This is a genomic window from Luteibacter sp. P1_D3 (genome assembly GCF_056406135.1).
The window spans coordinates 101,308-158,978 of record NZ_JBFUAT010000001.1; the positions used below are offsets into that span (position 1 = coordinate 101,308).

Here is a 57,671-nt window from a genome sequence, read left to right on the forward strand (position 1 = left end):
GAAGACGTGGACCTGTTTGAAATCAACGAGGCCTTCGCTGTCGTGCCGATGGCGGTCATGCGCGAGCTCGGCGTGCCGCACGACAAGATCAACGTCAACGGTGGCGCATGCGCTCTGGGCCATCCGATCGGCGCCAGCGGTGCACGTATCGTGGTGACTCTTCTCAATGCGTTGACAGCCCGTGGGGCAAAAAGGGGTGTCGCAGCCCTTTGTATTGGCGGCGGCGAGGCCACGGCGATCGCCATTGAACTGGTGTGAACCTGACGTCGATAAACCGGGTGGACGTATTTTCTATCGTCATCACGCGCTGTCCATGGGCTTTAATGAGCCCTGAAGCACACCCTTTCGATCGGTAGCTAAGTCATAACAACTAGGCTATTAATACGCCCGCCTAACGGCATTCCACGGCTAAGGAGAAACACCATGAATTTGACGCGTACCCTTCTCGCCTCTGCGCTCGTCGCGCTTCTGGCAGCTTGCAGCAACGGCGCGACGGATTCCGCGCAGGACGCCCAGAAGTCGGCTGCAGATGCACAGCAGCAGGCTGACAAGGCACAGCAGGCCGCGGACCAGTCGCAGAACGCCGCGACCACGCAGGCTGCCGACCAGGCTCAGCAGTCCGCCGACCAGGCCAAGGACGCTGCAGGCCAGGCCCAGGCTGCTGCTTCCGCATCGACCGCCGGCGGTACGCCGGAAGCCGCCAAGGACGCCGCTTCCAACGCTGCGGACCAGGCTGACAAGTCGGCTGATCAGGCCAAGGACGCTGCGTCCAACGCCAACAGCGCAAAGGACGACAAGAAGAACTAAGCCTCGCGGCTACGTTCTGTCCTGTGAAACGGCCACCTCCGGGTGGCCGTTTTTTTTTGCACATGGCACTTTGGCGCGCCGCAGCGTTTGCGCACCCGCCCGCCCCGCTATCATGGTCGTTTCGTCTCCGCGCGAACGCCCCCATGCCCATTCTCGAATCGCAGATCGATCCCCGCTCCGCCGACTTCCAGGCCGCCAGCCTGAAGTTGCGGGCCCTCACCGACGACCTGCGCGAAACACTCAGGCGCACCGCCGAAGGCGGCGGCGCCAAGGCACGGGAGAAGCACGTCGCCCGAGGCAAGCTGCTGCCGCGCGAACGCATCCGCGCCCTGCTCGATCCGGGCTCGCCCTTCCTTGAAATCGCGCCGCTCGCGGCTCATGGCATGTATGACGACGCCGCACCCGCCGCTGGCGTTATCGCCGGCATCGGCCGGGTCATGGGCCAGGAAGTCGTCGTGCTGGCCAACGACGCGACGGTGAAGGGCGGCACGTACTTCCCGATGACCGTGAAAAAGCATCTGCGTGCGCAGGAAGTCGCGATGGAAAATCGCCTGCCCTGCGTCTACCTCGTGGATTCCGGCGGCGCGTTCCTGCCGCTGCAGGACGAAGTCTTCCCCGATCGCGAGCACTTCGGCCGGATCTTTTACAACCAGGCGCGCATGAGCGCGCAGGGCATTGCACAGATCGCCGTGGTGATGGGTTCGTGCACCGCCGGCGGCGCCTACGTCCCGGCGATGAGCGACGAGACCATCATCGTGCGCGAACAGGGCACGATCTTCCTCGGCGGCCCGCCGCTGGTGAAGGCTGCCACCGGCGAAGTCGTCGACGCGGAAGCCCTTGGTGGCGCGGATGTGCATACCTCCATCTCGGGCGTGGCCGATCATTTCGCCGAGAACGATACCCATGCGCTGGCGATCGCCCGCGACATCGTCGGTTCGCTCAACCGTATCAAGAAGATGCCGCTCGCCGTACGCCCTCCCCTGGAGCCGCGCTTCTCTGCCGAGGAACTCTACGGCGTGATCCCCGAGGACACACGACGCCCGTTCGACATTCGCGAAGTCATCGCGCGCGTCGTCGACGATTCCGAGTTCCATGAATTCAAGGCGCGCTACGGCAAGACCCTGGTCACCGGCTTCGCACACATCCACGGCTACCCCGTGGGTATCGTGGCCAACAACGGCATCCTGTTCGGCGAATCCGCGCAGAAAGGCGCGCACTTCATCGAGCTCTGCAACCAGCGCAATGTGCCGCTGGTATTCCTGCAGAACATCACCGGCTTCATGGTCGGCCGCAAGTACGAGAACGCGGGCATCGCCAAGGATGGCGCGAAGATGGTCACCGCGGTGGCCTGCTCGCACGTGCCCAAGTTCACCGTCGTCATCGGCGGCAGTTTCGGCGCGGGCAACTACGCGATGTGCGGGCGCGCCTATGGCGCGCGCTTCCTGTGGATGTGGCCGAACGCACGCATCAGCGTGATGGGCGGCGAACAGGCCGCGTCCGTGCTCGCCACCGTGCGACGCGACGGCATCGAGGCCGGAGGCGGCACCTGGAGCGCCGAGGATGAGGAGGCCTTCAAGGCACCCGTGCGCGACCAGTACGAACGCCAGGGTCACCCTTACTACGCCAGTGCGCGCCTGTGGGACGACGGCATCATCGATCCCGCCGATACGCGCCGCGTCCTTGGATTGGCGATCTCTGCGTCGATGAACGCGCCGATCGAGCAAGGCAGGTTCGGCGTCTTCCGTATGTAAGCATTGGGCAGCGTGATAACCTCTCCGGTCCATGTCCGCCTTCGACGACCGCAGCGCTCCCGAGATCCTCACGCCATCCGGCCTGAACCGGCTGGTGCGCGATTTGCTGGAGGACGCCCTGCCGATGGGCGTTTGGATCGAAGGCGAGCTGTCCAACGTATCGCGTCCGGCGTCGGGACATATTTATTTCACGCTGAAGGATGCGAGCGCACAGGTGCGTTGCGCGATGTTCCGCATGGCGGCGTCACGGCTTCGCTTCCGTCCCACCGACGGCATGCATGTGCTCATGCGCGCCAAGGTCGGCCTGTACGAAGCGCGGGGCGAATTCCAGCTCGTCGCCGATCACATGGAGCCCGCCGGTGAAGGTGCCCTGCAGCGCGAGTTCGAACAGCTCAAGGCGCGGCTGGGCGCGGAAGGATTGTTCGATCAGGATCGCAAGCGCGAGTTGCCGGCCTTTCCGCGTCGTATCGGTGTCATCACGTCTCCTACCGGCGCGGCCATCCGCGACGTGCTGAGTGTGCTCGGTCGGCGGTTTGGCCTGGCCGAAGTGGACGTGCTGCCGGTGCCCGTGCAGGGTCGCGAGGCGCCACCGGCGATGGCGTCCATGCTGCGTCGTGCATCGGCCAGTGGTCGCTATGACGTGATCCTCGTTACCCGCGGCGGCGGTTCGCTCGAAGATCTCTGGGCCTTCAACGACGAATCCGTCGCACGGGCGATCCACGCCAGCACCGTGCCGGTCGTCTCCGCGGTGGGCCATGAGGTCGATTTCACCATTGCCGACTTCGTCGCCGATCTGCGCGCGGCGACACCGTCCGCCGCCGCGGAACTGCTGGTGCCCGATGGCGCCGACCTGGCGCACCGGCTCGACCGTCTCCGCCAGCGCATGGCCACCTTGATGGCCCGTCGCCTGCAGGCCGCCGCCCAGCGAGCCGATCACTGGCAGGCGCGTCTCAACGCGCAGCGTCCGCAGGCGCGTCTGGCCCGCGACGCTCAGCGGCTCGAGGGCTTGCGTCGACGGCTGCTGACGTCCGCCAGCCAGGCGAATGCCTTGCGTCGTGCGCGGCTCGACCGGTTACAGGCCCGTCTCGCCGCGCAGCATCCAAAGGGCCGCCTGGTGTCTTCGACTCAGCGCATCACCCAGCTACGCCAGCGCATGGCGACGGCCATGTCACGCCGTCTGGAACGCGATCGCCTTCGCCTTACCGAGCAGGCGCGCACGCTGCACGCCGTGAGCCCGCTGGCCACGCTGGAGCGCGGCTACGCCATCGTCTTCGATCAGCGGGATGCCGTGGTCAGGCATGCCGGCGATGTGGCGGTGGGCGACCGTTTGCGCGTGATGCTTGGCGATGGTGAGCTGAAGGTCCGTCGCGAGGACTGATTCAGGAAGCTGGCTTCAGATCGCCGACTACCGTCGGAATCAACTCCGACACTGTTGGGTGAATCGGGACCGCCCATTGCAAGGTGCCGATCGACGCGTCCGCATTCATCATGTCCAGGATGCCGTGGATCGCTTCATCGCCGCCGGTGCCGAGAATCGCCGCGCCGAGGATCTTCTTTGTTTCGGCATCCGCCACGATTTTCATGAAGCCCCAGGTTTCGGCCTTCTCCACCGCGCGCCCGACGCGAGTCATCGGGCGCTTTGAGATCAGCAGCGGTCGACCGGACTTGCGTGCCTGCGTCTCGGTCATGCCGACACGGCCCAGCGGCGGATCCACGTAAAGCGCGTAGCCGAGAATGCGATCGCTGACCTTACGGTCCTCGCCATCGAGCACGTTGGCCGCAACGATCTCGTAGTCGTTCCACGCCGTATGCGTAAAAGCACCCTTGCCGTTGCAATCGCCCATGGCCCAGACACCTTCGGCCGTCGTTTTCAGGTGATCGTCGACCTTGATGTAGCCCTTGTCGTCGATCTCGATACCGGCGGCGCCCAGACCCAGGTCATCGGTATTGGGACGACGACCGACAGCAAGCAGCACATGCGTGCCGACCACTTCCGGCGCGCCCTCGGTGCAGTCGATGCCGACCTTTACGCCGCCACCATGCTTCGCCAGCGTGATGCAGCAGGCATCCGTCCGCACGGCGATGCCTTCCGCTTCGAGAAACGCGCGGATTTCGGCCGAGACGTCTTCGTCTTCGCGACTGACCAGGCGGGTGTTCTTCTCCACGACGGTCACCTCGGCACCGAAGCGCCGGTACATCTGCGCGAATTCGAGACCGATGTAACTGCCGCCCACGACCACGAGGTGTTCGGGCACGATCTGCAACGGAATGATCGTGCTGTTGGTGAGGTAGTCGACCTGGTCGACACCCGGGAAATCGGGGATGGCGGCCCGACCACCCACGTTAATGAAAACCTGGGGTGCCTCGAGGGTCTCGCCGTCCACTTCGATGCGCCGCGGTCCGGTAAACCGTGCATGCCCGCGAATCAGCGTCAGCCCCGGCATCGACGCCAGCCAGTCCTCGTTGCCCTTGCGCGAATCGAGGATCACCTTCTGCGCCCGCGCGGCCACGACCGGCATGTCGATGGTGATCTGGCCTACGCCGACGCCATAGTCGGCGCCACGCTGGGCGTACCGGGCGACGCTGGCACTGGCCACAAGGGTTTTGGTCGGCTTGCAGCCGGTGTTCACGCAGGTGCCGCCCACCAGATGCCGCTCGATGATGGCGACCGTCTTGCCCAGCCCGGTCAATCGTCCGGCCAGCGCCGGCCCGGCCTGCCCGGCCCCCACAATGATGGCGTCGAAGGTTCGGGTCATAGGGGCGCTCCGCGGGTTGGATGACCGTTGGAGGGTAACCCGCATCACGGCCGATTGCCTTGCAGGAAAGCCTTGGATGGTGACCCCGGCCCGATTCGAACGGGCGACCTTCCCCTTAGGAGGGGGACGCTCTATCCAGCTGAGCTACGGGGCCAAGGGCGTGAGGATACCGGAGGGGGCCATCACACAGAAACCCTTGCGTGTCGCGGCGGATCAGCTATCCATCGCCTCATACCGCAACACCCCGGCCTGCGCGCCTGCCTTCGGCCCGCCGTCTGCCGGATGATTGGCGCCGTTCATCACAGGCACGTCGGCGAAGTCGAACGGACTGATGCCGTCGAGGCAGGCCACGTTCACGCCGAACTGCGCGTTGTTCGACCGACGCTGGTGGAAGGTGTAGATGCCGCACGTCGAGCAAAAATAATGCTTGGCGGTTCCCGTATTGAACTGATATTCGGTAAGTAGGTCCCGACCCTGCTCGATCGTGATTCCGTCGAGCTCGGCGGAGACCGCGACCGCGCCGCGCATGCGGCAATATGAGCAGTTGCAGCGCCGCGCGGTGCGCAGGCCGTCGGACAAGGTCACGATGAAGCGGACGGAGCCGCAATGACAGGCGCCACGGATCTCGGTGATATCGGGGAGCATGGGAGGGCCGGCTTTGGGGAAGGTCAGCCCATGGTAAATCGAGTGGGGACCGCGATGGCCTAACGTACTGCCCTCAGGTTCCGTCCCGGCATCGGCGGTACCCGCGCGGGCCGCTTGGCGTCGCTTCCAAAAGGACGCCAGATGCCGTCAGCACCCTCGATCCCGATGCTGGCATCCCCGCCATCCGCGGAGGCCTGGTTCACGGCGGAACGCAATGCCTCGAAACGGCTGTCGAAGCGGGAAATCACCCGGCCATCGACGCTCAGGGGCCAGGAGTGGCTGTCGTCGGGGTGATAGGGAATCTGATAGATCCGGGACATGGGCGCTGGCAGCCTTGTGAAGAAACACAAATCCAGCATGGACTTGCGCCAGTGACTGCATGGTCTTCGTAACTTCCCCCGGCATAGACATCGCGAAGACATCCGTCCCGCGCCGCACAACGGAGTGTGAAGGGTGCGTTTGCTAGAATCCCCGTTTTACCTGTCTCCCTGGAGAGCTCCATGTCCGCCAAGATCCTCGCAGCGCTCGGCCTGAACACGACCGAATCCGGCACCTACCTTGGCCGTGGCGAATGGGCAAGCGGCAGCGGCGCCGGGGCCCTCAGCCCGGTCAACCCGGCCACGGGCGAGGTCATCGCGACGGTGCAGGCGACCAGCGCCGCCGACTACGAGACGATCGTTCAGCGCGCGCAGGAAGCCTTTGCTGTATGGCGCACCACTCCGGCCCCGCGCCGTGGCGAAGCCGTGCGTCTGTGCGGTGAGGCCCTGCGCAAGCACAAGGACGCCCTCGGTTCCCTGGTCGCCCTGGAGATGGGCAAGATCAAGCCGGAAGGCGACGGCGAAGTGCAGGAGATGATCGACATCGCCGATTTCGCGGTGGGCCAGAGCCGCATGCTTTACGGCTACACCATGCACTCGGAGCGCCCGGGCCATCGCATGTACGAGCAGTGGCACCCGGTCGGCCTGGTCGGCATCGTCAGCGCGTTCAACTTCCCGGTGGCCGTGTGGGCCTGGAACGCCTTCCTGGCGGCCATCTGCGGCGATATCTGCCTGTGGAAGCCTTCGCCGAAGACCCCGCTGTCGGCCATCGCCACGATGAAGATCTGCAACGAAGCCCTGAAGAACGCCGGTTTCCCGGACCTGTTCTTCCTCTTCAACGATGCCGGCACCGAGCTGGCCCAGACCTTCGTGGATGACAAGCGTATTCCGCTGATCAGCTTCACCGGCTCGACCAAGGTCGGCCGCATGGTCGGCGAGCGCGTCTCGCGTCGCATGGGTCGCAGCCTGCTCGAGTTGGGCGGCAACAACGCCATCATCCTGGACAAGTCGGCCGACCTGAAGCTGGCCATTCCGGCGATCGTCTTCGGCGCCGTCGGCACGGCCGGACAGCGCTGCACCAGCACGCGCCGCGTGCTGGTGCACTCGTCCATCCACGATGCCGTGGTCGACACGCTGGTCAAAGCCTATGGCCAGGTAGAACAGAAGATCGGCGACCCCACGTTGTCCACCACGCTGATGGGCCCACTGAACAGCCCGGAAGCCGTGACCGCCTTCCTCGCTGCCATCGAGCAGGCCAAGGCGGCCGGCGGCACGGTGCGCACGGGCGGCAAGGCACTCGACGACCGCAAGGGCAACTTCGTCCTGCCGACGATCGTCACCGGCCTGAAGAACACCGATCCGGTCGTACAGACCGAGACCTTCGCGCCGATCCTCTACGTGATGCCGTTCGACACGCTCGACGAAGCCATCGAACAGCAGAACGCCGTTCCGCAGGGCCTTTCGTCGGCGATCTTCACGCAGGATCTCAAGGCGGCCGAGCAGTATCTGTCGGCGGCCGGTTCGGATTGCGGCATCGCCAATGTGAACATCGGTACCTCCGGTGCGGAAATCGGTGGCGCGTTCGGTGGCGAGAAGGAAACCGGTGGCGGTCGCGAATCCGGCTCGGATGCCTGGAAGGTCTACATGCGTCGCCAGACCAACACCATCAACTACTCGGACGCGTTGCCGCTGGCCCAGGGCATCAAGTTCGACTTCTGACGAACGGGTGAGGCCATGACCGATTTGCGCTCCACGGATCGTTTCTCCGACCGCGTCGAGGACTATGTCCGCTACCGGCCGGATTACCCGCAGGCGCTGGTCGGCTGGCTGCATGGCCTGGGCGTGACGCCGGCCTGGACCGTCGCCGACGTGGGCGCTGGCACCGGCATCTCCAGCAAACTGTTCCTCGACAGCGGCCACCGCGTGACCGCTGTCGAGCCGAACGCCGCGATGCGTGCGGCAGCCGTGCAATGGCTGGGTAGCGAAGGCCGTTTCCATGCCGTCGACGGCACCGCCGAAGCCACCGGCCTGGCCGATGGCAGTGCCGACCTGGTGACGGTCGCGCAAGCCTTCCACTGGTTCGACCACGACGCCGTGAAGCGTGAATTCGCGCGCGTGCTCAGCGAGCGCGGCCTTGCCGTGATCTTCTGGAATACGCGACGCCTGAAGGGTACGCCGTTCCTCGAAGGCTACGAGCGCCTGCTCCATGAATACGGCATCGACTATGTCAGCGTGGCCGAGCGCTACGCGGACGACGACACGATGGCCCGCTGGTACGGTCACGGCTATCGCGGCATGGCTTCGTTCCCGCACGGGCAGAAGCTGGACTACGACGCACTGCTCGGCCGGACGATGTCGTCGTCGTACATGCCCAAGCCGGGCCACCCCAATCACGAACCGTTGCTGTTCGCGCTGCGATCGCTGTTCGATGCGACGCAGGACGAAGGCACGATCGACTTCGATTACGACACCCGCGTGTTCGCGGGCCACCTCACGCCCTGACGACCACGCCATGTACGAGTTGCTCCGCCCCCTCCTGTTCGCCCTGGACGCCGAGACGGCACACGGCCTGACGCTGTATGCCTCCGACGTGGCGCAACGGAGCGGCCTGTCCCGGTTCATCGCCACGCCCCCGGCGCCCTTGCCCGTGCGCGCGTTCGGCATCGATTTCCCGAATCCCGTCGGCCTTGCGGCCGGCCTCGACAAGAACGGCGAACATCTCGATGGTCTCGCCGCGCTCGGTTTCGGCTTCGTCGAGATCGGCACCGTGACGCCGCGGCCGCAGTCAGGTAACGACAAGCCGCGCATGTTCCGCCTGCCGAACCACGAGGCCGTGATCAATCGCCTCGGCTTCAACAACGGTGGCATCGATGCGCTGGTGCGCAACGTGGAGAAAGCGACGTTCCGCGGCGTGCTCGGCATCAACATCGGCAAGAACAAGGACACGCCCAACGAGCGTGCGATCGACGACTATCTGTTCTGTCTCGAGCGTGCCTACCCGTTGGCCACCTATGTCACGGTGAATATTTCCTCGCCGAACACGCAGGGCCTTCGTGACCTGCAGGAAGAAGAGACGCTGCGCCGGTTCATCGGCACGCTGCGCGACGCACAGGAAAGGCTGGCCAGCCAGCACGGCCAGCGCAAACCGATGCTGTTGAAGATCGCACCGGACCTCACCGGGACCGAGCTCGACGCCATCGCCGAGGTGCTGCTGGCCTCGGGTATCGACGGCGTGATCTGCACGAATACGACGATCGACCGCGACCTCGTCGCAGGCGATCCGAATGCGCACGAAACCGGTGGCCTCTCCGGACGGCCCTTGTTCGATAAATCCACTGCCGTGTTACGTGGCATGGCCACACGTCTCGGCGGCAAGCTGCCGATCATCGGTGTCGGCGGCATTCTCGACGGCGACACGGCGGCGGAGAAGATCGAGGCGGGCGCGTCGCTGGTACAGGTATATTCGGGACTGGTCTATCGTGGCCCGAAGCTCATCGCCGAGGCGGTGTCCGAGATCCGTCGTCGCGGGGTCGTCGCATGATCAACAACGCGCCGATCGACATGGGTGGCTTTACGCTGACCAGCGATGCACCTCTGGGCGGTCGCAACACGTTGCGCGTCAATGCGCGGGCGAAGCTGCTGGTCGAAGTGCGCGATCCGACGAAGCTGCCGGAGATCCTCGCCTACCCCGCCATTCGCGGCGGCAAGGTCCTGGTCCTCGGCGAAGGCAGCAACATGCTCATCGGCGGGGACGTCGACGGCACGGTGCTGGCCATGGCAAACAGTGGCGTGGAGACCTTCCAACGCGACGACCGCGTGCTGATTCGCGTGGCTGCCGGCGAGCGTTGGGACGATTTCGTGCGCTGGTCGCTGGGTCAGGGTTACGCCGGCTTAGAGAACCTGATTCTCATCCCGGGCACGGTGGGCGCCTCGCCTATCCAGAACATCGGCGCCTACGGCGTCGAGGTGGCCGAGTTCATCGACACCGTCGAGGCCTGGGACACGCACAAGGGCGAGTTCGTCGTGCTCGACAAGGCGGCTTGCGCGTTCTCGTATCGCGATTCGACGTTCAAGCAACAGCCCGGTCGCTGGATCGTCGTCGCCGTGACTTTCGCGCTCCCGCGCGAGCGCCCGCTCTCGCTCGACTACGCTGGCATCCGCGACGAAGTGGCGAAGATGGGCGTGGAACGTGCCACGCCGTACCACGTCGCCGAGGCCGTGGTCCGCCTGCGCTCGCGCAAGCTGCCCGACCCGGCGGTCATCGGCAATGCCGGCAGCTTCTTCAAGAACCCGATCATCGGTGCGATCAAGGCCGACGCGCTGGCCCTTGCTCATCCGGGGCTTCCCGTATGGCCGCATACCGGCGGCACCGCAAAGATTTCCGCCGGCTGGCTTATCGAGGCGGCAGGCTTCAAGGGCGAGCGTGATGGCGACGCAGGCATTTCGAACCGCCATGCACTGGTGCTGGTGAATCATGGCAAAGCCACGGGCCCCCAACTGTGGGCCTTCGCGCAGAAGGTGATTGCCGGCGTGGAAGCGAAGTTCGGCGTCACCCTGGAACCCGAACCGCTGGTCGTGTGACGCTCCACCCCGGCGGGTGTGTCACGGCCGTGTCAAAACGCGGTCATATGCTCACCCGGCGGCGTACCATGAGCGTCGCAACCTGCGATGAGGACGACGCCCTGGATACGATGACGCCCCCCACCGAGTCGACCGCACCGTCGAAGGCACCCGCCGCGAAGCCGCCCCAGGCGCCGCCTCCGGAGTTGCCGGCGATCGACCTCAGCGACAGCAGCCTCTACATCCACCGTGAGCTGTCGCAGTTGCAGTTCAACATCCGTGTGCTGGACCAGGCACTGGACGAGTCGAAGCCGTTGATCGAGCGGCTCAAGTTCCTGTTGATCTTCTCGTCCAACATGGATGAGTTTTTCGAGATCCGCGTCGCCGGTCTCAAGCAGCAGATCGCATTCGATCACGAAATGATCGGTGCCGACGGCATTCCGCCGCGCCGTGCCCTGGCCGAGATCGCCGAGATCGCCCACCGGCAGATCGAGCGGCAGTACGCCATCCTCAACGAGAAGATCCTGCCCGCCCTGGCCGACGAAGGCATCCGCATCGTTCGGCGCAACCAGTGGTCGCATAAGCAGAAGCTGTGGGTGCGGCGCTATTTCCGTCACGAGGTCGCACCACTGATCACACCGATCGGCCTGGACCCCACGCATCCGTTTCCGCGACTGGTCAACAAGAGCCTCAACTTCATCGTCAAGCTCGAAGGCACCGATGCCTTCGGTCGCGATTCCGGCCTGGCCATCGTTCCCGCGCCGCGCATCCTGCCGCGCCTCATCCGCATGCCGGACGACATCTGCGAAGGCGGCGACAACTACGTACTGCTCTCCTCGATCATCCACGCACACGCGGACGACCTGTTCCCCGGCATGCGCGTGCTCGGTTCATATCAGTTCCGCCTGACCCGCAACGCCGACCTGACGATCGATCCCGAGGATGTCGAGGACCTGGCGCGCACCTTGCGCGGTGAGCTGTTCTCCCGCCGCTACGGCGATGCCGTTCGACTGGAGGTGGCCGACAACTGCCCCAAGCCGCTCGTCGATTACCTGATGAAGCAGTACGCGCTGGAACCGGCGGCGCTTTACGAGGTAAACGGCCCGGTCAACCTGGCGCGGTTGTTCGAGATGACCCTGCAGCCGCAATACGCGCGCCTGCAGTTCCCCACCTTCGTGCCGGCTCTGCCCAAGGTGCTGGCCAATGCCGAAGACATGTTCTCCGTCATCGGCAAGCAGGACGTCCTGCTCTATCACCCGTTCGAATCGTTCTCGCCCGTGGTCGACTTCCTGCGTCAGGCGGCGAAGGATCCCCAGGTGCTGACGATCAAGCAGACGCTTTATCGCAGCGGTGCGAATTCGGAGATTGTCGACGCACTGGTCGAGGCCGCGCGCTCGGGCAAGGAAGTCACCGCCGTGGTCGAGTTGCGCGCACGCTTCGACGAGGAGTCCAACCTCAGCCTGGCGTCCCGCCTGCAGCAGGCCGGCGCGGTCATCACCTACGGCGTGGTCGGCGTGAAGACGCATGCCAAGCTCATGCTCGTGCAGCGCCGCGAGAACGGCAAGCTGGTCAGCTACGCGCACCTGGGCACCGGTAATTATCATTCGGGTAACGCGCGCCTCTATACCGACTACAGCCTGCTCACTTCGGACGAGGCGTTGTGCGACGACGTCCACCGTCTCTTCCGCCTTCTGACCGGCATGGGCAAGGCGCTGAAGATGAAGCGCATGCTCTATGCGCCGTTCACCCTTAAAAAGGGCCTGCTCGACCTCATCGCACGCGAAGCGGCGAACGCCGCCGCGGGCAAGAAGGCCGAGATCATCTGCAAGATCAACGCGATCACGGACGCCAAGGTCATCCGTGCGCTGTACCGCGCCAGCCAGGCGGGGGTGAAGGTGGAGCTGATCGTGCGCGGCATGTGCTGCCTGCGCTCGGGCATCCCGGGCGTTTCGCAGAACATCCGCGTGCGCTCGGTGGTGGGCCGGTTCCTCGAGCACAGCCGCGTGTACTGGTTCCACAACGACGGCGAACCCGACCTGTTCCTGGCCAGCGCCGACCTGATGGAGCGCAATCTCGAGCGGCGCGTCGAGACCTGCTTTCCCATCGAAGGCAAGAAGCTGCGCCTGCGCGTCCGCAAGGAACTGGATGCCTACCTCACCGACAACCACTCGGCGTGGTTGCAGCAGCCCGACGGCACCTACGTGCTGACCCAGCCGGCCGCCGGCCAACCGGTCAGGGACGCCCAGATGCAGCTGTTGGAGCGATTTGGCGGAGTCGTCGCACCCACGCCGGCCTGATCCCGCCGGCACCTTCACCCCACCCGAACGACCAAAGCGACATACTCTGCACAACTGCGGCAGAGTGAAAACCCGCGGGAAAGGGGGAGACGGGGTTTCCATCGAAACGCATCCGGATCCATGCAGCGTGTCCACGCGGGCACGCAGCGCGTTTTGTCTTGGGACTCGGTATGGGTTTTTTGGACAAGGAAAAGCACGGGATCGTTTATCGCCTGGTCAAGGCGATGGTGTGMTGTTGCCTTCTCCTGGCCGCAACCGCGTCGGCCGATACGCTTTCCGGCACCTCCCGCGACGTCCAGCCGGGCATGACCCCAGGGGACGTCTTGCGTGAGGCGGAAAGCCGTCCGTTCGCCAGCTTCGATCCGTCGCGGATGCAGGTCCTCCCCAGCGCCCCTACCGGGACCTGGGTCGTCCTGCGCACCCTGCCCCCCTGGACCACAGGCAACCGCGTCCTCAGCATCCGCACACCCGGCCTGGGAAGCGTGACGCTGTACGACGAACACGGTCCGATCGCCACCACCGCGCTCGAGGACTTCGGCCCGGCACTGCATGGGCATGGGCGGCTGATCTTCGAAATTCCCGCGTCGGTGCCGGCATCGCGCCCCCTGTTGCTCCGCTTCGATCCGACCACGATGCCGCCAGGCGCGGTCACCATGACCGTGGAACCGTGGCGCGATTACCTGCGAGAGGACGGCGGCTGGGTGGTGTTCGCCACGGCCTGCTTCGCCGTCATGATGACGATGGCCCTGATGGCTCTCTGCTTCGCGCTGATCCTGCGCGACATGACCTTTGGCTGGTATGTCGCGTACCTGCTCTGCTACGCGCTGATCCAGGGCCTGAAATCCGGATATGTCTTTCACCCGCTGGAGATCCAGTCCCTCGCCGGACTCGCGGATGTCCTCGGCTCGATGGCCACCACGCTCTCCGTGTCGTTCGCCGCGCTGTTCATGCTGCGCTTCGCCAAGATCGACGACTACGTACCCCTCCTTCGAATACCCGTTCTTGCCCTTGCCATCGGCATGCCCTTGCTGACGGTGCTACGCGCCACCGGCATCGGCGTGCTGGTCGATACCTCGCAACTCCTGCAGCAACCACTCCTGCTGCTGGGCGCCTTGCTGCTCCTGGTAACGGGCACCGTCGCCGCCGTGCGTGGATCGCGCCCTGCCTGGTTCTTTCTGGTCGGCTGGACGCCCCTGCTGGTCCTTACCGCGCTGTGCGGCGCCCAGCAGCAAGGCATGCTGGCCGGCGCGCCGTGGCTTCCCGACGCCGCGATCGGCGTGGGCGCGTTCGAGGCGGTCGTCCTGTCCATCGGCCTGTCGGATCGGGCACTGACCATTCGGCACGACCGCGACCGGGCTCGCCAGCTCGCCGATAGCGACCCCCTCACCGGCGTGCTCAACCGTCGCGCATGGACGGAGGCGGCTTTGCAGGTGCTCGAACAGGGCATGTCACGTCCTATCGCCCTGCTCTTCCTCGATCTCGACCATTTCAAGTCGCTCAACGATTGCTACGGCCACGCCACGGGCGACCGCGCCCTGGTCGCCGTAGCGGCGGCATTACGCGATGAGCTGCGGCCGACCGACCTGCTCGGCCGCTTCGGTGGGGAGGAATTCATCGCCCTGCTGCAAGGTGTCGACAAGGAAAACGCCGTGCAGGTCGCCACGCGGCTTTGCCGCCGTGTGCACCGTCTGGACGTCCATACGGGTCAGGCGCAAGCCGACGACCTGCTCACGGTGTCGATCGGTGTCGCGATGCGCTCGGCTGCGGATACCGTACAGTCCCTTACCGAGCGCGCGGATGCGGCGATGTACGCGGCGAAGCTGAGTGGACGCAATCGGGTCGTCTGCTCGGGCCCCGCCGGACCGGCCCTGGTCCGCCGCACCGAGACCAAGGTTCGATAGCCCTGCTTTTCTGTAGGAACCGATTCATTGGCGATTGGGGCTGCGGCGTCACCGCCCTGTTGGCTTTTCGCCGATGAATCGGCTCCCACAAAATCGGCTCCTACAACAGCGCCGCGGCGGCTTCGACGATGTCATCGTCGCCTGGCAATACCAGGAATGCGGCACCGGCCAACGGGGTGAAGGTATCGGCGCCGACGACACGCCGTAGCGGCAGGTGCCCCAGCCCACCCTCGACGATCGCCGTGATCACGCCCTCGCCGACACCCGCACTCTTGCGACCCTCGTCGACGACGATGATGCGTTTGGCCCGGGCGGCCTGCGCCGCGATGAAGCCGTCGTTGAGCGGAACCAGCCAGCGCAGGTCGACCACGCGCACCTTCCAACCCTGGGCCGCCTCGATGCGGCGCGCGGCGCGCAGGCTCATCGGCACACCATTGCCGAAGGTGAAAATGACCAGGTCATCGGCAGCTTCGTTATAAACCCGCCCCTCACCCAGCGCCATCACCTCGCCTTCGGCGGGATACGCGAACTGCCACTGCCCATCGCCGGGCTCGTACAGATCCTTGGTCATGTACAGCGCAATCGGCTCGAAGAACGCCGTGACGCGGCCATCTACCTTTGCCAGTGCCGACAACGTGCGCAGCATGGTGGCCGCATCGTCGCCACGGCTCGGGCAGCCGACGACGAGACCAGGAATGTCTCGCAGCGCGGCGATGGAATTGTCATTGTGGAAGTGACCGCCGAACCCTCGCTGGTAGCCGAGCGAGGCCACGCGCATGAGCATCGGGTTGCGGTACTGGTCATTGGAGAAGAACTGCAACGACGCCGCTTCGCCGCGAATCTGGTCGCAGGCGTTGTGGAAGTACGCCAGATACTGGATCTCGGGCAAGGGCAACATGCCCATGTTGGCGTAACCCTGGGCAAGACCGAGGATCATCGTTTCGTCGAGCAGCGTATTGAATACACGCGCGTTGCGGAACGCTTTGTGCAGGCCCTTCGTCACGGTGTACACGCCGCCCTTCTGCGCGACGTCCTCACCGAACAGCAGGCTCTCCGGATACTTCGCCATCAGGTCGTGCAGGGCCTGCCCGATCTGGATGGCCAGATGACGCGGCGGCTGCCTTTCCGGAAGCTTGTCGACACCGCCAAAGACGCGCTCGCGCTCGACGGCATTCGCCGGACGCTCGGCCTCGGCACGAACCGCAGCCGGTGTATACGGGGCCAGCGGCGCCATCACCTCGGCCAGCGTGGTGATGCGCGGGCGCCGGTCGGCTTCCTCGGCGGCTTCGAAACAGCGCCTGCGCGTATCGTTGTAGAGATTGAGCAGGCTGTCGCGATCGTACAGACCAGAGGCCAGTGCGATGGCTGCGCTGCGCAACAGTGGATCGGTGGCTTCCAGGGCGACGAGCTCCTCGATCGAACGCCATTCGATCTCGAAGTCGGTACCGGCGTGACCCATGACGCGTGTCGTGCCCAGGTGCAGGAAGGTCGGTCGCCGCGTGCGGCGGCAATGCTCGACCGCTTTCTGCACATCGGCGTAGCCGCCCGCGAGGTCGAGGCCGTCGGCGTAAAAGTAATCGAGATCCGGGCGATGACGGAAGTTGTTCGCCACCCAGCCGCCAGGGGTCTTCACCGAAATACCGATGCCATTGTCTTCGCAAACGAAGAGCACGGGCGCCGGAAGTTTCTGGTATGCCGTCCATGCCGCCGCGTTGAATGCCGTCTGCGCCGTGGCGTGGTTGGACGAGGCATCACCGAACGAGCAGATCGCGATCGAGTCGTCAGGGATCGGCAGGGTATGTGCGATGCGGCGCGCCTGCTCGATGGCCACGGCCGTGCCGAGCGCCTTGGGCAGATGCGAGGCGATGGTCGAGGTCTGCGGGAGCACCCACAACGGCTTGCTGCCCCACACCTTGTGGCGCCCACCGGAGGCCGGATCGTCCTTGCTCGCCGCGAACGAAAGCGCGGAGTCCATCACCGGGTCCATGCCCGGCAGCTTGCGGAATCGCTCCGCCATGAAGCCGCCGCTCCGGTAATGCAGGAAGGCGGGATCGGTATGACGGGTCAGCCGCGCCACCATCGCATTGCCTTCGTGACCCGACGAACCGATCGTGTAGAAGACCTTGTTCTGCACGCGCAGCACGCGCGCCATCAGGTCGAGGTGACGACTGATCAGCTGCGATTCGAGCAACTCGCGGAAACCGCGCGCATCGAGAGCGCTACCCGGCAGGACAGGCTCGTCGTCGGCCGGCACCCGGCCAACATCACCCTGCCAGAACTGCACGAACTCGACAAAGTTCTGGTCGACGATCTCGGCGCGATTGAAGCCCTTGTGACGGGCGGGAATGGGATGCGGGACGGACATGGCGAAGGACTCGAAAAAGGGGGATCAGGCGACCATCGCGGAAAAGCGCGGCTGCGCGCGCACGCGGGCCAGCCACGCGACGATGCGCGGCCAGCGGGTCATGTCGAAGCCGCCGTCGGCAGCGCAATCGGTATAGGCGAACAAGGCGATATCGGCCACGCCAAAACGCCCGCCACTGAAGAACGCCTCGCGGCTGAGATGATCTTCCATCACGTCGAGGGCTTTCGCGCCGCGCTCCCGCAGGCCCGGAAGTTCGGTGCGACGCGTGTGATCCGCCGGCAGCCACTTGCAGACAAAACGCGCCACGGCGACATAGGGCTCATGGCTGTACTGTTCGAAGAACATCCACTGCAGCGTGCATGCACGCTCCCAGGGATCGGTCGGAAGGTACGACGTGCCTTCGGCGAGAAAGCACAGGATCGCGTTCGATTCGGCCAGGCGACGCCCGTCCTCGAGCACCAGCAACGGCACCTTGCCGTTCGGGTTCAGGGCGAGGAATTCAGGCGTGCGCGTCGCGCCGTTGGCGCTGTCCGTATCCACCCAGCGATACGGCGTGCCTGTCAGTTCCAGCAGCAGTTGCAGCTTGTAACAGTTGCCCGACGAGCGCAGGCCGTACACGGTGGGCATGGGAGGTTCCGTCTCAGAACGCGTTGATGCCGGTGAGTTCGCGGCCGACGACCAGCTGATGCACGGTCTCCGTGCCTTCGTAAGTGATGACCGATTCGAGGTTCAGTGCGTGACGGATCGCCGAGTGCTCGGTGGTGATCCCAGCGCCGCCGAGGATGTCACGGCAGTCGCGCGCGATATCCAGCGCCATGCGCACGTTGTTCCACTTGGCCAGCGACACCTGGGTCGGCTGCAGGCGGCCGGCGTCCTTCAGGCGGCCGAGCTGCAACGAAAGCAGCTGCGCGGTCGTGATGCGACGGGCCATGTCGGCCAGACGGATCTGCACGGCCTGGTTGGCGGCCAGGGGGCGGCCGAAAAGGATGCGCTGCTCCGAATAGTCGAGCACTTCCTTCAGGCAGGCCTGCGCGGCGCCGATCGGGCCCCAGGTGATGCCGTAGCGCGCCTGGTTGAGGCAGCCGAGCGGGCCCTTCAGGCCCTTTACGTTCGGCAGACGGGCGCTATCGGGCACGCGAACCTCGTCGAAGAACAGGCCCGAGGTGACGGACGCACGCAGGCTCATCTTCTTGTGCACGACCTGCGCTGCGAAGCCCTTGGTATCGGTCGGCACGACGAAGCCCTGGATGCCGTCGTCGGTCTGCGCCCACACGATGGCGATGTGGGCGAGGTTGCCGTTGGTGATCCACATCTTGGCGCCGTTGATCACCCAGTCGCCGCCGTCCTTGCGTGCCACGGTCTTCATGTTCGCGGGATCGGAACCCCCGTGCGGTTCGGTCAGGCCGAAGCAACCGATCACCTCGCCAGCGGCCATGCGCGGCAGGTACTCACGCTTCTGCTCTTCCGAGCCATAGGCGAAGATCGGGTACATGCACAGCGAGCTCTGCACGGAAGCGAAGCTGCGCAGGCCGGAATCGCCACGCTCCAGCTCCTGGCAGATCAGGCCATAACTGACGGCATTCATGCCGGCGCAGCCGTATTCCTCGGGGAGCGTGGCGCCGAGCAGCCCCAGCGCGGCGATCTCGGGTACCAGCTCGGCCGGGAAACGCGCCTGGTCGAAAGCGTCGCCGATCATCGGCAGCACCTTCTCGTCGACGAAGCGGCCGACGGTGTCCTGGACCATCCGCTCCTCGTCGGTGAGCAGGGAACGGACGTCGTAGAGATCGAGGGGATCGAGGCGCTGAGCCATGCGGGTACTCGTAAGTCGGCTACTGGAAAGCCCTCGATTGTAGCCCCGGGCCCGGCCGCGGTCATGGCGTCCCGCAACATCGGGCGGCTCGGCAGGCCGCGCGGGTCGCGCCGGATGGCTCTGGAACCGAAACGCCTGCCCAACGCCGTGACCGGGACCCGGGCACTCGGATGCAAACGTTTGCATAATGGGGCGCCCCCGCCTTCCGGATCTCCCTCATGTTCAAAGGCGTCCTTCTCGGCTTTGCCTGCTACGCCGCCTACGCGTGGAGCGATGCCTTCGTGAAGTCCCTAGAGGGCTCCCTGCCGCCTTACGAGGCGGTGTTCTTCGGGGCGGTGCTGGCCATGGCGGCCTTTCCGTTCCTGAAGAAACCCGGCGACCGCTGGAGCGAAATCGTGGTGTCGAAGATGCCGGGCCTCTGGCTTCTGCGCGCCATGGCCGGCGCCATCGGCAATATCACCGCCGTGATGGCCTTCACCGCGCTGCCCATGGCCGAGGCGTTCTCGCTCATCTTCCTGCTGCCGATCTTCGTCACCATCCTCTCGGTGATCTTCCTGCGCGAACACGTGGGCTGGCGGCGCTGGTCCGCGGTGGTGGTCGGCTTCCTCGGCGTGCTGGTGGTGCTGCGACCCGGCTTTCGCCATCTCGGCACCGGGCATGTGGCCGCGATCATCTGCGGCATCACCGGTGCCCTGTCGATCATCGCCCTGCGCATGGCCGGCGCCACGGAAAAGCGCATCACGCTGTACGGCGCGGGCGTGGTTGGACCGATGCTGGCCGGTTTCATCATGATGCTGCCGCATTTCGTCTGGCCGAACGCCCACCAATGGTTCCTGGTGCTCGGCTACGGCCTGCTCGCCGCCGCCGGTGCCGTCCTGCTGATGCTTGCCACTCAAAACGCCCCTGCGGCGCGCGTGGCGCCAACGCAGTACAGCCAGATGCTCTGGGCGATCCTGTTCGGCTACCTCATCTTCCACGACCACCTGGACTGGCCGATGCTGGTCGGCATCGTGTTGATCCTGGGGGCTGGGTTGTTCACCTTCGTACGCGAAGAGAAGAAGACCGACTGGTGGCGGTGGACGAATATCGTCTAGGACCCAGCAGCGGCCCTACAACTGGTCGCTTTTCTCATGATTCTTCCAGAGGATTGCTGCCCGTACGACCGGTACGAAGACGATCGAGAGGCTCGCTCGTTCGATCGATCGACGGCGGTATGCGCTTTCACACTGTCTGCCCGACATTGCGAGAACGCTCGAACACCGTCGTTGTGCGTTCGCTCGCAACGAGAATTTCGTCACTCTGGACATACAGCCGGCCGAAGGCATATCCGTGCGCTTCGGCGTGTTCTTCAACGTAAAACGATGGAACCGCCACGGTGGCCACGCCATCCTGATCGTTATCCAGAGTGCATACGAACTAGATGCGGGCAAGTCCTCGCCAGCTCGCGGAAGCATCGGCTTCAAAGCGCTGATCGGCCACATCCTGAGGGGCACGAAGCCGAAACCGCCTCCGTAAAAAAACGAAAGCCCCGCAAGCGGGGCTTCGTAGTCCGGGACCTGTTGCCTCCGCGCCGGGCGGAACCACTGAGTGGCAGGCGACGCTGGCCAAAGGCCACCGGCTGTGGCGTCAACGAAAGAATATCACGACGACGCTAGCTGTTGGAAACCCCGTGCGGGACATGTCCCGTCGCTACATGCTTCCTCGCCGACTCCACATTGGCCGGGGAATCGTCGAAGAAAATGTCGGCACCGAAGGCGTCAAGGAACGGCCCCTTGTCCCGCCCACCGAGGAACAGTGCCTCGTCGATACGCACGCCCCAGCGACGCAGCGTCAGGATCACGCGCTTATGCGCGGGCGCCGAGCGGGCAGTCACCAGGGCGGTACGGATGGGAGACGTCTCCGCCGGGAACGCCGCCTGCAGGCGGTGCAAGGCGGACAGGAACCCGCGGAACGGGCCACCCGAGAGAGGTTCGGCCCAGAGCTCGGATTCGCTGCGGTGGAACGCGTCGAGGCCCTGCTCTTTCGACACACGCTCGCCCTCGTCGCCAAAAATGACGGCATCCCCGTCGAAGGCGATCCGCAACTGCTCGCTGGACCGTTGCGGTGCGGTGGAAGGCAGGATCGTCGCGGCCGCGACGCCCGCCCTCAAGGCGCGACCCACATCCTCGGCATTCGCGGAAAGGAACAGGTCTGCCCGAAATGGCGCGATGTAGTCGGAGGTGGGAGCCCCACTGGTGAATGCCGCGCGTGAGATGTTCAGCTTGTAATGCTGGATGGCATTGAAGATTCGCAGACCCGTGTCGCCCGAGTTGCGCGACAACAGGATGACCTCGACAGGGGGCACGTCGCCGGACAAGGTATTGAGGCCGAGAAGTTTCTGCACCAGCGGGAAGGCCACGCCCGGCGTCAGCAATTCGTTCTCGCGTTCGATCTGGTACGCGCGGTAGGCATCGAGGCCGTCGCGCTCGAACAGCTCGTGGCCGTCTTCCATGTTGAACAACGCCCGCGACGAGATCGCGACGACCAGGCGGTTGTCGTGCACCGAAGCGTCGGCGTGGACGGTGGACGGGACGGAACTGTCGTCGGGGGCGCTCATCGGGAAGGTGTCCGTGATGCTGTGCTGGAGGCTGTTGTGGGAGCCGATTTATCGGCGATGGGGGCGGCGGCATCGCTGCTCCGTTGGCTTTTCGCCGCTGAAGCGGCTCCCACATTGTTTATTACAGGGCGAATTGTTCGTCCAGGATGCGTTGCTGGAGGTTGTGCTCGGGATCGAAGAGAAGACGGACCGCATTGCGGCGGGATTGCTTCACCTCGACCTTGCGTACGTCGCGGACTTCGTGGAAGTCGGCCGTGGCGCTGATCGGCCGCTTGTTCGGGTCCTTGGTCTCGAAGCCCACCCGCGTGGCATGCGGGAGGATGGCGCCGCGCCAGCGACGTGGACGGAACGGGCTGATCGGAGTGAGGGCCAACACGTTCGCGTCGAGCGGCAGGATCGGGCCGTGGGCCGAGAGGTTGTAGGCGGTGGAGCCGGCCGGTGTGCTGACAAGGATGCCGTCGCAGACCAGCTCGTCGATCTTGACCTCGCCGTTGAGCGTCACGCGCATATGCGCGGCCTGGTTGCTCTGGCGCAACATGGCCACTTCGTTGAACGCCAGGGCGCGGTGCTCGGCACCGTCGCAGCAGGTGCTGTGCATCTCCAGCGGATGCAGGACGGCCGGATGGGCGCGTTCGATGCGCTCGGCCAGTGCGTCGAGCTCGTGCTGGTTCATGAGAAAACCGAGACGGCCGAGCTTCATGCCGTAAAACGGCACGCCGAGTGTTCGATAGGTATGCAGCGTGCGCAGCATGAAGCCGTCGCCGCCGAGTGACACGATGATCTCGGCGTCCCCGGGTTCCACACTGCCGTAACGCTTCACCAGGGCGGTGCGCGCACGTTGGGCGACGTCGGTTTCGCTGGCGACAAAGGCTAGGCGCATGGATGTCGGCTTGAAGGACCAGCGGGGAGCTTAGTCCTTCGGGATGGACGGCGGCTAGGGTGGAAAGGTCTCGCCAGCACCCTTCGCCGATGAATCGGCTCCTACCAGAGCTGAGGGTAGGAGTCGCTTCATCGGCGATGGGTCGGATCAGACCGGGATCTGGGCCAGCTGGGCCAGGCGACGGACGGCGACCGAGGCGATCGGGTAGTCCGCGTTCTGGGTGAGGATTTCCGCAAGCATCGCCCGGGTGTACTTGAGCGTGGCGTCGTCGCGCTGCAGCCAGGCCTGGACCGGGCTGACATCGGTACGATCGCCGGCGACCGAGATCACCTGCAGGGCGAGGGCACGATGCTGGGCGTTGAGTTCGTCCAGCAGCGACCCGCGGGCCTGTGCGTGCCATGCACCTTCCACGTTGAGCGCTTCGATCTGGTCACGCAGCCACTCGAGGTCGAGGGCTTCGGCCAGCTCGTAGAACACCTTGGCGACGGTGGCGATGTCCTTGCCGCTCTGCTTCGACACTTCGACCATGTCCAGCGCCGCGCGCAGGACGGAGACGCGCGCGAGGCGAATCGCAAGCGACTCGGGTACGCCCAGGCCTTCCCACTTCTCCTGGCTGGAGGCGAAATCGCCACGACCGGTATCGGTGAGAGCATCCGGCAAGGCCTTGCGCAACACCGTCACTTCGCTGGCGTAGCGGTCGACATTGGCGGCGATATCCAGCGTGCCGCCCGGACGATTGAGCAGCCAGCGGGTCAGGTGGCGCAGCAACGACCAGATCTGCAGGATCGCGTCGATCTGGGTGTTCTCGGCCACCGTGCCGTCGAGCGCTTCGATCTCGGCCCACAACTCACGGGCATCTAGGATCTCGCGCGCCGCCGTGTACGCCTTGGCGATGGAAGCCGGGCCGTGGCCCGTATCCTCCTGCATGCGCATCATGAAGGTGGCGCCCATGCGGTTGATCGTCGAGTTGGTCACCGCGGTAGCGATGATCTCGCGCTTCAGGCGATGGCGCTGCATGTGCTCGGCGTACTTCTCGTGCAGCGGCACGGGGAAGTAACGCACCAGCTCACGCGACAGGTACGGATCTTCCGGCACATCCGAATCCAGCAGCTGCTGGAACAGACGAATCTTGTCGTACGAAAGCAGCACGGACAGTTCCGGACGCGTCAGGCCCTGGCCGCGGAGCTTGCGCTCGCTGAGTTCAGCCGTCGAAGGCAACGACTCGACGGCGCGGTCGAGCATGCCCTCGGCTTCCAGCGTGCTGATGAAGTGCGCCATCGAACCCAGGCGACGCACCGACTGGTGCTCCATCACGGTGATGGCCTGGTTCTGCCGATAGTTGTCCCACAGCACGAGGCGGCCGACTTCGTCGGTCATCTCGGCGAGTTGCTTGTTGCGGCCTTCGAAGGTCAGCTCGCCACGCTGCACGGCATCGTTGAGCAGGATCTTGATGTTCACCTCGTGATCGGAGGTGTCCACGCCGGCGGAGTTGTCGATGAAGTCGGTGTTGAGCAGCACGCCCGCCTGGCCGGCCTCGATGCGACCCTTCTGGGTCATGCCCAGGTTGCCGCCCTCGCCCACCACTTTGCAGCGCAGCTCGTTGCCATTCACGCGCAAGGCGTTGTTGGCGCGATCGCCGACATCGGCGTGCGTCTCGCTCGTGGCCTTGACGTAGGTACCGATACCGCCGTTCCAGAGCAGGTCCACCGGCGCCTTCAGGATCGCCGAGAGCAGATCGGTCGGCGCCATGTGCGTCGCCTCGCTGCGGATACCCAACACGGCCTTGATCTCGGGCGACACCGGAACCGACTTCGCGCTGCGCGGATAAACCCCGCCGCCGGCCGAAATCAGCGCCTTGTCGTAGTCGTCCCACGAGGAACGCGGCAGGGCGAACATGCGCTGGCGCTCGACGAAGGACTTGGCCGAATCCGGATTCGGATCGAGGAAGATGTGACGGTGATCGAACGCGGCGAACAGGCGGATCTTTTCAGACAACAGCATGCCGTTGCCGAACACGTCGCCCGACATGTCGCCCACGCCAACCACGGTGAAGTCTTCAGTCTGGCAGTCGCGACCCAGTGCGCGGAAGTGGCGCTTGACCGACTCCCAGGCGCCCTTGGCCGTGATGCCCATGCCCTTGTGGTCATAGCCGTTCGAGCCGCCGGACGCGAAGGCGTCGTCGAGCCAGAACCCGTGCTCCGTCGAGATCGCATTGGCGATGTCGGAGAACGTGGCCGTGCCCTTGTCCGCGGCGACCACCAGGTACGGGTCATCGTTGTCGTGGCGGATCACATCGTGCGGCGGCACGACCTTGCCCTCGACGAGGTTGTCGGTGATATCGAGCAGGCCGTTGATGAACATGCGGTAGCAGGCGATACCCTCGGCCAGCTGCGCATCGCGATCGCCACCCACCGGCGGACGCTTCACGAAGAAGCCGCCCTTGGAACCGACCGGCACGATGACCGTGTTCTTCACCATCTGCGCCTTGACCAGGCCGAGCACTTCCGTACGGAAATCCTCGCGGCGATCGGACCAGCGCAGGCCACCGCGCGCCACGGAGCCGAAGCGCAGGTGGATGCCTTCCACGCGCGGTGCGTAGACGAAGATCTCGCGGAACGGGACCGGCTTGGCCAGTTCGGGCACCTGGTGCGAATCGAACTTGAAGCTGAGGTACGGACGGTAGGCACCGTCCCACAGCTGGAAGAAGTTGGTCCGCAGCGTGGCGTGGATCAGGGCGATGAAGCTGCGCAGGATGCGGTCTTCGTCGAGGCTGGAAACGTTGTCCAGCAGCGCGTTGAGGGCTTCCTCCACGGCCGTCGCCTGCTCGGCGCGCGGGCGGCCGAGCGAGGAGACGAGGTTACCGATGAGGCCCGGCTGCGCGGCCAGGGTTTCCGGACCGATGAGCGCATGCATCTCGTGCGAGAGCAGGCTTTCGGCGCGCTCGCGCTCGGCTGTGTCGAGCGTTTCGCGGCGTGGATCGAAGCGCGCGTTGAACAGCTCGACGATGAGGCCGGCGATCGCCGGATAATGGTTGAGCGCATCTTCCATGTACGCCTGCGAGAAGGCGACACCGGTCTGCAGCAGGTACTTGGTGTAGCTGCGCAGGATGGCCACCTGGCGCCAGCCGAGCTTGGCACCGAGCACGAGGCGGTTGAAGCCGTCGTTCTCGGCATTGCCGCGCCAGATCTGCTCGAAGGCATCCTCGAAGATCGAGCCGACCTGCTCGACGTCGAAGGCGAGTCGGTCGACCGGCTGGACCTCGAAGTCCTGGATGAACAGCGCGCTGTCGGCGAGCTTCACTTCATACATGTGCTCCGTGAGCACGCGCAGGCCGAGGTTCTCCAGCTGCGGCAGCACTTCGGACAAGGCGATGTCCGAGCCGGAGCGGTAGACCTTGAAGCGGAGTTCTTCCGGACGGTTCTGCGGATGGTAGAACGACATGCTGATCGCGTCGGGACCATYGAGGCCAGCCAGCGCACGCACGTCGGCGGCGGCCACATGCGGCGCCACTTCGTCCACGTAGCCAGCAGGGAGCGCCTTGCCGTAGCGATTGGCCAGGATGATGCCCTGCTGCTCGCCGGCGAGTTCGATCAGGCGATCACGCAGTTCGTCGTTCCAGTTGCGCGCGATCGAGGCGATCTGCGCTTCCATGGTCGCGGCATCGTAGACCGGGTGATCGCCGATGCGCGGACGCACCACCACGTGCAAGCGAACCAGCGCGGCCTCGCCCATCAGCACCGCGGAATCCACGTGTTCGCCATGGAAGGCTTCACGCAACACGCCTTCGACACGCTCTCGCACAGACGTATTGAAACGATCGCGCGGAATGAAGACCAGGCAGGAGAAGAAGCGGCCGTAGCTATCGCGGCGAATGAACAGGCGCGTGCGCGTGCGCTGGGCGAGCTCGAGCAGGCCGATGGCCAGGGCGTAGAGCTCGTCGGTGCTGCACTGGAAGAGCTCGTCGCGCGGCAGCGTGTCCAGGATATGGCGCAACGCCTTGCCCGAGTGCGAATCGCGCTTCAGGCCGGAGCGCGTCATCACCGCCTCGCACTTGTCGCGGACCAGCGGCACATGCTGCGGATGGGCCATGTACGCATTGGACGAGAACAGACCGAGGAAGCGCTGCTCGGCGACCGGGCGACCCTTCTCGTCGAACTTCAGGACACCGATGTAATCCATGTAACCCGCGCGATGGATCGGCGAGCGGGCATTGGTCTTGGTCAGGATGATGGCGTCGGTGGAACCCGAGCGCGGCAGTTCGCTGGCGACCAGCGTCCGCAGCGAGCGCGGCGCGAGCGAACGCTCCGCGGCGCGCAGGATGCCGAGGCCCGAGCCTTCGACCGTGCGCAGGACGTCGTCGCCTTCGCCGTGGGCCACTTCGTATTCGCGGTAACCCATGAAGGTGAAGTGGTCGTCCGCTACCCAGCGGAGGAAATCGGTGGCTTCACGCACTTCGTCCGCCGTGTAAGGCAGGGAGCGCTTGCCGAGATCGTCCGCCACTTCGTTCATCTTGGCCCGCATGGCGCGCCAGTCGTCCACGGTCTCGCGCACGTCCGAGAGGGCCGTTTCGAGATTGGCCTTGACCGTATCCAGTTCGGTATCGTCCAGGCGATCGATCTCGAAGCGCATGACCGATTCGGTGTGTTCGCCCGTGCCCATCGTCTCCAGCACGCCAGCGGCGGACCGGACCACCGGCACGACCGGATGGATGATCACCTGGATGTCGGCATGGGCGGCGGCCACCATCGAGACGGTGTCCACCAGGAAGGGCATGTCGTCGGTGACGACCTCGATCACGGCACGGCTGCCGGACACGCCTGGGTTGTAGACGCGGACCTTGGCCTTGCCCGCCTGGCGCTCACGGGCAAACGTGAGCAGGTCGGCGATCAGCGCGGCCCAGCGATCGGGCGCGTGCAGCGCGTAATCGGCCGGCGCGATGCGCTCGAAAAAGGCCTCGATAAAAAAGCGCGCCTCGTTGAGGCGCTCTGCGGGGTAGCCGATCTTCTTCAGTTCATCGAAAACAACGGCGTGAAACTGGCCGTCTGCTGCGGCGCGAATCGCATTCATGGGCGGATATCGATGTGGGGAGAGAGAGGAAAACCGTCAAAGCATAGCTCTCACACGTGGCATGTAGCCACACCGACGCGCACCGCTCGTTGCCAGTTTTTCAGTGCGGCGCGACATATTGCGCAACCTCGCACGAGGTGAAGCGTGCATGCTCCCCACCCGACCGCGAGTGCAACGCAACAATTCGCACGCGAATGTTGCTCATGCCCGTTGACGCTGGTCCGAGGGAGATTCTAAACTGGACGGTATAGTCCAGCAGGTATACAAAATGACGAACCTGGATCCCCGGCCGACTTCCGATCGTCAGCAACGGGTGCTCCAGGCGGCTTGTGCGTTATTCCTGCGTGACGGTTATCGCGTCAGCATGGGTGCCGTGGCACGCGAGGCGGGCGTGTCCAAGCAAACTGTGTATGCGCACTTTGAAAACAAGGACACCCTGTTCCACGCCGCCGTCGAACAACTTGTCTTACCCCTGCATGCCACCCTCACCCCGGAAAGTCGCGGCCTGAGCAACACGCTCATCGCACTGGCCAGGGCGCACCAGACCTACGTGATGGACCAGGCTCACGTGGCGCTGGGCCGGATGTTGATCGCGGAGGCCCCGCGGTTTCCGGCCGCGGCGCGCACGTTCTTCCGGACCGCGATCGACACCGTGGCGACCCGGCTGGCCGGTTGCATGGCCGAGGCCATGGACGACGGAATGATGCGCCGCGAGGACCCGGAGGTCGCCGCGGAGCTCTTCCTGTCCATGCTTCACGGGCTCGAAGGGGACCGTCGCCTCTTCGGTATGCATGCGAGGGGACGAAAGGCACAGGACGACTGGGCGCGACACGCGGTAACTGTATTTATGCATGCGTACGACATCCTTCCGGATGCGTCGGCACTCACGAACAAGAAACTTGGAAAAGGAACGGAGTTCTCATGAATCCCCTGCCCCTGCGCACACCCCTGCTGGCCATCGGTCTCGCCGCGGCACTCGCCGCCTGCCACAAGCAGGAAGCACCGCCGGCACCGCCACCGGCCCCGGTAGGCGTCATTGACGCCCAGCCGCAGACCGTTCCCCTGATCCAGGATCAGGTCGGACGCATCTCCGCCCTGCGCACGGCCGATGTACGTGCCCGCGTGCCCGGCATCCTGCTCAAGCGCGTCTACGCGGAAGGCACGGACGTGAAGGCGGGGCAGAAGCTCTTCCAGATCGACCCGCAGCCGCTCACGGCCGAGCTCAACTCGCAGCTCGCCCTGCTCGCCTCGGCGCGCGCGACAGCGGCCAACAACAAGGCAACCGCCGACCGCAATCGCGGCCTGATCGGCAAGAACTACGTCTCACGGCAGGACCTGGACACCGCCGAGGCCGCCCAGCGCACGGCCGATGCCTCGGTCAAGCAGGCCGAAGCCAACGTCCAGTCGGCCCGGATCAACCTGGGCTTCACCGACGTCGTCTCGCCGATCGATGGCCGTGCAGGCCAGCAGCAGGTCACCGAGGGCGCGCTCGTCGGCCAGAACGACACTACGCTGCTGACCCAGGTCGACCAGATCGACCAGGTCTACGTGAACTTCAGCATGTCGGTCTCCGACCTCGACACCATGCGCCGCGCTGCCGCGTCGGGCGACGCGACGCTCTCGGCGACCGACAAGTCCACGGTCAGCATCCAGCTGCCGGATGGCTCCGACTACAACGAGAAGGGCATGCTCGACTTCTCCTCGGCCACGGTAAACCCGCAGACGGGTACGGTGAACCTGCGCGCGCAGCTCGCCAATCCGGACATCCGCCTGCTGCCGGGCCAGTTCGTGACGGTCAAGGCCAACCTGGGCAACCTGCACAACGTGTACCTGGTGCCCCAGGCCGCCGTGCTGCGCGACCCGGGCAGCGCCTATGTGCTCGTCGTCGGCGAAGGCAAGACCAAGGATCCGCAGACGGGTGAGGAAAAGACCGTGCAGTCCGCGGCGGTCCGTCGCCCGATCGTCACCGACCGCATCAGTGGTGCGAACTGGATCGTCACCGGCGGCCTCAAGCCGGGCGACAAGATCATCATCGACGGCCTCGCCAAGGCGAAGGAAAACGGCCCGGTGAACGCATCCCCGGCAAAGGCCACGCAGGACGCCGGTGCCCCTGGCGCCCCCGCTCCGGCAAAGGCAGCCTCCTCGGCCGCCCCCGCCGGCAAGCAGTAACGGAGTTTCGTCATGCCGACTTTCTTCATCGACCGCCCCATCTTCGCGTGGGTCGTGGCGATCCTGATCAGCCTTTGCGGCACGATCTCCCTGCTGAACATGGGTATCGAGTCGTATCCGAACATCGCACCGCCGCAGGTCGTCGTCACGGCGACCTACCCGGGTGCGAGCGCGGACACGACCGAAAAGACCGTGACCCAGGTGATCGAGCAGCAGCTGACCGGTATCGATCACCTGCTCTATTTCAGCTCCGCCTCCAGCTCCAGCGGCACGGCAACCGTCACGCTGACGTTCGAGACCGGTACCGATCCGGACATCGCCCAGGTCCAGGTGCAGAACAAGGTGTCGCTCGCGACGCCTCGCCTGCCTTCGGAAGTGACCCAGCAGGGCGTCGTGGTGGCCAAGTCCAACCCCGACTTCCTGATGTTCGTGGCGTTGATCTCGTCCAATCCGGCCATCGACGGCAACCGCCTGACCGACATCGTCTCCTCGCAGGTGCTCGACCAGGTCGCCCGTATCCCGGGCGTGGGCAGCACGCGTCAGCTGGGTGCCGAGTACGGCATGCGCGTCTGGCTGAATCCGGACAAGCTGCGTGGCTACGGCCTCTCGGCGACCGCGCTCAGTAACGCGCTCAGCACGCAGAACGTCCAGTTCGCCGCCGGCTCGATCGGTACGGATCCGGCCGTCAACGGGCAGGGCTTCAGCGCCACGGTGTCGGCGGAAGGCCGCTTCACCACGCCGGAAGAGTTCTCCAACATCATCATCCGCGCGAACAACGACGGTACCGTCGTTCGCCTGAAAGATGTGGCGCGCGTCGAACTCGGCCCCCAGACGTATGGCTTCAATGCCCAGTGGAGTGGCACGCCTACCGGTTCCTTCGGTGTGCAGCTGTTGCCCGGCGCGAACGCGCTGGACGTCGCCAACGCCGTACGCGCCAAGATGACCGACCTGGCCAAGAGCTTCCCGGACGGTGTCACCTGGTTCGCCCCGTACGACACGACCCAGTTCGTGACGATCTCCATCACGGAAGTGGTGCATACCCTGGTCGAGGCGATCATCCTCGTCTTCCTGGTGATGCTGCTGTTCCTGCAGAACTTCCGCGCCACGATCATCCCGACCCTGGTCATCCCGGTGGCCCTGCTCGGCACCTTCCTCGGTCTGTCGCCGCTCGGCTTCACCGTTAACCAGCTCACGCTGTTCGGCATGGTGCTGGCGATCGGTATCGTGGTCGATGATGCGATCGTGGTGATCGAGAACGTCGAACGCATCATGTCGGAGGAAGGCTTGCCGCCTGCCGCCGCCACACGCAAGGCCATGGGCCAGATCACCGGCGCCATCGTGGCCATCACCGTGGTGCTGGCGGCGGTGTTCGTGCCCTCGGCCCTGCAGCCGGGCGCCTCGGGCATCATCTACAAGCAGTTCGCGCTGACGATCGCGGTGTCGATGGGCTTCTCGGCCTTCCTCGCCCTGTCGTTCACGCCGGCCCTTTGCGCGACGATCCTCAAGCCGACCCACGGCGAGCGGAAGAACATCGTCTACCGCAAGTTCAACCAGGTGTTCGACAAGGTCCAGCACACCTATTCCGGTCACATCGGCAGCGCGATTCGTCATGCCCCTCGCTGGATGATCGTGTTCGTGCTGATCGCCGTGCTCTGCGGCTTCCTGTTCGCCAGGTTGCCGACCAGCTTCGTCCCCGACGAAGACCAGGGCTACGCGCTGGCCATCGTGCAGCTGCCGCCCGGTTCGAGCATTGCCCGCACCGAAAAGGTGATGACGGACATGCGTGCGGTCATCCTCAAGGACCCGTCGGTCGCCGGCGTGTTCCAGATCTCCGGCTTCAGCTTCGTGGGCTCGGGTGAAAACGTCGGCATGAACTTCATCAAGCTGAAGGACTGGGATACCCGTGACCTCACGGCCACCCAGATCATCCAGCAGATGAACGGCAAGATGCAGGCCGTGCGCAACGCCACGATCTTCGTGGTCAACCTGCCCACGATCCGCGGCCTGTCGCAGTTCGGCGGTATCGACATGTACCTGCAGGCTCGTGCCGGCCAGTCGCGTGACGAACTGACCCAGGCCCGTAATGCCCTGCTCGGCGCCTCGGCGCAGAACAAGGCCCTGGTCGGCATTCGTCCGAACACCCTGGAAGACGCCCCGCTGCTGCAGCTGAGCGTGGATCGCACCCAGGCACAGACCATGGGCCTGAATGTCAGCGATATCTATACCGCGATCCAGCTCACGCTGGCCCCGGTGTACATCAACGACTTCCAGTACGGCGGCCGCGTGAAGCGCGTGATGCTGCAAGCCGACGCGCCCTACCGCATGGGCACGGACGCGTTTGCACACATCTTCACGCCCAGCACGCTGGCCTCGGCATCGTCCAGCAGCACGTCGAGCACGACGGGTAGCTCGGTGGCCAGTGCGTCCACGGYGACCGACAGTTCGATGATCCCGCTGTCCACCGTGGTCCATTCGAAGTGGACGATGGCGGCACCGACGCTCAACCGTTACAACGGCTACTCGGCGGTGGAAATCGTCGGTAACGAAGCGCCGGGTTACTCGACCGGCCAGGCCATGGGTGTCGTCGAAGGCATTGTCAACGACAAGCTGCCGAAGGGCTTTGGTTACGACTGGACAGGTCAGTCGTACCAGGAAATCCTCTCGGGTAACTCGTCGACGATGTTGCTGGCACTGTCCATCGTCATCGTGTTCCTCTGCCTCGCCGCTCTGTACGAAAGCTGGTCGATCCCGGTCGCCGTGCTGCTGGTAGTGCCGCTGGGCATCCTCGGTACCGTCGTCTTCTCGATGCTCCGCGGCCTGCCGAACGACATCTACTTCAAGATCGGCATGATCACGGTGATCGGCCTGGCGGCGAAGAACGCCATCCTGATCGTCGAGTTCGCGGTGGAGAAGCAGCAGGAAGGCAAGACGCTGCGCGAGGGCGTGGTCGAGGCCTCCCGCCTGCGACTCCGCCCCATCCTGATGACCTCGCTGGCCTTCATCCTCGGCGTGTTCCCGCTGGCGATCTCCACCGGCGCGGGTGCCAACTCCCGCCACGCGATCGGCACGGGCGTCATCGGCGGCATGCTCTTCGCCACCTTCCTCGGCCTGCTGCTGATCCCGGTGTTCTACGTCAGCGTCCGCCGCATGCTGGGCGACAAGCTGGACGAAGTCTCCAAGACGATGCCGCACGTTGGTCACGACGACGACAACGATCCGCACGGTGGTGGTGACGGTCACGGCCCGCACGATGGTGGCCCGACCAACCTACAGCCGCATGCACCGAATGTGGGCGATGTAAGAGCCTTCGATTCGGAACCGCACCGCGGCACTTAAAGAAGCAACATCGCGAACGAAAAAGCCCGGCGAAAGCCGGGCTTTTTTTGTGCTCAATGTAGGAGCCGATTCATCGGCGATGCTTTCCGCCCCAACTCGCCGCACACACCGAAAGAAACGACCCACCTCTCTGCCCTCTCCCACCCGACAGAATCCAGAAGCGACTGAATCAACCCTTGGTGATCCGGAAACACGGATATCACCATGGAAGAAAATTCAGAATCCTTCTATTCCAACAAGCCCACTGAACGTAGTTCCATGTTCGTGCGGGGTCAGCCGTGACCCTGACCTTCGAATGGCACTACGCGAAAGCTCGTTCAAACAAATACAAACACGGCGTCTCCTTCGAAACTGCTCGCGTTGCCTTCACCGACCCTTACTACCGCCAGCTCCCGCGCCTCGACCGCGACGACGAGGAACGATCTCGTATCGTCGCCCTCGCTGCGGAAAGATTGCTCTTCATCGTCTACACCCGTCGCGGCCCGAACATTCGTCTTATCTCTGCCCGAGAGGCAACCCGCAATGAATCACTTGGATACTGGAAGAATCGTCACCTGCACGCTTGAACCTGACACTCAACCCACGTCGGAGCAGATCGCAGAGCTTGCCGCCCTGGAAGGCCGTCCCATCGATTTCAGCGACATTCCTGAAACCCCTGCGGACGCMCTTTGGCTTTACACGGGGCCTGGAAACTTGCTCGGGCGCTTAGAGGCGGAAGCGCGAGAACGCGAACTTGCCGGCGGTCCCTTCGACTGCATCGAGCGATTGGTTCCGGAGATGCTCGCGAGAATCGCCGCCATGAAGGATAACTTTCTCGACTTCAGCGACATGCCGGAGATGGCGCCGTATGCTGTCGCGCTTATCACTGGTCACGGCCCTAGCCTCGGGGCACTTATGCCGGAAGGCTACGAACGCATACCGGCTGCCGCGTGATGAAAAAAAACCCCGGCCATGCCGGGGTTTCGTCTACGTCGTGCCAGGGGGCGGTGAAATGTGCCTCAGCGCAACCCCGTCTCCGCACGCGCAATCACCAGTCGCTGGATCTCGCTCGTCCCTTCGTAGATCTCGGTGATCTTCGCGTCGCGGAAGTAACGCTCCAGCGGCATTTCCTTCGAGTAGCCCATGCCACCGTGAATCTGCACGGCCTGGTGAGTGATCCACATCGCCGCTTCCGAGGCGACCAGCTTGGCCATCGAGGCTTCGGTGCCGAAACGGCCGCCGGTCTTTTCGACCTGGCCCTTCACCCAGGCAGCGCGCAGGGTCAGCAGTAGGGCCGAGTCCAGCTTGCACTTCATGTCGGCGATCTTGGACTGGGTCATCTGGAACGTGCCGATCGGGTGGCCGAAGGCCTTGCGATCGCGCGACCAGGTCAGCGTCGCTTCGTACGCGGCGCGGGCGAGACCGATCGCCTGCGACGCGATGCCGATGCGGCCAGCGTCCAGCACCCCCATGGCGATGCCGAAGCCCTTGCCTTCGGCGCCGAGCATGTCGTCCGCCGGGCACACGTAGTCGTGGAACTCGATTTCGCAGGTCGCCGAGGCGCGGATGCCGAGCTTCGGTTCGGTCTTGCCGGCCAGGAAGCCCGGACGCTTCGTGTCGATGATGAAAGCCGACACGCCGCGCGCGCCCATCCCCGGCGTGGTGACCGCGAACAGGACGATGTAGCGGGCGACGGGGCCGGAGGTGATCCAGCTCTTCTTGCCGTTGATCACCCAGTCACCCGCGTCGTTCTTGACCGCGCGGGTGTGCATGTTCGATGCGTCGGAGCCGGACTGCGGCTCGGTGAGCGCATAGGCGCCGATGGCCTCGCCCGAGGCAATCGCGCGGACGTACTTCTGCTTCTGCTCTTCGGTGCCGTTCTTCAGGATGCCGTTGCAGAACAGCGAATTGTTGACCGACATGATCGTCGAGGTGGCGGCATCGGCCGCGGCGATCTCGACCATGGCCAGCACGTAGGCCACCGGGTCCATGCCCGCGCCGCCGTACTCTTCGGGCACTTCGATGCCCATCAGCCCCAGCTGGCCCATCTCCTGGATGTTTTCCAGCGGGAATTCACCCTTCGCGTCGTGTTCGGCGGCGACGGGAGCGATGCGCTTCTGGGCGAAGTCGCGGGCGATGGACTGGATCGACAGTTGGTCGTCGGTAAAGCGGAAATCCATGAGCATTCCTCGGGCCGGCCGGAAGGCTGGCAAGTCTTGGGGTAGAGACAAGCCGCCCATTCTAACGGCCGTTCGAGACATTGCCTCCATGCACTGCAACATCGGCCTTGACGCTGGACCGGCGGGGCCCCATCCTTATGTATCTCTCTATCGCGATAAAAGGATTCGGCATGGATCTGTCGACGGCCTCCACCGTGCTTCGCCTGCTGGCCGACCCGACGCGCGTTCGCCTGCTCGCCCTGCTGGATCGCGAGGAGTTGACCGTGGCCGAACTGGCCTCCGTGCTTCACCTTGCCCAGCCGCGCGTATCCACCCATCTGGCCAAGCTCAAGGAAGCCGAGCTGGTGCGCGACCGGCGGGCCGGTGTGTCCGCCTATTATCGGGCCAATGCGGACGCCGATCCCACGCTTGCCGCACTCGTGGCCTCCCTTCGCGACACCCTGAGCGACGCCTTGCTACGTGAGGATGCCGAGCGCCTCCCCGCCGTCCTCGCGCAGCGAGCGCGCACGGAGGGCTGGGCCGATACCGTCGCTGGCGACATGGAGCGCCACTACTCACCGGGCCGCACCTGGGAAACCCTCGCCCGCTCCCTGCTCCAGCTGCTCTCGACCGGCGATGTCCTGGACATCGCCTCCGGGGACGGAGTGACCGCCGAGCTGCTCGCCCCCCACGCGCATTCCATCGTGTGCGTCGACAGTTCCGAGCGCGTGGTGGATGCCGCGCGTCAGCGCCTGGCCAGTTTCACGAATGTCGACGTGCGCACCGGCGACATGCACGACCTGGACCTGGAAGCCGACCGTTTCGATCTTGTCCTGTTGCTTCACGCCCTCACTTATGCGGAGCGGCCAGACGCCGTATTTACCGAGGTGGCGCGCGTCCTGAAACCCGGCGGCCGGCTCCTCGTCTCGACCCTGGGCGAACACGAGCATCGCGCCGTGATCGAGCCCTTCGACCACCGCAACCTCGGCTTCACCTGTGATGGCCTGGTCGCGATGGCGACCGCCGCCGGCCTCGACGTGGTCAGCTGCGATCGCCTCAGCCGCGAGCGCCGCGCGCCGCATTTCGAAGTGATCAGCCTGCTCGCACGCAAGCCCTGACCGGAGACCGCCGATGAGCACCCTACCCTGGCTACACCCCGACCGCGTCGCTCTCATCGAGAAGGCGCTGTCCGAGCGGATCATGATCCTCGACGGCGGCATGGGCACCATGCTGCAAGGCCACCAGCTGGACGAGTCCGGCTACCGCGGCGACCGCTTCTCCGGCGGCCTCGACAGCCTTCACGAGCACCATCACGATCATCCGGGAGAGTGCGACCTCAAGGGCAATAACGACCTGCTCCTGCTGACCCAGCCGGAGATCATCCGCGGCGTGCACATGGCCTATCTCGAGGCGGGCGCGGATTTCGTCGAGACCAATACCTTCAACGCGACGCGCGTGAGCCAGGCCGACTACCACCTCGAGCACCTGGTGCCCGAGCTCAACCGCGAGGGCGCGCGCATTGCCCGCGAGGCTTGCGATGCGATGACGGCGCGTACGCCCGACCGGCCACGCTTCGTCATCGGTGTGCTCGGCCCGACCAGCCGTACGGCGTCGATCTCGCCGGACGTGAACGACCCGGGTTTCCGCAACATCAGCTTCGAAGCGCTTACGGCCAACTACATCGAGTCGGCGCGTGCGCTGATCGAAGGTGGTGCCGACACGATCATGGTCGAGACCATCTTCGACACCCTGAACGCCAAGGCCGCCCTGTTCGCGCTCACCGAACTGTTCGACGAGCTCGGCGCCCGCGTGCCGGTGATGATCTCCGGCACCATCACCGATCGCTCGGGCCGCACGCTGTCCGGCCAGACCGCCGAAGCGTTCTTCTATTCGGTCGAGCACATCCGACCGCTGTCGGTGGGCCTCAACTGCGCGCTCGGCGCGGAAGACCTGCGTCCTCATGTGCAGATGCTCTCGCGCATCGCCGGCAGCGCGGTCAGCACGCATCCGAACGCAGGCCTGCCGAACGCCTTCGGCGAGTACGACGAAACGCCCGACGCCATGGCCGCGACGATCGCAAGCTTCGCTGCCGACGGCCTGCTCAACATCGTCGGCGGTTGTTGTGGCACGACGCCCGCTCACATCGCGGCGATCGCCGCCGCCGTGGCGCCCTACCCGCCGCGCGCACGTCTGGATGCCACGCAAGCCGCATGACCACTCTCCGCCATACCCGCCTCTCCGGCCTCGAGCCGCTGATCCTCACGCCCGACCTGAATTTCATCAACGTCGGCGAGCGCACCAACGTCACCGGTTCGGCGCAGTTCCGCAAACTGATCAAGGAAGGCCGTTACGAAGAGGCGGTGGACGTCGCACGCCAGCAGGTGGAGAACGGCGCGCAGATCATCGACATCAACATGGACGAAGGCCTGATCGATTCCGAGGCGGCGATGACGCGCTTCGTCAATCTGATCTCCTCCGAGCCGGATATCGCGCGCGTACCGATCATGGTCGACTCCTCCAAATGGAGCGTGATCGAAGCCGGGCTGCGCTGCATGCAGGGCAAGGGTATCGTCAATTCCATCTCGATGAAGGAAGGCGAGGCGCTATTCCTTGAGCACGCACGCAAAGTACGCCAGTACGGCGCTGCCGTGGTCGTGATGGCCTTCGACGAAGTCGGTCAGGCGGATACGAAGGAGCGCAAGATCGAGATCTGCTCGCGCGCCTACGAGCTGCTGGTCAACGAGGTGAACTTTCCGCCGGAAGACATCATCTTCGACCCGAACATCTTCGCGATCGCCACGGGTATCGAAGAGCACAACAACTACGCCGTCGACTTCATCGAAGCCACGCGCGAACTGAAAAAGCGTTTCCCGTCGTCACACATCTCCGGTGGCGTGTCCAATGTGTCGTTCTCGTTTCGCGGCAACAATCCCGTGCGCGAGGCGATCCATTCCGTGTTCCTCTACCACGCGATCGCGGCGGGCATGGACATGGGCATCGTCAATGCCGGCGGCCTGTCGATCTACGACGACCTTCCCGAGGAGCTGCGCGAGCGTGTCGAGGACGTCGTCCTCAACCGTCGTGCCGATGGCACGGAACGCCTCCTCGAGATTGCCGACAAGTACAAGGGCGGCAAGGCCGAAATCGCCGTCGAGACGGCAGCCTGGCGCGAAAAGCCGGTCATCGATCGACTCAGCCACGCACTCGTGCACGGCATCGACCAGTTCGTGGTCGAAGACACCGAAGAGTTGCGACTGATCTCGAAGCGTCCCCTCGACGTGATCGAAGGACCCTTGATGTCCGGCATGAACATCGTCGGCGACCTCTTCGGTGCCGGTAAGATGTTCCTGCCGCAGGTGGTGAAGTCGGCGCGTGTGATGAAGAAGGCGGTCGCCCATTTGATCCCCTTCATCGAGGAAGAGAAGCGGATCTCCGGCGACAGCGCGAAGAACAACGGCAAGATCGTGTTGGCCACCGTGAAGGGTGACGTCCACGACATCGGCAAGAACATCGTCGGCGTGGTGCTCCAGTGCAACAACTTCGAGGTGTTTGACCTCGGTGTCATGGTGCCGGCACAGAAGATCCTCGACACCGCCCGTGAAGTCGGTGCCGACATCATCGGCCTGTCCGGGCTGATCACGCCCTCGCTGGAGGAGATGAGCCAGGTCGCGCGCGAGATGCAGCGTCAGAACTTCCAGGTCCCGCTGATGATCGGCGGTGCGACGACATCGCGCGCGCATACGGCGCTGCGCATCGAGCCGCACTACAAGTCACCTACTGTTTGGGTCAAGGACGCCTCGCGCGCCGTTGGCGTCGCGCAGTCGCTGGTCAGCAAGGATCTTGTCGACGAATTCATGATCAAGGTTCGCGCCGACTACGCCGAGGTGCGCGAGCGCCACAAGGGTCGCGGCACCGGCAAGCAACTCGTGCCGCTGGCCAAGGCCCGTGCGCAGCGCTTTGCCGGCGACTGGCAGGCCTATGTCCCACCGACCCCGGCAAAGCCCGGGATCACCGTGTTCGACGACTACGACCTGGCCGAGCTGCGTACCTACATCGACTGGTCACCGTTCTTCAACGCCTGGGAGCTGGCAGGTAAGTTCCCGGCCATCCTCACCGACGAGGTCGTCGGCACCCAGGCGACCGAGCTCTACAACGATGCCCAGGCCATGCTCGACACCCTCATCGCTGAGAAATGGCTCACTGCCAAGGGCGTGATCGGCTTCTGGCTGGCCGCGCAGAGCGGCGACGATATCGAGGTGTATGCCGAGACCGGCACGGCGAAGCGCAAGCCCGTGGCGACGCTACGGCACCTGCGCCAGCAGGTGGACAAGCCCGTGGAACGACCGGACTTCTGCCTCGCCGACTTTGTCGCCCCCAAGGACAGCGGCGTGCAGGACTGGATCGGTGGCTTTGCCGTCACCGCCGGCATCGGCATCGACGAACACGTGGCCCGCTTCGAGGCCGGCCACGACGACTATTCATCGATCCTGCTCAAAGCCCTGGCGGACCGCCTTGCGGAGGCCTTCGCCGAGCGTCTGCACGAGCGCGTGCGCAAGGAGTTCTGGGGTTATCAGCCGGACGAGGCCCTGGACAACGACACGCTGATCGCCGAGGGCTACCGCGGCATCCGGCCGGCCCCCGGTTACCCGGCCTGCCCCGAGCACACCGAGAAAGGCACGCTGTTCGAATTACTGGATGCGACGACGCACACGACCGTCCAGCTCACCGAAGGCTTCGCGATGTACCCCACGGCGGCCGTCTCGGGCTGGTACTTCTCACACCCGGACAGCCAGTACTTCGTCGTCGGCCGCATCGGCCGCGAACAGGTCGAGGACTACGCAAGGCGCAAGGGCTGGGATCGCATCGAGGCGGAGCGCTGGCTGGCGCCGTACCTGGATTACGACCCGGATTGACGACGGCTGGGCCGGGGCCGGTCGCCACCCGGCGTGATCCCGGCCCGACCGGATAGCCACCCGGCCCGATCAGGTCTCTTCTGGGCCGCCGGGCCTGATCTCTTCTTTCTGGTTCCTGTGCTTCAGGTGTGCAAAGACGTTGTAGAACGACACAATCATCGGGAAGGCCGTCTGGATGATGCCGACCGAGTCGTTCTTGCCCCAGATGAAGTACGCCAGCGTGAGCACGCTGCCGCTGACCGACAGGTACCAGAAGGACATCGGCACGGTGACCTTCTTGTTCTTCTTCGTGGCGTAGAACTGGACGAACCAGCGCGCCGTGAACAGCAGGGTGCCGAGCAGGCCGATGATCTTCCAAGGAGTCAGGACCAACAGGTGAAGGTTCGCGAGGGCTTCGTGCATGGCGGTGTCCGTTGAGTCAGCGGGCGCATTGTACTGGCGGCGCCTTGCGGCAACCTGAAAATTAGGACTCGCGGGTTGGAAGGGTTCCGGCCTGCCCTGCGGATCGTCGAGACGCTCTCCGGCGGGCGCAGCTATCAACGATGGCCCCGAATCCTGCGAGACTGGCCATACTATGCGTCACATCACATCGTCTCGATTGTGAACGAAAAAACACCTGGCTTCGGCGCATATTTCAAGAAGGTTCGCTGCGCGACCTCAGCCTCAAGGCAGTCTGCAACACCGGGATCGGGATCGCACACGATTTTCATTTGACCATCGTGTTTCTCAAGGAGTGGCTTGTTTGCAGCAGCATTTCCAACCCCCCGCCCTTCCTTCAAGAGGTGGACATCCAGCCCCATGAATATCCATTTGCAATCGCCCTGATAGAACTTATCTGAGAGCGCCGTCACGACATAACTATCCCCCTGACGCTCCACGGTAGCCGGGGAATGAACGATTTCCTCTATACGGGCGCCGGAGATTTTTTGCAGGGGCGCGCACGCATGGTTGCTCACATACCACTCACCCGTCGCCCTGACCGCATCGACGAAGCCAATCTGCGGCGTGACCTTCACGACCATCGGGATGTGCGCCGAGGGATTCTCGGTAGGTGTGGGTGCTGCAGGGTTTTTAGTATCGGCGCCGGGCGCAGCATTTGAGCTTGTGCTGCTGCAGCCACCTGAGAAAGCCATCACTACGCCAATGGCTAACGTGCAGATCATCATTGAAAGGTTTTTCATTCGTTCCCTCATCCTTGCGATGCATCCGGCTGAGAAATCCGCCGCCTAGGTGGTGGCTAGGCCAACGGTGACCGCCGCCAGACTTCTCATTCGTACCCCCATCATTGTTCGGGACGCTCCCGCTAGAAAAGGTGCCTGAATCGAATGCAGGCAGGCATCTCCCGGACACAAGGATACCGATACCGGTGGTTGCCCGCTCGATGACAATCCGGCCGACGGCGGATGCCGAAACGCCTGTGGGCATCGGGCAGCATGAACGCCGCCTGGTTTGTGCACGTTCTCGGCGCAAACAAAAAGGGAAACCCGCGAGGATTCCCCTTTGAGTCCCTGMTAGGCAGGGGGTATCTGATGGTGGGCGGTACAAGGATCGAACTTGTGACACCTGCCGTGTGAAGGTTCGCTGCTACACGCACGCTCACTGCCAGCCACAAAAAAACCCGACCTGAGGGGCCGGGTTTTGTTCGAACTATTGGTGGGCGGTACAAGGATCGAACTTGTGACACCTGCCGTGTGAAGGCAGTGCTCTACCGCTGAGCTAACCGCCCATCGAGCGCGGCATTTTATGCAAGAAAGCCGCTCCCGTCAATGCCTGGCCCTATCAGGGCAGGCACGTCGTCGAGGTCAGCGGAAGCGGGGTCACGGTCAGCGAGCCGGACTGGCGGAGCACCAGGGTCGAACCCTGCATGCCGGAGACGTTGGTACCCACGGTGCCGGTCACATCGTTCACCGTCTTGCGTGCGCAGGCGACAAAGGTCAGCGAGGTCCGGCCCGCGGTGGTCACGAACTGGCCCTGCTGGTTGAAGCTGAAGACCTTGGCGTCCGTCGCGCGGATCGAGGCGCCACGGATCTGCGGGGTGTACCGCAGGATCGTCATGTTGGACGAGCCGACCTTGTAGGTCTGGTCCGCACCCGTCGAACTGACGTCATAGGAATACACGATCCAGCCCACGTCGTAGTCGAAGGTCGACCCGGTCGGGATGTCGCACTGCGTACCTGCCGTGCTCCGGCAGATCGATACGAAGCGATGCTGGCTCGCGGCCTGGCCTCGGGCCAGCTGCATGTCCGCGTTCAGCGAGTTGACCGCCGTGACCACGTTACTGCGGTTCATCACCGCGCGAAAGCTTGGAACCGCAACAGCCATCAGGATGGTGAGGACGGCAACCGTTACCATCAACTCGACAATCGACAGGCCCGACACGCGTGCGCCCTTACCCATCTGCCCCCTCCCGGCGCGGACCATCACCAGCAGCGCCCGTTGCTGTTCTTCGTGGTATCGGTGAGCGCCGGCAGTTTTACGCCCTGTGAGTTGATGCTGAGTGGCCCGCACACATCCTTGGCCTGCGAGTTACCTGGCACGGGCGCGGCCGTCGCCGTGTAGTCCTTGGTCAGATCCGTCTTGGTGATCGTGACGGTGTAATAGCCCTTCTCCGAGGTCGCACTACCGAGCTTCAAATCGCCAGTGACCGGATCGTCACCGTATTTGTTGAACGTCGCGTAGTAACGCTCTTGCGCGTTCGCGACGCGCATGAGCAGTTCCTGGCCGTCCGCGCGGCGGGCACGGTAAGCGTAGCGCCCATATTGGGTGACCGCGATGGTGGCGATGATCGCCATCACCATCACCACGATCATCAGCTCAAGCAGCGTGAAGCCGCGCATCCGGCGGACGTTACTGATCATTGAGAATCCTCCAGGAACGACGGCGCCAGATGGGCGCACCTGCCGAGAATGCCGCACCGCCACTACCGGTCACCGTGACACCCGGGATGATGATACTGCCGCCACCGAGCCCGGTCGCCGCGGGAAGGCCGCCGGTCGCCGGCGGATTGTCGACGCGCGAGCCAGCCACCGTGTATGGCGAGCCCGAGGGATACGCGCCATCACCACCGGATACACCCGCACCCGCACCGCCGGTCGACGAGTCGACCACCATGATGGCGCCCGCACGCCCCGGATTGCAGGGATCGGGCGTGGTCGGGATCAGCGTGGTGATGATCGCGCGGTTGGTGTTGAACAACGCCGTCGGCGTGACCACGACCTTTTCACCCGGCGAGATGAGGTCGAAGTACCAGCCACCTGGCTTGGCATTGGTCGGCGCCGGATTGGTCGTGAGACCGCGCAGGCCGGTCGAGGTCTGATCGAGCAGCTGCTGGACGAGCTTGTCCTTCGTCCACGGCAGGCCGGTCTTGACCGTCTGCCCGAGGTCACGGATGCCATAGACCGACTGCGTCACCGAGCCAGCACTCGTGCGGTCATCGTCGCCGATGAACTTGCCCGTGCCGAACACGACGATGAAGTTCTGCGAGTTCGGATCCGGGAACAGGCGCGGCATGACCGTGATCGGCTGCGCCGTGTTGGTCGCCGGCCGGAACATCAGGTCGACCGTGTTCAGGTCCTTCAGGTTGAAACGCCACAGGTTACCGACGAGGTCACCGGCGAAGGCGACGTCGTCGATCTGGTCATTGTCGTAATCGCCCAGCACCGGCGAGGAAAGACCATAACTCGGCGTGGTCACGCCGCCATAGCTCGTCGGCGTCTTCAGTTCCTTGATGAGTGCGCCGGTCTGCGCATCCAGGATGAACAGCGAGCTGTTCGTGGCATCCGCAGCCGCCGTGCCGTATTCGGGATCGGTGCTGTCGGTCGGGAAGTAACCCGCGGGTACCAGCACGACCCACTTGCCGTTCGAGAGGCGACCGATATTCGGCTGCCCGAAGGTATAACCGAGGTTCGCACCGATCTTGTTGCCGGAACCGTCGACGGAGTTGGCGTTGAATTCCCAGAGGACCTTCTTGCTTGCCGCCGCCGCGTTGGTCACACCGGACGAGGTGATGTCGAGCGCGTAGATGCCACGGCCGCCGTAACGCAGGCCGCCCACGAGGATCGTGTGCCAGCCCACCGCCGACTTGGCACCGCTTGCGCTGAAGTACACGTCGCGGGTGATCGGCGTGGAGTCCACCGTCGGGCGATACTTGAAGTTGTCCTTCTGTGAGAAGAACCAGAGCTTGCGGTAGACCGCGTCGGGAACGTACGACCAGAGTTCCGAGCCGGCCGTCGTCGACTTCGCCTTGGCCTGTGCATCGAAGGCGTGCAGCATGCCGTCGTTTGCCGCAACGTAGATCGTCGGCATACGAGTCAGGTTCGCGGCCACGAAGGCCGAGTAGCTCTTGGTGGGATCGGGCGTACTGCCGTTATAGGCCGCCGTCTCCGGCGACTGGACCGTCGGCGTCGCGGGATTCGGTGGGAAAAAGTCACGGTAGCCGCTGGATGGATATGCCACATAGACCGGCTGGGCATTCACCACCGCACCGAACAGCGAGCTGCGTGTACGCAGCAGAGCGCCTTCGTCCGTCGTCGTGCCGCGAACCCAGTCCACACGGTTGGTGCCCTTGCTGTCGCTCGACGCGGTGGTGGCGCTACCGTCGCTCGAATCCATGATCTGTTTCTGCGATGACGTCAGGTTGGTGTAGAGGAATTCCACGCCATTACCTTCGCCCGGACCCGCGCTCGTCACGATCGCGCGATTGGTACGCCCCTTGAGCAGCGTGGAGACTTCCCAATCGGCAGTACCGCGACCACCGGAGGCGGTCAGCGGGTATTCCGTCAACGTACCCGACCAATCCACGGACGAGAAGTTGGGAACGTAGGTCAGCGCATTCGGACCCAGCACGCCATCGTTCAAGGCAGGAGCCACGGCACTGGACGAGGTGGCGATCACCGAGTTGATGATGTTGACCAGGCTGCTGACCAGAGAGCTCGGATCCGAGGCATTGAAGAACCCGCCGCGGCTGTTGATGGCACCATGCCAAGTGTCGTCGACGCCTTCAGGCGCGTTGTTCTTCGGCTGCGGCCAGGCTTTCGTACCCGCCAATAGCGCCGGGTAGTCACCTGGGTAGTCCAACGTGCCGGCCACACCGAGGGTCACGAAGAACTGCGCGACGTGCTGCCATGTCGCCGGATCGTTGACCGGATTCCAGTACACGGTGTCGTTCTTGCCCGGATCGGTCAGGTCGACGGGCGTGGTCGAGGTCAGGTCCTTCCAATACGGCTTCACGCCGTTGGTCAGGGTCGGCTGGAGATCCGTCGACCAGTAGAACCAGGAGATGTTCGCCATCGAGGTCAGATACGCGCCACCGGCCACATTGCCGTAGATTATCGAGAAGCTGGCGGTCGGCGAATAGCTCCGTGCGTCCGGCAAGGTCTGCGATACCTGAGCCGTGTTGGAGGACGTCAATCCCGGCTGGGTTTTTCCCACGGTTCCCGGGGGCGTAGGATCGCCCTCGTTCCAGTAACCGTCGGTCACCAGCATGTGGAAGTTCTTCCGGCAGACGAGATCGGCCGAGTCCGAACCGGTGAGGCCGTTCCAATAGGGATCCGCCGTCGACTTATCGAGCGCCTGGCGGAAGATATCGCCAGCGCGAATCGTCGCCGCGCGCGCCGGCGTGGAATTGCCACCGACCACCTGCAACATCCATTTGTAGAAGTTGGCGCGCACGGTGGAATTCAGGTCGCCGATGTCCTGCAGGACGGCCGTGGTACCGAACTTGGTGTCGTAGTCGGCGTCCGCGGCGCCACTGTTGGCGCCGCCGCCGTTGGCGTTCGCCATGTTCTGCCAGGCGATTCGGACCGAGTTGCCAATCTTCGAGAACGCTTGCGACAACGCCGTACGCGTCATCATGTTGCGTGTGCGGTAGTACGCGAACCAGTTGGCAAAGTTCTGGTACTGCGAGACGGGCACGGAGACGGCCTCCCAGTTGCTGGCCGTGTACAGGGTGCCGGTGTTCACCGTCCCGTCGCTATTGGTGATGTTCACACCGGACTTGAGGCGCCAGTAGTAAGGACCGCCCGTCGGCTTCGCGCCGGTGTCCGGATCGGCTCGCGTGCCGTCGAAGGGATTGGCCAGGTTGGATGCATCGCTGCATACCCAGCGTTCACCATTGATGATGCCCTTGCTGTTGTACGTGACATTGGTGCCGAGCATATTAGTGACGCGCGCGTCCTTATAATCGGCATTGCTGTTGCGGTTACCGAGAAATGGAGCGGCTCCTCCCGCTGGCGTCTGCTTGTTATCAGGACGATTGACGTCGATGCCGTTCAACCAGACCTTCGTGAGGGTCGCATCCGCATTCGGCATCGGTGCGCCGTTGGCATTCACCGCCGTCGTGTAAGTGATGTTCGGGTTGTAGTACACGCCGTTCATCGGCTTCGACGCGTTGTTCTTGGTGTCCTTGATGCGCGGATCGATGACGCCTGCGCAGGCCCAGGGTGCGGAGTAATTCCAGCCGCCCTGGTCGAAGGGCCGGTTGTCGCCCATGTAGTAACTCTGCATGGAACCGGAATCATCGAAGGTCACCGCGATGTTCGGCGCGACCGAGGTCGTCAGATCGGGCGGCGTCGTGCTGAGATTGGTCGCCGCTGCGGCGGCCTGGCCAGAGAATCCGCCCATGCCCGTGAGGACCATGGCGGTGACGAGCGTTAGCAGTCGATGGGGTGCGCTCATGACGGAATCTCTCAGTTGGCCTTGGCCGCGAACGTCGTCTCAAGCACACGAACGGTGTTGTCGTTCGCGCCGGTCGAGCGGGCGGTGATGCGGTAAACGTGACTATCGACGCTGGTATTGCCCGTGCCGGCTGCGGTCTGTCCGGACTCGTGCTGGGATCCGAGACCCGGCGGCACTTCCACGCCGAGGTCTTCGATCAGGTAGACCGGATTCTGAGTCAGCTGGAAGGTCTTGTCCGCACTTGCCGTGGTCATGGTACCGGCCGAGTACGTCGAGCTACCCGCCGTAACCCAGCCCGGCGACGTACGGAAAGTGTCCACCACCGTATTGGGTGTTGCGGCGTCATAAATGTAGCAAGTCGGGCCGTTCGTCGTGCAAGCCAGCGGCGTGTTGATACTCGCCGTCCAGAGGCGCCACTCGGCGCCACGGACGGCGGATTCCGCACCGAAGTCCGCCAGCTGCGAGCTGCGCAGACCACCCACCAGCCGCAGCTGCATCAACGACGTGCCGGAAGCCGACATCGCAAGGATGGTGATCAGCAGCAGGAAGATCAGCGCCACGACGAGCACGACGCCGCGCTGCGCCTGGGGGGCGCGCTGCAAGGGTCGGAAGCGGGAAAGTTTCATGGTGTCTCCGGAACGCATATCAGGGGTTGTAGTTGCGGACCATCACCAACGAGGTCAGCTGACGGCGCAGGCGGTTGTTGGGGAACCCCTGTGCCGAGGGCTGGATCGCGAGCTTGGACGTGCTGGCTTCGGTCGGGTAAACCGGCGCGGGCGTCCCGGTCGTGGTGTCGGGCGTGTAGAGGAAGGCCGTCTCGGGCGTGGTGAGGTTCGGCATCGTCACCTGGCTCGATAGCAGGATGGACACCTCGATGCTCTTCACGGCGCGCCACAGGCAACCCGGGTCGGTGATAGTCAGGTTCGTGTTGGCGACCGTCGGTGGACAGGTGATCGCACCGTTGTTGCGCGAGTCGACCTGGTCGGCGGTCAGGAATCGCACGCCGCCCGTGGCGTCTTCGATGCCATAGCGGAAAGTCAGCCGCTCGACACCACGGATCAGTTCCTGGTCCGGCACCGAGACAGTCGTGCCGTTGACACGGCGCATCAGCGCACCGGTCTTCACGCCGTTCGCCGTGCCATCGTCGCTCACGACCTGCACGTAGTAGGTGACGTTCTGCATGTCGTTCATGAAATCGTACACACGCGGCGCCGACTGCGGCTGCAGGTTGAGCGGCGGTGAGAAGTTCTTGCTCGGATCCGGCGTGATCACGCCGCTACCGCTGACGTTTACCGCGAAAATCTGCGAGGTCGAGCAGTCGGCCACGAGCGCCATCTTGCCCGTGAAGGTCGACGCGAGAGGTTCGCCAGCGGCCGGATTCAGGTCGATCTCCGTCAGCGTACCGTCGGCGGCGTTGCCCTTGACGATATTGGTCGCACCCAGGCGCCAGCCGCGCGCGGAGTTCAGGTAGCGCACGGTGAGAACGTCGGTGCCGACGACGCGATTGCCCACGGCGGTACCGACCGTGTTCAGCGTGCCGCCCAGGAAAGTGACAGGAATCGGCGTGCAGGCGGCGCTACCGGTGCAGTTGTAGCCACGCATGTACATGAACGACGGCATGTAATACGGCGTGGTGGGTGCAACCGGATACGTGTTCTTCCCCGACGTGGCGCCCCAGTTCGTCGTGTTTTCGAACAGCGCCGGCAGCGTCAGGAAATTGTTCGCAAGGATCTTCGGGGTACGCAGGCCGTCGAGCGCCACGTTCGACGAGGAAACCGTCGCGATGCCACCGGTGTTGTTGCAATAGACGCCGCCGGCCATGGCCAGGTCGTCGTTGAGTTGACCGATCGCAAAGCGACCGTCTTCCTGCATACGGGCCAGCTGCGTCTGCACGCGATTGCTGTTCGAGGTGGACAGAAAGACGGTGATGATGCCGCCAGCGACGATGATGCCCAGCAACATGGCGACCATCAACTCAATCAGGGTGATGCCGCGCGCTGCCCGGCGGAAAAGGGAACGCGTGATCATGGCTCGAACACCCAGGTAAATGACTGAAGGGCGGAACTGTCGGTGTTGTCGTCGGTGCCACCGCTGGTGCCGCGCTCGGCCCAGGTGATGATCATCCTGCAGGTACCGCCATACGGCGGCCGCAGCCCAATCTGGGCGGTGGGGTTGTACGAGGTGCCCGTGGCGGGCGTGCAAGCGATCGACGTCGTGCCCAGCCCAGGCAGGAAGGTCTGGAGTTGGGTGGTCCAGAGGATCTTGTCGCGCAGGGCGACATCCTTCGGGACACAGGCGTTGGTGATATCGCACTTGGGCATCGTGCCCGTGACCGGAAAGGTATCCGTGTAGTCGCCTTCCCAAAGGCCGTACGGATTGGCACGCATCCGGTCGGCCATGCTGTTGGCCAGGAAGGTCACGTGGGTACGGACGAAGGCGGCCTGGTTGGACCGGGTCGACACGATGAGCAGGCCCGCAAGGCCAATGAGGCCGATGCTGAAGATCAGCACGGCCATCAGAACCTCGATCAGCGACACGCCTCGCACGGCGCGCCGAAATTGCTTGTGTGCCACGAAGGCGTCCCCCTACTTATCCCTACCTTCAGGCTAGCAACCCCAGGCCGTCAATCAAGCGCCTGACGACGAGCGGTAGGCTAAATCCGACAAACGGGACGGTCTGTGGCGCAGCGCACATTCCCTGTCGGGCCGGGCTTGCGCAGCGGCCGGGACGGTCTCATGCTTCAGCCGCCGCCAGCTTTTCCAAGGGGAAATCCATGCGTTCCATCCGCGCACTTCTGATTGCAGCCTGCCTGATCGCGCCCGTCGCCTCGGCGTCCGCAGGAACACTTCCTGGCATGACACTGGGTGAAGCCGGCCATGCCGATGTCATCGGCCAGTTCGTCTGCGGCTTGCCCGGTTCGACGATCGATGGCTTCCGGGCCAAGGTCAATGTGCTGGTAAGCGGTGGCACGAGCAGCTCCGATTATGTAACGGGTCAACAGAGCGCACGCGACCTCATCCAGAAGCTTCGCAACAACAACGACGACCTCACCGAACTGTCGGCGAGCAGCTGCCGGGAAGTGGTCATCATCGTGAATAACGTGATGGACGCCAGACCGCCGCAGTAATCTTCGTCACAACGCGGCCACCACCGACACCACACCGTAGCCTCGGGATAACAAAGCGGTCACGACCGCGCGGCGACAATGCACGGGTCACGAAGGAGTGTTCCGTGCTCGCGCAATATGTCTTTACCTCGACCGACGGTCTTTTCCGCATCGTCCATCACGGCCACCGCTGGCGCGCCTTGTGCGGCGACAGCGAAGTGGGTCGTTTCGATTCCCCGGAAACGGCTGTGGCCAGCTTGCGTGAAACTCACGCCAGTTCGCGGCTGCCCCGTCGCCTGAGCGACTGGCGCTTCCTGCCCCCCGCCGCCCTCGGCCATCTGGCCCCGCCCAGCGCCGCCGCTCTCGCCCGACTCGCTGCCGCCTGACGCCGGCTGGGGATCGGGTCGATCAGACGCGATCGAGGAGCTTGTCCACACTCGCCTTTGCCTGCTCGAGTAACTGGTCGAGATGAGCGCAGTCCTGCAAGTGGTTGCCCGCATCGCGCGGCCCGACGGTCAGTACCTCGACGTCATGCCGCAGTAACGTATAGCCGCTCGCGCTGCAGAGGATGTCGTAGCCCCTGTAGTGCTGAACTGGTGTGTGCATGGCTGTTCCCGTGGGTCAAAGCGCCATGGACCGCCAGTGGCCATGATCGTCTTCCACCCTTAGTTCGACCGATACACCTTCTCCGCTACGCGCCCGCGCCTGGCGCAGCGCATAGCTCAAGGCGTCTTTCTCGTGGCGAAACCGCAGCGGCTTGTCGGAGTCGACGCGCACGGCCCACTCCGCCCCGGTCTCGGGGGGCTGGACGACGTAGATGCGCACGTAACGCTCGCTCATGGTGATGTCCGCGCAGGGCTCCGCCCTATGTCGCACCCCGAACATGAAGATCGCGTATGTGTCGAGCGGCATCCGGCGCCCGGCGGCCTCAGGGATGACGTAACCATTCCCGCGCGAGCATCGCGAAAATGACATCGTCGACCCACTCGCCCCGGAAGAAATAGCTCTCGACGTGATGGGCTTCTTGCCGAAAACCCAGTGACCGCAGCAGGGCCATGCTGGACACGTTACGCGGGTCCACCGAGCCCACCGCCCGGCGGTACGCCCATTCGCCAAAGGCCAGGTCGAGCAGGGCCGCCATGGCCTCACGGGCGAAACCCTGACCCTGCCGCTTTGGCCGCAGGGAGAGCCCGAATTCGATCGGCTCATCGGTGCTGGCGGGAAAATGCACGCCGACATCGCCAAGCAGCTCCCCGGTCGCCTTGTCGCGAATGGCCAGCTGGCACCAGCTGTCCGCCGTGCCGAACGCGAGTCGCGCCTGATCCGCGATGAAGGCCTCGGCCGCCGTCGCATCTGCAGGCTTCCAGCCCTGGTAGCGGGCGACGGCATCATCGCCGCGGTAGGCAAAAAGAGCTGGTGCGTCGGCCTCGACGAGGCGATCCAGCTGCAGGCGCGCGGTGACGATGGCGATGTCCTGTGTACCGTCCACGATGGGTTCCTCACGGGTTTTCAGCGGACGGTAGCATTTCTTTACGCAGGCATTACCCGAAAAGCGCCCGAACGGCGCAGCGTTTTTACGCATGGCGATTCGATACTGCACTCCCGACCTGTTGGAGCAGCGAACGATGTCGATCGTCGTGATCACCGGCCCGCGTCACGACGCGGTACACGCCAATCTGGCGGATGACGCGATGTGGCGACTGTGGGAACGTGCACAAGCCGCCGGCATCGACCTGCTGTGGCGGCCTTGCCAGGATTTCGTCGAGCTGACCGGCTACCTCGACCGCTCTACCGGTGACCACGCGGAGCTCGTGCTGCTCGATGTCGACGCCAATGACGTGCCACCGGAAGACATCGCCCCGCTGCGCGACGCCCTCGCCCACCTGCGCGTGCCCTATATCGAGATTCATGACGGCAGCGATGAAGCGGATGCGTCGGCGCTCGTGCCTGGCCATCCCTCGCTGGTCAGCGTGGTGGTACCGGGCAATGCAGGCGCGGGTTACAACATGGCGTTGTCCATCGGACTGCGCTACCTCGCCGAGGACGCGCGACTCGCCGCGTGATCCACGCCGGATCTCAGGCACAAAAAAACCCGCACCGGCGGGTTTTTTTGTGCCTCCGGGACCGCTCGACGGCAGTCCGGGAAGAATGGTGGTGCCGAAAATAGGAATCGAACCTACGACCTCATCATTACGAATGACGCGCTCTACCAACTGAGCTATTTCGGCGAGAACGGGGATTTTAGGGAAGCTTGGTGCGGGGCGCAAGCCTAACCTGCGAGGCGGAGCTCTTTAGGCAGGGCAAACGTGATGTTTTCGGCCTCGCCATCGAGTTCGCGGACGGTACCGGCACCCCACGACTGCAAGCGCGCGATGACCTCCTGGACCAGCTTTTCCGGTGCCGAGGCGCCGGCGGTCACGCCGATGCGCGTCTTGCCGTCCAGCCAGCTGCGCTCGATATGCTCGGCGCCGTCGATCAGGAACGAGGTGACGCCCTGCTTCTCCGCCAGCTCCTTGAGCCGGTTCGAGTTCGAACTGTTCACCGAACCGACGACCAGAACGAGATCCACCGCATCCGCCAGGCGCCGCACGGCATCCTGGCGATTCTGCGTGGCGTAGCAGATGTCGTCCTTGCGTGGACCTTCGATGGCGGCGAACTTCGCGCGCAGCGCACCGATGATGGCGATCGTGTCATCGACCGACAATGTTGTCTGGGTGACGAAGGCCAGCTTCTGCGGCTGCGATGGCGTCAGCGACGCCACGTCTTCCACCGATTCGACCAGGTAGATGTTGCCGCTGTTGGCGGGGTTCCACTGCCCCATCGTGCCTTCGACTTCCGGATGGCCGGCATGACCGATCAGGACGACGTCGTGGCCGGCACGCCCGAGGCGCGCGACTTCCATATGCACCTTGGTCACCAGCGGGCACGTGGCATCGAACACGTTAAGCCGACGACGGTCGGCTTCCTCACGCACGGCCTTGGGCACGCCGTGGGCGCTGAAAATCACCGTGGAGCCATCCGGCACTTCGTCCAGCTCCTCGACGAACACGGCGCCATCGGCACGCAGGCGCTCGACGACGAAGCGGTTGTGCACGACTTCATGACGCACGTAGATCGGCGCACCGTAAGACTCGAGCGCGCGCTCCACGATGGCGATCGCGCGATCGACACCGGCGCAGAAACCGCGGGGATTGGCGAGCAGGATGTCCAAGGGGGACCTCGAATGAGCGGTGGCGCCTGGGACGCCGGGACGTTCGAATTATCGCATGGCTGCCGGACGGGCGCGTTTGACGGGGATCGCCGATGAATCGGCTCCTACCGAGCGGTCCGAGAGCGCCTCACCGGCGTTGGCAGGAGCCGGTTCATCGGCGAACCGCGCCCAGCGCGGCCCGGATTCCCCACCTCAGCCCGAAGCCGGCTTCTCATGCCCCGTGAACAGGCTGAACAAAATCATCGAAACCGCACCCACGCTGATCGCCGAGTCCGCCACATTGAACACCGGGAACGGGTAGCTGCCCAGGAACACCTGGATGAAGTCCGTCACCTTGGCCGCATGCAGCCGGTCGATAACGTTACCCAGGGCCCCACCCACGATCAGGGCCAGCGGAGCCGCCGTGCGCCAGTCGGCACGCGGAGTGCGCGACAGCCAGACGCTCAGCGTGGCGCTGATCACCGCCGCCAGCACCACGAAGAACCAGCGCTGCCAGCCCGCGCTATCGGCGAGAAAGCTGAACGCCGCACCCGTGTTGAAGGTGAGCGTCCAGTTGAGGATCCCCGGAATCACCGGATGCGGGGTCTCCGCCGGCTGCAGCGCGGTCAAGGCCCACCACTTGGTGAGCTGGTCGAGGCCGATCATGGCGGCGGCAAGCCAGAGCCAGGAAAGCGCGTTGGGTTTAGGGCGTTCGGTCATTCAGACAGGCCATGTCGAAGCGGAGCGGCCGCGCCGCCGTGTGGCGGCGCGGGTGGATCGGGTCGGGACCGGTTCCTCAGAACCAGCGGCGATCTTCGCCCTGCCCTGTTACGTTCTCGACGCAACGCCCGCAGATCTCGGGGTGTTCCGGATCCACGCCGACATCCGGGCGATGGTGCCAGCAACGGATGCACTTCACCGCCTCGCTCACATCCGCCGAAACGTAAATCTCGGCACCGTCGAGCTCCACGCGTTCGGCGGAGGCCGGACGGCCCTCCAGTGGCGCGAGGGTGACGTCCGAGGTGATGAAGAAGAAGCGCAGCTCGCTGGCGGATTCGGCCAGCGCCGCCTGCGTGGCGGTGTCGGCGTGAATCGTCAGCGTCGCGTCGAGCGAGGCGCCGATCTGCCCACCCTTGCGCATGCCTTCGAGCACCTGCGAGGCGGATGCACGAATGGCCAGCAGGGTCGACCACCAGCCACGCGCATCACCGTCTTCGCGCACGTCGAGGCCGTCGTACCAGGTCTCGAACAGCACGGATTCGCTGCGCGAACCGGGCATGCTCGCCCAGATTTCCTCGGCGGTGAAAGTGACGATCGGTGCCAGCCAGCGGACCATCGCTTCGAGAATGCGGTACATCGCACTCTGCGCACTGCGACGACCACGGCTGTCGGTCGGCATCGTGTACAGGCGGTCCTTGGTGATGTCGAGGTACAGCGCACCCAGTTCGTTCGTGCAGAAGTTCTGCACGCGCTGGACGATTTCCGGGAAGTCATAGCGCTCGTACGCGGCGACGATCGCCGTCTGCGTGTCGGCGGCCTGCTGCACGGCCCAACGATCCAGGTCGAGGCAGCCCGCCGTCGGCAGCAGGTGCTTGTCCGGATCGAAGCCGTCGAGGTTGCCGAGCAGGAAGCGCGCCGTGTTGCGCACGCGCCGATACGTATCCGCCACGCGCTTGAGGATCTCGTCCGACAGCGACATTTCGTTGCGGTAATCGGTCGAGCAGATCCACAGGCGCAGAATGTCCGCGCCGAGGGTCTTCATGATGTCCTGCGGCTCGATGCCGTTGCCCATGGACTTGGACATCTTGCGGCCCTGCGCGTCCACGGTGAAACCGTGGGTGAGCACATGGTCGTAAGGTGCACGGCCGTTGATCGCCGCCGAGGTGAGCAACGACGACTGGAACCAGCCGCGATGCTGATCGGAGCCCTCCAGGTACATCACCTTGTATTCGCTGGCGTCACCCGCCTGCAGCTCCGGACGCGCACCGACCACGGCGAAGTGGCTGACACCCGAATCGAACCACACGTCGAGAACGTCGGTGACCTTCTCGTACTTGTCGACGTCGTCGCCAAGCAGCTCGCGCGCATCCAGCGAGAACCAGACATCGATGCCTTCGCGGGCGACACGCTGCGCCACTTTCTCCAGCAGCTCGACGCTGTCCGGATGCGGCTCATGCGTGTTCTTGTCAACGAACAGAGCGATCGGCACGCCCCACGTACGCTGGCGCGAGATGCACCAGTCGGGACGACCGTCGACCATGCCGGCGATACGCTCTTCACCCCAACCCGGGACCCAGCGCACGGACTTGATCGAGCTAAGCGCGGTGCGGCGCAGATCCGCCTGTTCCATGCCGATGAACCACTGCGGCGTGGCACGGAAGATCACCGGCGTCTTGTGGCGCCAGCAATGCGGATAGCTGTGCGTCAGTTTGGCGAAAGCCAGCAACACACCGCGATCGCGAAGCAGGTCGACGATGGCGTCGTTCGCCTTCCAGATATGCATGCCGGCGAAGGACACGTCGCCCGCGAGCGGCAGGTCGCTGCGGTACACGCCGCGGCCATCCACGTAGTTGAGCGTGCCGATGCCGTAGTGCTGGCTGACCACGAAGTCTTCCGCACCGTGGTCGGGCGAGGTGTGCACCGCGCCGGTACCGTCTTCGTCGGACACATGCTCGCCCAGGATGACCGGGACCTGCTTGTCGTAAAACGGATGACGCAGCGGCTGGTTCTCGAGCACCGCGCCCTGCACGCGACCGAGTACGTTCACGGTATCGACGCCGTAGCGCGCAAGGGCCTTCTCCGCCAGCACCGAGGCGACGACGAGGAGCAGCGGCTTGCCGTTGCGTGACGGACCTTCGACGAGCGAGTACTCGATCTCGCCACCGAGCGACACGGCCTGGCTGGACGGCAGCGTCCACGGCGTGGTCGTCCAGATCGGCACGGCGATCACGGCGTCGCCAGCGGCGATACCGAACAGCGCACCGAAGGACACCGGATCCGCCGCGTCATAGGCGACATCGACAGCCGGCGAGGTCTTGTCGGCGTACTCGATCTCGGCCTCGGCCAATGCCGAACCGCAGTCGAAGCACCAGTAGACCGGCTTCGCGCCACGCACGACATGGCCGTTCTCCACGATGCGCGCGAGCGCGCGGATCATGTCGGCTTCGTAAGTGAAATCGAGCGTGCGATACGGCTTTTCCCAGTCGCCCAGGACGCCGAGGCGCTTGAAGTCGACGCGCTGCAGGTCGATCTGCGCCATCGCGTATTCGCGGCACTTCTGCCGGAAGGCAGCGGCGTCGAGCTTGTCGCCCGCCTTGCCGAACTTCTTCTCGATCGCGATTTCGATGGGCAGGCCATGGCAGTCCCAGCCCGGCACGTAAGGCGCGCGATAGCCCGCCATCAGCTTCGACTTGACGACGACATCCTTGAGCACCTTGTTCACGGCATGCCCGAGGTGAATCGCACCGTTCGCATACGGCGGGCCGTCGTGCAGCACGAACACCTTGTCGCGGTCGGCCGCCTTTTCCTGGATCTGCGCGTAGCGATTCACGCGCTCCCAGTTGGCCAGCCAGCCGGGCTCGCGCTTGGGCAAGTCGCCGCGCATCGGGAACGCCGTCTGCGGCAGGTTGATGGTGTTCTTGTAATCCTGGGTCATCGCTGTCAACCGTGGGTTTCTGAGGCAAGGATGGGGTTCATCCCAAGCGCTTGCCGGGCGGCGATCTCGTCCTGGCGCATCTGCGCGGTCAGGGCGTCGAGGCCGTCGAATTTCTCTTCGTCACGCAGTTTCCGTACGAACTCCACGCCGATGCGCTGGCCGTAGAGATCGCCGGAGAAGTCGAACAGGTGCGCCTCGAGCAGGGGCTCACGCACCTCGTTCACCGTCGGCCGGAAACCGAGGCTCGCTACACCGGGCCAGCTGCAGGGGCCGTCGCCGACGCCGATGCGTACGGCGAAAATCCCCTGCACGGGACTGACCCGTTCACTGAGATGGATATTCGCGGTCGGATATCCAAGGGTCCGGCCCAGCTGCTGCCCGTGCTCGACGTGTCCGTCGATCACGAACGGGCGCCCGAGCAAGCGGGCGGCCTCGGCGAAACGGCTCTCGCCGAGCAAGGTCCGTACTTTGGACGACGACACACGCTCGCCGTCGACGATCACCGGCGGTACGGCGTGGGCCGTGAAACCGAGCTCCGCACCCATGCTCTGCAGCAGCGCAAAATCGCCGCCCCGGCGGTGGCCGAAGCGAAAATCCTCGCCGACCCAGACTTCCCGGGCCGCCAACCGCCCGACGATCACGCGGCGGATAAAGTCCTCCGCGGACATGGCGGTCAGCGCCTCGTCGAAACGCAGCGAGAGCAACTCGCGAATCCCGGCCGCGCCCATGCCTTCGGC

The 57,671-nt window shown here is 64.5% G+C and carries 48 protein-coding genes and 3 tRNA genes (2 of these 51 only partly in view); 22 read left to right on the forward strand and 29 right to left on the reverse strand.

Annotation, left to right across the window (positions count from 1 at the left end; genetic code table 11):
* From AC1DYM_RS00505 to xseA, 4 genes are all read left to right on the forward strand, one after another.
* Positions 1 to 258, forward strand: the final stretch of a protein-coding gene (locus AC1DYM_RS00505) for a thiolase family protein (RefSeq protein WP_477334932.1). It extends 918 nt beyond the left edge of the window; the window shows 258 of its 1,176 coding nt (coding positions 919-1,176); its start codon lies beyond the left edge, outside the window; the stop codon is at positions 256 to 258.
* A gap of 165 nt (positions 259 to 423) precedes the next feature.
* The gene (locus AC1DYM_RS00510; protein ID WP_477334934.1) at positions 424 to 807 is read left to right on the forward strand and encodes a hypothetical protein; all 384 of its coding nucleotides are present in this window, start codon (positions 424 to 426) and stop codon (positions 805 to 807) included.
* A gap of 143 nt (positions 808 to 950) precedes the next feature.
* Positions 951 to 2,558, forward strand: coding sequence for a carboxyl transferase domain-containing protein (locus AC1DYM_RS00515; protein WP_477334936.1), 1,608 nt, complete (start codon positions 951 to 953; stop codon positions 2,556 to 2,558).
* A gap of 31 nt (positions 2,559 to 2,589) precedes the next feature.
* On the forward strand, positions 2,590 to 3,936 hold the full coding sequence (gene xseA / locus AC1DYM_RS00520; protein WP_477334938.1) for an exodeoxyribonuclease VII large subunit: 1,347 nt from the start codon (positions 2,590 to 2,592) through the stop codon (positions 3,934 to 3,936).
* 1 nt (position 3,937) lies between these two features.
* Here the strand turns inward: xseA and AC1DYM_RS00525 are convergent, their stop codons facing one another.
* From AC1DYM_RS00525 to AC1DYM_RS00540, 4 genes are all read right to left on the reverse strand, one after another.
* Complete coding sequence (locus AC1DYM_RS00525) at positions 3,938 to 5,314, reverse strand: FAD-containing oxidoreductase (protein ID WP_477334940.1); 1,377 nt, start codon at positions 5,312 to 5,314, stop codon at positions 3,938 to 3,940.
* Positions 5,315 to 5,391: 77 nt separating this feature from the next.
* A tRNA-Arg gene (locus AC1DYM_RS00530) sits at positions 5,392 to 5,468 on the reverse strand.
* 59 nt (positions 5,469 to 5,527) lie between these two features.
* Positions 5,528 to 5,959 (reverse strand): GFA family protein, encoded by a 432-nt coding sequence (locus tag AC1DYM_RS00535; RefSeq protein WP_477334942.1) that lies wholly within the window; start codon positions 5,957 to 5,959, stop codon positions 5,528 to 5,530.
* Positions 5,960 to 6,018: 59 nt separating this feature from the next.
* On the reverse strand, positions 6,019 to 6,279 hold the full coding sequence (locus AC1DYM_RS00540) for a hypothetical protein (protein ID WP_477334944.1): 261 nt from the start codon (positions 6,277 to 6,279) through the stop codon (positions 6,019 to 6,021).
* A gap of 180 nt (positions 6,280 to 6,459) precedes the next feature.
* Between AC1DYM_RS00540 and amaB the strand changes: the two genes are divergently transcribed.
* From amaB to AC1DYM_RS00570, 6 genes are all read left to right on the forward strand, one after another.
* Positions 6,460 to 7,995: an L-piperidine-6-carboxylate dehydrogenase gene (amaB, locus tag AC1DYM_RS00545; protein ID WP_477334946.1), complete on the forward strand. Its 1,536-nt coding sequence runs from the start codon at positions 6,460 to 6,462 to the stop codon at positions 7,993 to 7,995.
* Positions 7,996 to 8,010: 15 nt separating this feature from the next.
* Positions 8,011 to 8,778 carry a class I SAM-dependent methyltransferase gene (locus tag AC1DYM_RS00550; RefSeq protein ID WP_477334948.1) on the forward strand — a complete coding sequence of 256 codons (768 nt, stop codon included), beginning with the start codon at positions 8,011 to 8,013 and terminating at the stop codon, positions 8,776 to 8,778.
* Positions 8,779 to 8,788: 10 nt separating this feature from the next.
* Complete coding sequence (locus AC1DYM_RS00555; RefSeq protein WP_477334950.1) at positions 8,789 to 9,817, forward strand: quinone-dependent dihydroorotate dehydrogenase; 1,029 nt, start codon at positions 8,789 to 8,791, stop codon at positions 9,815 to 9,817.
* A gap of 20 nt (positions 9,818 to 9,837) precedes the next feature.
* On the forward strand, positions 9,838 to 10,857 hold the full coding sequence (gene murB, locus AC1DYM_RS00560; protein WP_477335460.1) for a UDP-N-acetylmuramate dehydrogenase: 1,020 nt from the start codon (positions 9,838 to 9,840) through the stop codon (positions 10,855 to 10,857).
* A gap of 110 nt (positions 10,858 to 10,967) precedes the next feature.
* On the forward strand, positions 10,968 to 13,133 hold the full coding sequence (gene ppk1 / locus AC1DYM_RS00565) for a polyphosphate kinase 1 (protein WP_477335462.1): 2,166 nt from the start codon (positions 10,968 to 10,970) through the stop codon (positions 13,131 to 13,133).
* A gap of 170 nt (positions 13,134 to 13,303) precedes the next feature.
* Positions 13,304 to 15,034, forward strand: a complete 1,731-nt coding sequence (locus tag AC1DYM_RS00570) for a sensor domain-containing diguanylate cyclase (RefSeq protein WP_477334952.1) — start codon at positions 13,304 to 13,306, stop codon at positions 15,032 to 15,034.
* A gap of 100 nt (positions 15,035 to 15,134) precedes the next feature.
* Here the strand turns inward: AC1DYM_RS00570 and AC1DYM_RS00575 are convergent, their stop codons facing one another.
* From AC1DYM_RS00575 to AC1DYM_RS00585, 3 genes are read right to left on the reverse strand one after another with little or no spacing between them, the layout of a single operon-like run.
* A complete protein-coding gene (locus tag AC1DYM_RS00575) occupies positions 15,135 to 17,399 on the reverse strand; it encodes a thiamine pyrophosphate-dependent enzyme (protein ID WP_477334954.1) in 2,265 nt (754 codons plus the stop codon).
* Between the two features lie 24 nt (positions 17,400 to 17,423).
* A complete protein-coding gene (locus tag AC1DYM_RS00580) occupies positions 17,424 to 18,026 on the reverse strand; it encodes a glutathione S-transferase family protein (protein WP_477334956.1) in 603 nt (200 codons plus the stop codon).
* Between the two features lie 13 nt (positions 18,027 to 18,039).
* Entirely contained in the window at positions 18,040 to 19,209 is a 1,170-nt protein-coding gene (locus AC1DYM_RS00585) for an acyl-CoA dehydrogenase family protein (RefSeq protein WP_046977981.1), read from the reverse strand.
* 218 nt (positions 19,210 to 19,427) lie between these two features.
* Here AC1DYM_RS00585 and AC1DYM_RS00590 point away from each other — a divergent pair, with 218 nt between their 5' ends.
* Positions 19,428 to 20,303 (forward strand): DMT family transporter, encoded by an 876-nt coding sequence (locus AC1DYM_RS00590; RefSeq protein ID WP_477334958.1) that lies wholly within the window; start codon positions 19,428 to 19,430, stop codon positions 20,301 to 20,303.
* Positions 20,304 to 20,430: 127 nt separating this feature from the next.
* Here AC1DYM_RS00590 and AC1DYM_RS00595 read toward each other — a convergent pair whose 3' ends face one another.
* The 4 genes from AC1DYM_RS00595 to AC1DYM_RS00610 all read right to left on the reverse strand — a co-directional run bounded on the left by AC1DYM_RS00595 (position 20,431) and on the right by AC1DYM_RS00610 (position 27,752).
* Positions 20,431 to 20,592, reverse strand: a complete 162-nt coding sequence (locus tag AC1DYM_RS00595; RefSeq protein ID WP_477334960.1) for a hypothetical protein — start codon at positions 20,590 to 20,592, stop codon at positions 20,431 to 20,433.
* 268 nt (positions 20,593 to 20,860) lie between these two features.
* Positions 20,861 to 21,805, reverse strand: coding sequence for a 5'-nucleotidase (locus tag AC1DYM_RS00600; protein WP_477334962.1), 945 nt, complete (start codon positions 21,803 to 21,805; stop codon positions 20,861 to 20,863).
* 121 nt (positions 21,806 to 21,926) lie between these two features.
* Positions 21,927 to 22,685: an NAD kinase gene (locus AC1DYM_RS00605; RefSeq protein ID WP_477334964.1), complete on the reverse strand. Its 759-nt coding sequence runs from the start codon at positions 22,683 to 22,685 to the stop codon at positions 21,927 to 21,929.
* A gap of 147 nt (positions 22,686 to 22,832) precedes the next feature.
* Positions 22,833 to 27,752 (reverse strand): NAD-glutamate dehydrogenase, encoded by a 4,920-nt coding sequence (locus AC1DYM_RS00610; protein ID WP_477334966.1) that lies wholly within the window; start codon positions 27,750 to 27,752, stop codon positions 22,833 to 22,835.
* Between the two features lie 268 nt (positions 27,753 to 28,020).
* Here AC1DYM_RS00610 and AC1DYM_RS00615 point away from each other — a divergent pair, with 268 nt between their 5' ends.
* The 5 genes from AC1DYM_RS00615 to AC1DYM_RS00635 all read left to right on the forward strand — a co-directional run bounded on the left by AC1DYM_RS00615 (position 28,021) and on the right by AC1DYM_RS00635 (position 34,190).
* Complete coding sequence (locus AC1DYM_RS00615; RefSeq protein ID WP_477334968.1) at positions 28,021 to 28,677, forward strand: TetR/AcrR family transcriptional regulator; 657 nt, start codon at positions 28,021 to 28,023, stop codon at positions 28,675 to 28,677.
* Entirely contained in the window at positions 28,674 to 29,921 is a 1,248-nt protein-coding gene (locus tag AC1DYM_RS00620) for an efflux RND transporter periplasmic adaptor subunit (protein ID WP_477334970.1), read from the forward strand. Before AC1DYM_RS00615 ends, AC1DYM_RS00620 begins: the two co-directional genes overlap by 4 nt.
* A 12-nt stretch (positions 29,922 to 29,933) precedes the next feature.
* A complete protein-coding gene (locus AC1DYM_RS00625) occupies positions 29,934 to 33,257 on the forward strand; it encodes a multidrug efflux RND transporter permease subunit (RefSeq protein ID WP_477334972.1) in 3,324 nt (1,107 codons plus the stop codon).
* A 278-nt stretch (positions 33,258 to 33,535) separates the two neighbouring features.
* Complete coding sequence (locus tag AC1DYM_RS00630) at positions 33,536 to 33,823, forward strand: BrnT family toxin (RefSeq protein WP_477334974.1); 288 nt, start codon at positions 33,536 to 33,538, stop codon at positions 33,821 to 33,823.
* Entirely contained in the window at positions 33,780 to 34,190 is a 411-nt protein-coding gene (locus AC1DYM_RS00635) for a hypothetical protein (RefSeq protein WP_477334976.1), read from the forward strand. The genes AC1DYM_RS00630 and AC1DYM_RS00635 overlap by 44 nt, the downstream gene beginning before the upstream one ends.
* A gap of 65 nt (positions 34,191 to 34,255) precedes the next feature.
* Here the strand turns inward: AC1DYM_RS00635 and AC1DYM_RS00640 are convergent, their stop codons facing one another.
* Positions 34,256 to 35,476 carry an acyl-CoA dehydrogenase family protein gene (locus AC1DYM_RS00640; protein WP_477335464.1) on the reverse strand — a complete coding sequence of 407 codons (1,221 nt, stop codon included), beginning with the start codon at positions 35,474 to 35,476 and terminating at the stop codon, positions 34,256 to 34,258.
* 110 nt (positions 35,477 to 35,586) lie between these two features.
* On the opposite strand from AC1DYM_RS00640, the gene AC1DYM_RS00645 reads away from it, so the two are divergent.
* From AC1DYM_RS00645 to metH, 3 genes are read left to right on the forward strand one after another with little or no spacing between them, the layout of a single operon-like run.
* A complete protein-coding gene (locus AC1DYM_RS00645) occupies positions 35,587 to 36,513 on the forward strand; it encodes an ArsR/SmtB family transcription factor (RefSeq protein WP_477334978.1) in 927 nt (308 codons plus the stop codon).
* Between the two features lie 13 nt (positions 36,514 to 36,526).
* On the forward strand, positions 36,527 to 37,609 hold the full coding sequence (locus AC1DYM_RS00650; RefSeq protein WP_477334980.1) for a homocysteine S-methyltransferase family protein: 1,083 nt from the start codon (positions 36,527 to 36,529) through the stop codon (positions 37,607 to 37,609).
* On the forward strand, positions 37,606 to 40,308 hold the full coding sequence (gene metH, locus AC1DYM_RS00655; RefSeq protein ID WP_477334982.1) for a methionine synthase: 2,703 nt from the start codon (positions 37,606 to 37,608) through the stop codon (positions 40,306 to 40,308). Before AC1DYM_RS00650 ends, metH begins: the two co-directional genes overlap by 4 nt.
* A 69-nt stretch (positions 40,309 to 40,377) precedes the next feature.
* Here metH and AC1DYM_RS00660 read toward each other — a convergent pair whose 3' ends face one another.
* The 9 genes from AC1DYM_RS00660 to pilV form a co-directional block, all read right to left on the reverse strand.
* A complete protein-coding gene (locus tag AC1DYM_RS00660) occupies positions 40,378 to 40,710 on the reverse strand; it encodes a lipid-A-disaccharide synthase N-terminal domain-containing protein (RefSeq protein WP_046966483.1) in 333 nt (110 codons plus the stop codon).
* A gap of 182 nt (positions 40,711 to 40,892) precedes the next feature.
* The gene (locus AC1DYM_RS00665) at positions 40,893 to 41,489 is read right to left on the reverse strand and encodes a hypothetical protein (RefSeq protein ID WP_477334984.1); all 597 of its coding nucleotides are present in this window, start codon (positions 41,487 to 41,489) and stop codon (positions 40,893 to 40,895) included.
* Positions 41,490 to 41,959: 470 nt separating this feature from the next.
* A tRNA-Val gene (locus AC1DYM_RS00670) sits at positions 41,960 to 42,034 on the reverse strand.
* Positions 42,035 to 42,087: 53 nt separating this feature from the next.
* A complete protein-coding gene (locus AC1DYM_RS00675; RefSeq protein WP_477334986.1) occupies positions 42,088 to 42,705 on the reverse strand; it encodes a GspH/FimT family pseudopilin in 618 nt (205 codons plus the stop codon).
* Positions 42,706 to 42,728: 23 nt separating this feature from the next.
* The gene (locus tag AC1DYM_RS00680) at positions 42,729 to 43,166 is read right to left on the reverse strand and encodes a type IV pilin protein (protein WP_477334988.1); all 438 of its coding nucleotides are present in this window, start codon (positions 43,164 to 43,166) and stop codon (positions 42,729 to 42,731) included.
* On the reverse strand, positions 43,156 to 46,983 hold the full coding sequence (locus AC1DYM_RS00685) for a pilus assembly protein (protein WP_477334990.1): 3,828 nt from the start codon (positions 46,981 to 46,983) through the stop codon (positions 43,156 to 43,158). Before AC1DYM_RS00685 ends, AC1DYM_RS00680 begins: the two co-directional genes overlap by 11 nt.
* An 11-nt stretch (positions 46,984 to 46,994) precedes the next feature.
* On the reverse strand, positions 46,995 to 47,609 hold the full coding sequence (locus AC1DYM_RS00690; RefSeq protein ID WP_477334992.1) for a pilus assembly PilX family protein: 615 nt from the start codon (positions 47,607 to 47,609) through the stop codon (positions 46,995 to 46,997).
* Between the two features lie 19 nt (positions 47,610 to 47,628).
* Positions 47,629 to 49,011 carry a PilW family protein gene (locus tag AC1DYM_RS00695; RefSeq protein ID WP_477334994.1) on the reverse strand — a complete coding sequence of 461 codons (1,383 nt, stop codon included), beginning with the start codon at positions 49,009 to 49,011 and terminating at the stop codon, positions 47,629 to 47,631.
* Complete coding sequence (pilV, locus tag AC1DYM_RS00700) at positions 49,008 to 49,556, reverse strand: type IV pilus modification protein PilV (RefSeq protein WP_477334996.1); 549 nt, start codon at positions 49,554 to 49,556, stop codon at positions 49,008 to 49,010. The genes AC1DYM_RS00695 and pilV overlap by 4 nt, the downstream gene beginning before the upstream one ends.
* A gap of 200 nt (positions 49,557 to 49,756) precedes the next feature.
* On the opposite strand from pilV, the gene AC1DYM_RS00705 reads away from it, so the two are divergent.
* Positions 49,757 to 50,110, forward strand: coding sequence for a hypothetical protein (locus tag AC1DYM_RS00705; protein WP_477334998.1), 354 nt, complete (start codon positions 49,757 to 49,759; stop codon positions 50,108 to 50,110).
* Between the two features lie 104 nt (positions 50,111 to 50,214).
* Positions 50,215 to 50,475 carry a hypothetical protein gene (locus AC1DYM_RS00710; RefSeq protein WP_477335000.1) on the forward strand — a complete coding sequence of 87 codons (261 nt, stop codon included), beginning with the start codon at positions 50,215 to 50,217 and terminating at the stop codon, positions 50,473 to 50,475.
* Positions 50,476 to 50,497: 22 nt separating this feature from the next.
* Here the strand turns inward: AC1DYM_RS00710 and AC1DYM_RS00715 are convergent, their stop codons facing one another.
* The 3 genes from AC1DYM_RS00715 to AC1DYM_RS00725 all read right to left on the reverse strand — a co-directional run bounded on the left by AC1DYM_RS00715 (position 50,498) and on the right by AC1DYM_RS00725 (position 51,671).
* Complete coding sequence (locus tag AC1DYM_RS00715; protein ID WP_477335002.1) at positions 50,498 to 50,695, reverse strand: hypothetical protein; 198 nt, start codon at positions 50,693 to 50,695, stop codon at positions 50,498 to 50,500.
* Between the two features lie 15 nt (positions 50,696 to 50,710).
* Positions 50,711 to 50,929, reverse strand: coding sequence for a DUF2188 domain-containing protein (locus AC1DYM_RS00720; RefSeq protein ID WP_046969375.1), 219 nt, complete (start codon positions 50,927 to 50,929; stop codon positions 50,711 to 50,713).
* Between the two features lie 88 nt (positions 50,930 to 51,017).
* Positions 51,018 to 51,671, reverse strand: a complete 654-nt coding sequence (locus AC1DYM_RS00725) for a GNAT family N-acetyltransferase (protein WP_477335004.1) — start codon at positions 51,669 to 51,671, stop codon at positions 51,018 to 51,020.
* Between the two features lie 43 nt (positions 51,672 to 51,714).
* On the opposite strand from AC1DYM_RS00725, the gene AC1DYM_RS00730 reads away from it, so the two are divergent.
* Complete coding sequence (locus AC1DYM_RS00730; RefSeq protein ID WP_046969374.1) at positions 51,715 to 52,152, forward strand: hypothetical protein; 438 nt, start codon at positions 51,715 to 51,717, stop codon at positions 52,150 to 52,152.
* An 89-nt stretch (positions 52,153 to 52,241) separates the two neighbouring features.
* Here AC1DYM_RS00730 and AC1DYM_RS00735 read toward each other — a convergent pair.
* The 5 genes from AC1DYM_RS00735 to AC1DYM_RS00755 all read right to left on the reverse strand — a co-directional run.
* A tRNA-Thr gene (locus AC1DYM_RS00735) sits at positions 52,242 to 52,317 on the reverse strand.
* 41 nt (positions 52,318 to 52,358) lie between these two features.
* Positions 52,359 to 53,300: a 4-hydroxy-3-methylbut-2-enyl diphosphate reductase gene (gene ispH / locus AC1DYM_RS00740; RefSeq protein ID WP_477335006.1), complete on the reverse strand. Its 942-nt coding sequence runs from the start codon at positions 53,298 to 53,300 to the stop codon at positions 52,359 to 52,361.
* Positions 53,301 to 53,492: 192 nt separating this feature from the next.
* Positions 53,493 to 53,999, reverse strand: coding sequence for a signal peptidase II (gene lspA, locus AC1DYM_RS00745; protein ID WP_477335008.1), 507 nt, complete (start codon positions 53,997 to 53,999; stop codon positions 53,493 to 53,495).
* Between the two features lie 76 nt (positions 54,000 to 54,075).
* Positions 54,076 to 56,934, reverse strand: coding sequence for an isoleucine--tRNA ligase (gene ileS, locus AC1DYM_RS00750; RefSeq protein ID WP_477335010.1), 2,859 nt, complete (start codon positions 56,932 to 56,934; stop codon positions 54,076 to 54,078).
* A 5-nt stretch (positions 56,935 to 56,939) separates the two neighbouring features.
* Positions 56,940 to 57,671, reverse strand: partial view of a bifunctional riboflavin kinase/FAD synthetase gene (locus AC1DYM_RS00755; protein WP_477335012.1) — the 3' portion only. 234 nt of this gene lie beyond the right edge of the window; 732 of the gene's 966 nt are visible here — the last part of the coding sequence; the start codon falls outside the window, past its right edge — the gene reads right to left on this strand; the stop codon is at positions 56,940 to 56,942.

Coding starts and splice junctions, on each gene's coding strand:
- AC1DYM_RS00510 (WP_477334934.1), top strand. CDS start 424: ATGAATTTGACGCGTACCCTTCTCGCCTCTGCGCTCGTCGCGCTTCTG.
- AC1DYM_RS00515 (WP_477334936.1), top strand. CDS start 951: ATGCCCATTCTCGAATCGCAGATCGATCCCCGCTCCGCCGACTTCCAG.
- xseA (WP_477334938.1), top strand. CDS start 2,590: ATGTCCGCCTTCGACGACCGCAGCGCTCCCGAGATCCTCACGCCATCC.
- AC1DYM_RS00525 (WP_477334940.1), bottom strand. CDS start 5,314: ATGACCCGAACCTTCGACGCCATCATTGTGGGGGCCGGGCAGGCCGGG.
- AC1DYM_RS00535 (WP_477334942.1), bottom strand. CDS start 5,959: ATGCTCCCCGATATCACCGAGATCCGTGGCGCCTGTCATTGCGGCTCC.
- AC1DYM_RS00540 (WP_477334944.1), bottom strand. CDS start 6,279: ATGTCCCGGATCTATCAGATTCCCTATCACCCCGACGACAGCCACTCC.
- amaB (WP_477334946.1), top strand. CDS start 6,460: ATGTCCGCCAAGATCCTCGCAGCGCTCGGCCTGAACACGACCGAATCC.
- AC1DYM_RS00550 (WP_477334948.1), top strand. CDS start 8,011: ATGACCGATTTGCGCTCCACGGATCGTTTCTCCGACCGCGTCGAGGAC.
- AC1DYM_RS00555 (WP_477334950.1), top strand. CDS start 8,789: ATGTACGAGTTGCTCCGCCCCCTCCTGTTCGCCCTGGACGCCGAGACG.
- murB (WP_477335460.1), top strand. CDS start 9,838: ATGGGTGGCTTTACGCTGACCAGCGATGCACCTCTGGGCGGTCGCAAC.
- ppk1 (WP_477335462.1), top strand. CDS start 10,968: ATGACGCCCCCCACCGAGTCGACCGCACCGTCGAAGGCACCCGCCGCG.
- AC1DYM_RS00575 (WP_477334954.1), bottom strand. CDS start 17,399: ATGTCCGTCCCGCATCCCATTCCCGCCCGTCACAAGGGCTTCAATCGC.
- AC1DYM_RS00580 (WP_477334956.1), bottom strand. CDS start 18,026: ATGCCCACCGTGTACGGCCTGCGCTCGTCGGGCAACTGTTACAAGCTG.
- AC1DYM_RS00585 (WP_046977981.1), bottom strand. CDS start 19,209: ATGGCTCAGCGCCTCGATCCCCTCGATCTCTACGACGTCCGTTCCCTG.
- AC1DYM_RS00590 (WP_477334958.1), top strand. CDS start 19,428: ATGTTCAAAGGCGTCCTTCTCGGCTTTGCCTGCTACGCCGCCTACGCG.
- AC1DYM_RS00600 (WP_477334962.1), bottom strand. CDS start 21,805: ATGAGCGCCCCCGACGACAGTTCCGTCCCGTCCACCGTCCACGCCGAC.
- AC1DYM_RS00605 (WP_477334964.1), bottom strand. CDS start 22,685: ATGCGCCTAGCCTTTGTCGCCAGCGAAACCGACGTCGCCCAACGTGCG.
- AC1DYM_RS00615 (WP_477334968.1), top strand. CDS start 28,021: ATGACGAACCTGGATCCCCGGCCGACTTCCGATCGTCAGCAACGGGTG.
- AC1DYM_RS00620 (WP_477334970.1), top strand. CDS start 28,674: ATGAATCCCCTGCCCCTGCGCACACCCCTGCTGGCCATCGGTCTCGCC.
- AC1DYM_RS00640 (WP_477335464.1), bottom strand. CDS start 35,476: ATGGGCGGCTTGTCTCTACCCCAAGACTTGCCAGCCTTCCGGCCGGCC.
- AC1DYM_RS00645 (WP_477334978.1), top strand. CDS start 35,587: ATGGATCTGTCGACGGCCTCCACCGTGCTTCGCCTGCTGGCCGACCCG.
- AC1DYM_RS00650 (WP_477334980.1), top strand. CDS start 36,527: ATGAGCACCCTACCCTGGCTACACCCCGACCGCGTCGCTCTCATCGAG.
- metH (WP_477334982.1), top strand. CDS start 37,606: ATGACCACTCTCCGCCATACCCGCCTCTCCGGCCTCGAGCCGCTGATC.
- AC1DYM_RS00660 (WP_046966483.1), bottom strand. CDS start 40,710: ATGCACGAAGCCCTCGCGAACCTTCACCTGTTGGTCCTGACTCCTTGG.
- AC1DYM_RS00665 (WP_477334984.1), bottom strand. CDS start 41,489: ATGAAAAACCTTTCAATGATGATCTGCACGTTAGCCATTGGCGTAGTG.
- AC1DYM_RS00675 (WP_477334986.1), bottom strand. CDS start 42,705: ATGGGTAAGGGCGCACGCGTGTCGGGCCTGTCGATTGTCGAGTTGATG.
- AC1DYM_RS00680 (WP_477334988.1), bottom strand. CDS start 43,166: ATGATCAGTAACGTCCGCCGGATGCGCGGCTTCACGCTGCTTGAGCTG.
- AC1DYM_RS00685 (WP_477334990.1), bottom strand. CDS start 46,983: ATGAGCGCACCCCATCGACTGCTAACGCTCGTCACCGCCATGGTCCTC.
- AC1DYM_RS00690 (WP_477334992.1), bottom strand. CDS start 47,609: ATGAAACTTTCCCGCTTCCGACCCTTGCAGCGCGCCCCCCAGGCGCAG.
- AC1DYM_RS00695 (WP_477334994.1), bottom strand. CDS start 49,011: ATGATCACGCGTTCCCTTTTCCGCCGGGCAGCGCGCGGCATCACCCTG.
- AC1DYM_RS00705 (WP_477334998.1), top strand. CDS start 49,757: ATGCGTTCCATCCGCGCACTTCTGATTGCAGCCTGCCTGATCGCGCCC.
- AC1DYM_RS00715 (WP_477335002.1), bottom strand. CDS start 50,695: ATGCACACACCAGTTCAGCACTACAGGGGCTACGACATCCTCTGCAGC.
- AC1DYM_RS00720 (WP_046969375.1), bottom strand. CDS start 50,929: ATGAGCGAGCGTTACGTGCGCATCTACGTCGTCCAGCCCCCCGAGACC.
- AC1DYM_RS00725 (WP_477335004.1), bottom strand. CDS start 51,671: ATGCGTAAAAACGCTGCGCCGTTCGGGCGCTTTTCGGGTAATGCCTGC.
- AC1DYM_RS00730 (WP_046969374.1), top strand. CDS start 51,715: ATGTCGATCGTCGTGATCACCGGCCCGCGTCACGACGCGGTACACGCC.
- lspA (WP_477335008.1), bottom strand. CDS start 53,999: ATGACCGAACGCCCTAAACCCAACGCGCTTTCCTGGCTCTGGCTTGCC.
- ileS (WP_477335010.1), bottom strand. CDS start 56,934: ATGACCCAGGATTACAAGAACACCATCAACCTGCCGCAGACGGCGTTC.